Source organism: Muricoccus pecuniae, from assembly GCF_014199205.1.
Classification (GTDB): Bacteria; Pseudomonadota; Alphaproteobacteria; order Acetobacterales; family Acetobacteraceae; genus Roseomonas; species Roseomonas pecuniae.
Genome location: NZ_JACIJD010000026.1, coordinates 1 through 47,358, shown reverse-complemented (window position 1 = coordinate 47,358; position 47,358 = coordinate 1). Strand labels below are relative to the sequence as shown.

Here is a 47,358-nt window from a genome sequence, read left to right as displayed (position 1 = left end):
AGCCACACGCTCCAACATCGCGTCACCTCACCATCCGTGACGCTACCTCGCCGTCAGCACGCTCCAGGACAATACGGCCTCAAACCACCGCTTACGAAGTAGTGACTGCCACAAACGTCCTGAACCGCATGCTTGACCTTGGGCGTTCGGAGTGGACCCGACTTGCGTGACCCGAACTACCCGTAAGGCTCGCCGTGCCCAGATCGTCGGTCGATGCAATAAGGTCCCCTAGATGTCGATTACCAGCGGAGCCATGTCGGACGGCGGATAGACACACTCGTAACTCCAGCGCTCCTTGAGCGTAGCGTCACCCCATGGCGTGGTCCGTTCGCCTGCATAGTTGAAGTAGAGCGTCTTGATGCCTGGTTTACCGAACTTGAGCAGCCTCGCGATCGCCTCCGGATCGGGGTGGCCGAACACCGCCCCGCTCGTCGAGATGGCAAAGCGGCGGCAGTCAAGCTTCTCGACGACCTCCCGTGTGAGATTGGCGCGGCTGCCATGATGCGGTAGTTTGATGAGATCCACCGCGAATGTGCCGTCCTCGCCGGCGAGCCTCTCAAGGCTCGCGAGCAAAGTGTCGGGATGCGCGTCAGCCCCGAGGAGCACGCTTCGGCCCTTGTACCGGGCGACGAAGGCGATGCTTGATCCGTTCGGCGCCGAGGTGTCCTCCTTGCTGGGCGCACTCAGGGCATCGACATCGAGCGTCTTGGGCATCGGCCGTTTAGCGAGTGCCCGTACTCCAGGGCGCGTGGATCGCCATTGGTCCCATTCGGAGCGGAGCACACGGAGCTTCTCGCGATCAGGGGAGACGAGCGTGACGCTGAGGTCGGCGATGTCGATCGGCTGGCGTTGCCCCTCGACGGCCAGCGGCTTACCGCCGAAGGCGACATTCGCGTCCCAACCCTTCTCCTCAAGCGCCAGGCTGTAGCTTTCCGCCGCCGGGAAGCCGTACGCCTGAGGCCCGGCTCCGAGCGGTACCTGTGCAAGTTGCGCATAGCCGTTGTACCATACCGCCTTGGGAACGAGCGGCACCGCGGTCGCCTGGGCCATGGCCAGAAGCCCGTCAATATGATCGGCGTCGATATGGCTGAGCACCATCAGCTCAATTGCCTCGCCGCGATCCTTGATTGCCGTTAACGCCTTTTCCAGATGCGGCCAACTCGCCTTGCGGCCCCCATCGATCAGGACGTGACGGAGCGCCCCCTCGGCATCGCTCTCTCCGTAGCTCAGGATTAGGCTGTCGCCCTCGTTGGCCGGCAGCATGGTTAGACGGAAGACGCTCATGCACTGACCTTTTCCACAGGTGGATAGCGCAGGATGGTGAAGGCTTGGCTCAGACAGAACCGCCCCACGAGTCTCGCGGTGCCCACCGGGGATGCCAGATTGGAAGATTCGGTCGGAAGCACGAGCAGCATCTCACGCAGCAGGCGCCGTTCAGGATGTTGGTAAACCTAACGATTCAGGAGTTTTAGGCCTCGGTTGCGCATCGTAGACGGCAAGGCTCAGCTAAGCAACGGCACAGGCCGCGAGTGTACCGCCCGCGGTTGTTGAGACACCTGAGTGGAGCCTATGCGGCGAGAGCCGCGGCGGGAAGCTGATCCTGCCGGACGGCGTCCGGTGTTCTGAAGCCGTGGCGCTCGATGAGCCAGGTTGAGTTGTAGTTCCGGCGGAACTCGAGGAGCGCCTGGCGGAGCTGCTCGACGGTGTCGAAGGTCCGGACCCACAGATGCGGTAATCGGGCCGCGGCTCCCCTACGGTCGGCAGCTGCCGGCCTGAACGGAGGGGCCGAGTTCCAGGACGGCTTCGCATCGGAGGAGGACCTACCATGGACCACTACGCTGGGATCGACGTGTCGTTGGCGACGAGCGCTGTGTGCATCCTCGACGCAGCTGGGCGCGTCGTTCGGGAGGCCAAGGTTGGCAGCGAGCCGGAGGAACTCGCCGCCTTCCTGACCGGCTGCGGTCATCGCCTCATCCGCATCGGCCTGGAGGCAGGACCGTTGTCGCAATGGCTCCACGCCGGGCTGGTACGGGCAGGGTTGCCGGCGATCCTCGTCGAGACCCGGCACGTGAAGGCGGCGCTCTCGGCCATGCGGGTGAAGACTGACCGCAACGACGCCCGCGGCATCGCGCAGCTGATCCGTCTGGGCTGGTTCCGGCCGGTCCACGTCAAGGCCGTGCCGGCGCAGGAGGCTCGGCTGCTGACCGCCCGCAAGCAGATCCAGACCAAGCTGCTCGACCTCGAGGGAACCATTCGTGGCCTGCTCCGGGGCTTTGGGCTGAAGGTGGGTCCGGTCGGCACGGCAGGGTTCGAGCGGCGCATCCGCGAACTGGTGGCTGGCCAATCCACCCTGGAGAGGGTGATGGAGCCGATGCTGAGGGCACGCCAGGCGTTGAGGGCCGAGTACGCGAACCTGCACCGCGATCTCCTGCGGGTGGTGCGTACGGATGATGTCTGCCGCCGGCTCATGACAGTGCCGGGGGTGGGGGCGGTTGTTGCCATCACCTTCACGTCGGGGGTGGACGACCCAGCGCGGTTCCGATGCTCAAAGGACGTGGGCGCGCACTTCGGCCTGACCCCGCGCAAGTACCAGTCGGGCGAGACAGACCGGACAGGGCGCATCTGCAAGGCTGGGGATGCCATGGTGCGCTGCATGCTGTTTGAGGCAGCGAACGCGATGCTCACGCGCGTGGCGCGCTTCTCCTCCCTCAAAGCCTGGGCGATGCGCATTGCGAGCCGCCGGGGAATGGCAAAGGCGAAGGTAGCGCTGGCTCGGAAGTTGGCCGTCGTGCTGCACGCGATGTGGGTGGACGGCACCGAGTTCCGGTGGGGCCGCGAGCAGGCGACGGCTGCCGCGTAGCGTCGAAGGAGGAGAGATCAGGGGCGGGCCCGAGGCCCGCCCCATCGAGGTCCCGTCACGGGGACGACGGATCGGGTGAAGCCGTGAGAACCTCAGTGCCGATGAGCACGCCCCACAGATCGGCTCACCCGTTCCTCAGGACCACATCGTGTGGCGGCCGCTGCGCTGACCACGGACAGAAGCAAGGGCCCCGTGACGTGACACCAACAGGAAGGAGTTGACCGAAACGGCCCGATTACAGAAGGAGGTTCTCCTTCAGAGTACGGATGAAGCGCTCGGCGCAGCCATTCCCCTCGGGCGCCCGGACGAAGGCGGGCGAGCTCTCGATGCCGAGGAACTCCAGCTCGCCTTGGAAAGCGTCGGACATGTACTGCGAGCCATGGTCATGGCGCAGAGCGAGGCCCGCCGCGATGCCCTTGGTGAAGCCGCCGAAGTGCTGGCGCACGCCCTGCCTGAGAGGCTCGAGGGCCTCGAAGCGGGTGCCGCGCCGGGCAGCGTGGAGGCCGACGCACCCGGCGCTGTGGTGATCGACGGCGACGAACACCGCCGCCTGGCCCTCGCCGGTCCAGGTGGTGGTCATGTCCGTGCCCCAGATGGTGTCCACCGCGTCAGGGAGGATGGTGCCGTCGTGGTTGCGCGGGCCTCGGGGGCTGCCGACCCGGGAAGGGGCGAGCAGGTCGTGCTCGCGCATCAGCCGCAGCACCCGGGCCTTGGAGGTTCGAACGCCCTGCAGGCGCAGCCTCGCCCAGACCTTCCGGTGCCCCTCGCCGTGGAAGGGGGAGGCCACAAGGACAGCCCGGATCGCCTCGACCAACTCGGGATCCGGCATGGACCCGACCGGGCCACGTCGCCTGGGCGGCTCCGTCCGGGGCGGCAAGCGATGGCGATAGACAGTGGCCCGGGCTGCGCGCCAGACCCGGCATACCCAGGCCAGGCCATAGGGCCTGCCGCTGCTGGGCGAGGCGGTCAGGCTCATGGCCGTGACCTCCGCCGGGCCAAAGGGCGGCCCCCCTCAAGGGCCGCGACCTTGGCCTCCAGCAGCTCGCGCTCGAGCAGCATCTGACCTTGCCCCCTGAAATGCCCTCGTTCTGAAGTTAGGGTCCGTCAACAGGAGACGGACGATGAAGCGGTCGAGGTTCACGCAAGAGCAGGTCATTGGCGTGCTGAAGGAGCACCAGGCAGGTGCGACCGCGGCCGATCTGTGCCGCAAGCACGGGATCAGCGACGCGACGTTCTACACGTGGCGGTCCAAGTATGGCGGCATGGATGTGTCGGATGCCCGCAAGCTGAAGGGGCTGGAGGAGGAGAACGCCAAGCTGAAGCGGCTGCTGGCGGAGCATATGCTGGATGTGGCGACGCTGAAGGAGATGCTGGCAAAAAACTTCTGATGCCCGGCTCGCGGCGCAGGGCCGTGACCCGGGCGATAGAGCAGAAGGGCTATTCGCAGCGGCGGGCGTGCGGGTTGGTCGGGCTGGAACCGAAGACCTACCGGTATGCCTCCAAACGGCCTGACGCGGCGAGATCCGTGCCAGGCTGCGGTTGCTGGCTGGTGAGCGCCGCCGGTTCGGCTACCGGCGGCTCCACATCCTGCTGTCTCGGGAGGGCGTGCGGCTGAACCACATGGCCTAATCGCATCTGGGAGGGGAGTAGGCTCTGTCCCGGTTCCATACGCTGGAGGATGCGATGATGCTCTACGTCGGTCTGGACGTGTCGCAGAAGGAGACGGAAATCTGCACCGTCGATGCGGAGGGCCGTCGTACCTGGCGCGGCAAGTGCCCCTCGCGGCCCAACGCTATTGCTGAGGTGCTGGCGCAGCGGGCGCCAGGCGCCATCAAAGTCGGTATGGAGAGCGGGCCGCTCGCCATCTGGTTGTGGCACGGCCTGAAGGCCCTGGGTGTCCCGATCGAGTGCCTGCACGCCCGCCATGTCGCCGCGGCCTTGTCGCTGCAGGAACAAGACCGATACCAACGACGCCCACAGCATCGCTCAGGTGGTTCGCTCGGGCTGGTACCGCCCGGCCGTGGTCAAGAGCGTGCACAGCTGCCGGGTGCGGGCCATCCTCGCGGCGCGGCGTCAGCTCGTCGAGGTGCGCACCGGCCTCTACAATCAGATCCGCGGGCTGCTGAAGACCTTTGGCGTGATCCTGGCGCCGGGAACCGGAGGGACGTTCGAGCGGGCTGTGAACGCTGAGTGTCCGGATGATCCGATGGTACGCGACGCGATAGGTGCCCTGGTATGTGCCTGGAAGGCTGCGGGCGAGCAGAAGGTCGCACTTGAGCGGCAGCTCGTGAGGATCGCACGCGACCAAGACGTCTGCCGCCGTCTGGCAACGGTCCCGGGAGTAGGCGCCATCACGTCACTGACCTTCGTGACGGCGCTCGATGATCCCACCCGGTTCCGGCGCTCCTGCGATGTCGGGGCCTACCTCGGGCTCACGCCGAAGCGCTATCAATCCGGCGAGGTCGACCTGGGCGGACGCATCTCAAAAGCAGGGGACCGTACGGCACACAGCCTGCTGTTCGAGGCGGCGAACGCGCTGATGACGCGCGTGCGCAAGGACTGCACCCTGCGAAGCTGGGGCCTGAGCCTGGCCAAGCGGATCGGCAGCCGCAAAGCCAAGGTGGCTGTCGCCCGCAAGTTGGCCGTTTGAGGCAGTGCCTCAAACCCTGCACCGCATTTGGCTGGACGGCACCGAGTTCGAGGCCGCACCGGCCCACTGAGCTCTCGCCTATCGGGCGAGGGACGTCCCAGCCGGGACGCTGGCCAGGTCACCCCGGATCCTCTTGTGCGGCCCAAAAGGGAGCGCGCGAATCACATCGGGGGACCAGCTGGCGAGGGCCATGATGAGGCGAGCTCGTCTCGACCTCGAAGACGACAAGGTCCGCGGCACAGGGATGTCCATCGGAAAGGAAGGTTGACCGCGATTAGAAGACAAGAAGCTGTTCCGGCTTTACCGAGAGGAGCGGCTTGGCGTGCGCAAGCGGGGTGGCCGGAAACGAGCGCTGGGCACGCGCTCACCCATGGCGCAGCCGAAGGCGGCGGACCAGCGCTGGTCGCTGGACTTTGTGTCCGACGCGCTGACCAATGGGCGGAGGTTCCGGGTGCTGGCCGTCGTGGACGACTTCACCCGCGAGTGCCTCGGCCTAGTCGTGGACACGTCGCTGTCCGGCTTGCGGGTCGGTCGCGAACTGGACCGCATCGTCGAGCTGCGCGGTTGCCGTCCGGCCATGGTGGTCAGCGACAACGGCACGGAGCTGACCTCGCACGCCATCCTGCGCTGGCAGGAGGAGCGGTCGGTGCTGTGGCACTACATCGCACCCGGCAAACCGCAGCAGAACGGGTTCGTGGAAAGCTTCAACGGTCGGTTTCGGGACGAGTGCCTGAACGAGCACCTGTTCAGCAGCCTGGCCGCGGCGCGCCGGATCATCGAGGCGTGGAGGATCGACTACAACACGGTCCGCCCACATACGAGCCTGGGCGGGCTCACCCCAGCAGCCTTGGCAACCCGCCCCGAGCAGGGGCATACAGAAATCGGACTCTGCTTATGAGTGAGGGCACGTAGGGGGCAGGGTCACATCTCGCCCAGCTTGTCCTTGAGCCGCTCGCTCTCCAGCGCCTCGCCATCAGCCGGTCGCGTGGCCAGGCTTGCCTCACCACCCGCCAGGAAGGCGTCGCGCCAGCCGCTTAGGGTCGCCGCCGTCACACCCAGCGCCCGCGAGACTGTCTCCAGGTCCTCGCCCCGGAGCAGCCGCAGCACCGCCTCCCGCTTGCGCTGCCGCGACATCCGGCCACCCCGGCCGGGACCAGCGGCATCCGTCAGCTCTGTCATCGTCCTGCACCCCATCGGCGGATACCGTCCGCATACGGGATGTCTCAATCAACTGTGGAGCGGAGGAACGTCAGCGATGGTTCCGCGTGGCACCTTCTGGCCGCGATAGGAAGCGACCGCTGGCTCTGACAGCAAAAGCGAGAGGCGCGCGAGCGGCCTATCGGGATTGGGAGATACGTCGCAGAACCCGTTCGCCATCGCCCGCATCGACATGGGTGGCCCACCGAGCTGGCCGATGCCCATCGCTGCGATGCGCTGTGCCGACCTCGTGCATTTCGCGCCGCCCTCGGCCCAGGGGATCGCCGATCCGATCAACAGCACATGGACGCCGGCCCGAATGTCCTTGCCGTGAAAGACGAGTGCGCGATCCGACATTGTCGCCTTAGTTCGCCGGCGCCATAGCACGTCCGCGGCCATATTGCGCCTCGTCGTAGGCGGCGGGAAGCTTGCTCTTCACGGCGGCGCGCAACAGCTCCTCACGAACCCGCTCAGCATTCGCATCGCGACCGAGCAACTGCCACCATAAAGCGGCGAGGCCTGCGATGTGGGGGCATGCCATGCTCGTACCGCTCATCTCGACCAGACCAGCGTTCGTGGCCGCTTCGGCAGATAGCACGTCGACGCCCGGCCCGCAGAGCGCGACATCGGTGTTGGAGAAGCTAGCGATTTCAAACGCTCGTCCATGCCGGCCATAGGCGCCGATTGCGACCACATGATCGGCAGACGACGGCAACGACGCCGAGATCAGGAACTGGTTGGCGCCTGTCCGCCGGCTTTCGTTGCCCGATGCGGCTACTACCAGCATCTTCTTCTCGACTTGAAAGTAGCTCATCAGACGATCGAAGGCGCGAAGGTTACGCGTGAACAGGACGAGCGCGCTCGACGCCGCTACGTCATCAGGAACGCCCTCCTCGATCAACTGGCGCACCATGCCCGGGTAATCGAAGCCCAGTGACATCGAGACAATATTGGCGCCTTGCTGGTGCACCCACTGCATCGCTTCGAACAAGATCGCGGCATCACCTTCGCCATCGTCGGGCAGCACCTTGCCGATTAGCGCACGCTCGACATTGCGCGCGATCCCGATCCGTGTACCGTCTACATCGCGCCCGAAAATCGTGCCGGCGCAATGGGTGCCGTGCCCGTCATTATCGGTACCTGCGCCGCCTGTACGGGTGAAATCCTTGACTACGAGGCGCTCACCATAAGCTGCGAATGCCTCATGCGCAGGGTTGATGCCGGTATCGAGCACCGCCACCGTGACACCTGTACCGTCGTAAGGACTCCTGTCCGCCCTGGTGGCGGTGACTCCCCAGGCGGGCCTGCCCCGAGCCGCAGGGTTCGGTGCGGCCTTCGTAGTGGGGGTGATTAGCTTGAGCGGAAAGGCGCGCTCGAGCAGTCGACCTTCGCGCTTGCGCTCCTGGGCCGCTTCCTGCGGCGACAATTCGGCTGCGGCGACGGTGACCGGCGAGCGTTCGCCACCGAAGGCACGGGGCGGCACCCCGGCACCCAATAATCTTGGTCCGAAGCCTCTCACGTCCGGGCGTTTGCCAGGATCCACAAGGTCGAGGATGAAATAGCGCGAGGTCGCCATCAGGCCACTCCGACTGTCGGATAGGGGAGCACCGGCTGTCCAGCGAACCCGTCCGGCCAATAGCGCCTCACGGCAGCATCGGCCACCGCATAGCCCCAGTTGATCAGGAGTTCCTGCTCGCTCGCGTTCATGCGCCGCAACCGGGTCGCGATCCCGGCAATCCGCAACGTGTCGACGTGTGGTGCAGGATATGGGTCGGGAAGCTGATAGTCGGCAATATCGGTGCGGATGCCCCAGTAAGTACCCATCCGCTCCTTCGCGACCAGCGAACAGACCACTTGGCGCTTGCGGAGGTTACGGACCTGATGATCGACAACGTCGAGCACACGTTTGGCGCCACGCGCCCAATCGCCCGGTGGTGAGGGATCGTCCTCAATCCGGCCACCCCCGTCCGAGACGAGCACCGTCTTACAGCGCTTCCAGACCTGCTCGATCCCGAGATTGTCATAGACACCGCCATCGGTCAGGCTGATCTCGCTGCGGAAGCGATCGTCGGCGATCTCCTTTCCCGTCAGAGGATCGAAGTCGCTTGGCTCGACATCGAGAACGAAGGGCGAGAGCACTGGCGGAAAAGCGGACGAGGCGGCAACGGCGTGAGCGATTTTGAACCGCGGCTTGTCGATCCGGCCAACCCGCCAGTCGCGCGCTTCGGCCTTGGTGAAGCGGAAAAGCGTTCCTGTCTCGAGATTGGTGGCGTTGAACACGAACACAGGCCAATCGGGCAGATCCTGGAGTGTCGCGCCGTCGAAAAGATGCTCGTCATAGGCGCGCGCCACGAACTGACCGATCGTTCCCGGAAGCAGGATGCCGCTCAGGATTGACCGCTTGTCGACCGTCACGCCCGCCATCCGCCGTAGCGGCGTGACGACGCGCGCCTGAAAGGCATCAAGTCCGCCAACTTTGAGCTCGTCCCAGGCGATTGCCAGCACGCCGGCGGTAATCGATCCGCCCGAGACGCTCGAGATTCGATCGATCTCAAGGAGTTTGCCTGATTTCATCAGGCGCCACAGTGCACCGACATGGAAAAGCATCGCCCGGTAGCCGCCGCCCGAAAGACAGAGGCCGATCTCATCGCGAAGCTCACCGTCGTCGCCGCCTCCGCCAAGCGTTTTGATGGTCATCGGCTGATCTACTCCGAAGGAAAAAATCGCCGGCCGCGTCCCATGCCCTAATCATAGAAGGTATCTGATTAGGCCGTCGCTAGGCGCTAAATACGTAAGATCTGCCGGAATCGCCCGGCCACGGCCAGGAACCCGTCCTCCTTGGGATGAAGTTCATCGCTCCACTGGTGGTCCCCCAAAGTGCCGCGCAAGTCGAGGTAGTCGATCCTTAAGTTCTGGCCGCCGCCTGCGGCCTTCCATAGGGCGTTATTGAACCGGTCCACCATGATGGTCGCGATCTCCCGCCGGAGGCCAGGATCGTCGATGCCGCGGCTCGCCATTGGCCGTTCCATCCAGCGGCCCGGCTCGCCGTTTACACCGGGGATGGCATAGTCGTAGCCGTGGCAGACGATCTGGTCGACCAGCTCGACCGCCAGCGCCGTGCGGAAGATGTCGGCGTAGCGCCGCATGCTGGTGGCGATGAGTTTATCGTAGCTCGGGCGCAGGAGCTTGTCGGCCGTCATGCCCGGCGCGTACTCGTTCAGATGGTCGGCGAGCTTGCCATTGGCCACGAGGTCGTTGCCGCCCGCGCTGACCAGCAGGACCGTCGCTCCAGTTTCCTCCAAGGCTGGCAGGTACTCCTTCAGGCTCGCGATGGTCTGAAGTTCATCTCCGGGCCAGTCCAGGCTCTTGATGGCGCAGATCCCGGCCAAGCGGTCAATGACGTCGTAGAGTAGCGGGTGCAGGAACCACGAGTCCCCGTCCGAGACGACGACCTTCGCATTGGGGTCCGTCCGGCGCTTGTCGGTGAACCACCGGTCGCGCTCCTCGCGCCTGGCCCTGATTATCCACCGAGCGAGGCCGCTTCCGACTCCCAGAGTCCTCGGGCCCGGTGGCGGCATCGCCACTACATCAGTTCTGATCCGAAGGCCCGGGAAAAATGGGGCAGGAGAGGCTCCGGGGTCGGTCTCGAAATACCGCTGAAGTTCGTCTTTGGTCAGGTGCTCCGTCCGCATCCGCTGCTCTAACTCTCTCAGCGCGATCTCGGCCATTGCGGAGCCTCCTCCTTGAGCGCCAAGACCAGCGCTGCCTCGCCCGTCACGTCAACAATAATCCGCCGGATTCTGTCAGCACTCGCGCCAAACTGGGTGGGATCTCTCAGGTCTCGCGCCAAGCGACCTGTTTGGCTGGCTGGAGTACCGCGGGTAGGCTCCGGGACCAGCGGGTGGGGCTCGGGGATGGACTGTGTGGCCTGCGGCTCCGCCGCCATGACGGAGCGGCCGGAGCACGGCCCGGGGATATCGCCGGTTCCGCTGTCGGGAGTGCGGCAAGGGGTACAATGAGCGCAGCGGCGGACTGCTGAACCACACCCAGTACCCCTCGGACGTGATCGCCCTCGTGGTGCTCTGGCGGCTGCGCTACCGCCTGACCCTGCGCGACCTGGCCGAGATGTTTCTCGTCCGCGGCATCGTCTTCAGCCACGAGGCGGTCCGCGATTGGGAAGCGAAGCTCGCGCCGGTACTGGCTGACGAACTCCGGAAACGGCGGGCACGGCAGGGGCGGTCGCCGCAGCCGACGATGGCACGTGGATGAGACGTATTTGAAGGTGCGCGGCCACTGGGCCTATCTGTACCGAGCCATCGACCGTGACGGCAAGCTGGTCGACACCATGCTCAGCGAACAGCGGGATATGGCCGCTGCCCAGACCTTCTTTCGCTCAGCGAAGGCTGCCACCGGCATCACGCCCGATCAGGTCACCACGGATGACCATGGCTCCTACCCGCGGGCAATCCGTACTGTGCTGGGCCGGCGGGTTGTGCACCGGACCAGTGCCTACAAGAATAACCGATTGGAGCAAGATCACCGGGGCGTAAAGGGCCGAACGCGATGCATGCGGAGCTTCAAGAGCTTCGGTTCAGCCGCGCGTTTCTGCAAAAGCCATGACGAACTCCGCAACTTCCTCCGCCCCCGAACCCGCTACGATCAATCTGTCTCTGCCAGCCGTGGCCGCCTGCTGCATCTCCGTCGTGCTACAATTGTGCTCGCAGTTCTCGAAGCGGCATAGGCGAGCCCCTCCCTACGTCACCGCTCACCCAGTTTGGCACGAGTGCTGGACAGAACCCAGAATGTCAGGCGACTGCCGCGTTTGCCGCGGAACACGTAGAGGTCACCGGCATGCGGATAGCGCCCGAGCGCCTCCTGCACCTGCAGCGCCAGGCCGTTCATGCCGCGGCACATGTCCGTGTAGCCCACCGCCAGCCAGACCCGCTCACCAGCGGGAACCGGGATCACCGCCGCAGCACCGACAACACGCGGCGCAGCGCCGCCGCGTCCACGTCAGCCCCCACCCGCACGAGGGTGCCGTCCGGCAGCGCGATCTCGATCCGCGGGTCCGTCGCCGCCGTGGGCGCCACAGGCCCGGACGCCGCCGCATCGCTCACCTGCACCGGCAGAAACACCGGCTCGGGCGCGTCAGCTGCCGTCAGCCGCCCTTGCCGCAGCCGCCGCCAATACCACAGAAGCCCACGGCTGGATGTCGTGCCTCCGGGCCACCTCCGACGTCCGCGCTCCGGGCTGTGCCGCCTCAGCCAGCACGCGCAACTTGCCCTCGGCACGCCAGCGACGACGCCGCTCCACCCCGGTGATGATCTCCATCCCGCCCCCGTCCTTAGCGTCGCCCTTACGAGCGTCACTAAGGTCAGCGAACTTCACCACTCACAGAAGCGGCACTCGGCGGATGGGTACGCTTCAGCCGCAACGGCTTGCCCTCTGGCGTAGTATCGACGGCGGCTAGGAAGGGTGTCTTGCCACGCGAGCCACGGCTACGCTTGCCGCCCGAGCGCTCGCCGCCGAGATAGGCGTCATCGAGCTCGATACGGCCCGCAAGCAGCCTCCCGGCGTCGCGCTCCAGCATCATCTGTCCGAGCTTGTGCTTGATGGTCCAGGCGGTGCTCTGGCTCACGCCGAGGCGGCGGTCCAACTCGATGCTGGAGATCCCCTGCTTCGTCTGGGTCACATGGTAGATGGCCCGAAACCAGATCCGCAGCGCCACTTTGGTAGCGGCGAAGATGGTGCCCGCGGTCAGCGAGGTCTGGCGTCGGCAGGCGCTGCATTGGAACAGCTGGCGCGACCGTATCTCGCTAGCGCCGCTCGCCGCAGATCGAGCACTCAAAACCCTCCGGCCAGCGCGACCGAAAGAGCACCTCGCGGCAGGCCGCTTCAGTGCCGTACCGCAGCTCGAACTCAGCTTCGCTGAGCCCCTTCTAGAATTGCACCGAGTTGCGGGCCACGGCTATCCCTTTGCAAACACACCAATGTTCCTGATTTGCACCCTGGCCTGGTTAGCTGAGGAAGCCGTGTAATCAGGAAAGACTTAATTGCACTGGACCTGCGTATCCGCTCCCGCCACCGCCATCACATTCCCGCCGATTGCTGTCGCTCCCTTATCCTATCACTTCAGTGCTGCGCTCGCGATTCTGCAACGGCATCGAACAGGCTCAACACGCAGTGCAGGGCGTGTGCTTTGGTTCGGGTGCTGACAATCCCTTCGGACGCCGGGCTATAGCCGCACGCGGATATTAGCACTGGGTACCAAGCGCGGCAGAGCAGTACGAGGCTGGACGGCTGGTTGTGGCGCCCCTGACTGCGAAGCAATCCAATCGTATAGCTTTTGGTCGCTGGCATGGGAACCAGCCTCGCGCCTCGTAAGATATAGGGCCCAACTGAGATTAGCTTTCAATCGTTGTTCAAGGATTGTCGTCGGACCGCCATAGATGAAGCGGCAGTATACCAGGGCATCCTCCACTTGCTCCTGGTTCGCCGGGATCGCGGCGTCAGCAAGCGAGAAATGCAGCGCGGCGCCCATGCCGACAGCGGCGGGGCGGGCAAAGGGCTGGTGCAGCGTTAGGTTGCCGAACCGACCGGTGGTCAAACGCGCCGCAGCCCGGCCCGGAGTATCGGCGGGCAGGGTAATGACCCGGGCGACTGCGGCCATCAAAGCAGTCCGATGTGCCTCAAAATCAAGCCCTGCCTCCCGAGGAGGCGTCTCAGCGGGCTTGCCCAGAGCCGCCGGTGGTGCGCCGGCGGCATCCTTGGGTGGCGGAGGGCTTGCCCCGGATAGCGTCGGAACCACGGGAGCTTGTGGCAAGTTGGCTAAGGTGCTGGCAAAGTCTATCGCCAAGCGCATGGTGCCGACCGTCTGTGTCATAAAATCAAAATTCACTGCGCCAGCATACAGGATCCGGTTCGCCACGACGATGCGGGCGCCCGTACGATCCAGGGTGCTAAAGTCGCCTCGGCAGAACCGTGCTCCGGTCTGCGTCCCATTTCTGTTATCGGCGAAAACCAACGATCTGATAAGCATTAACGGTGTCAATGTGTTAGGATAGTCTGTACCCCCTTCCCTGTTCACACGCCTGATCCGGCTAATTGATATGTCCTCGATCAGCCGGGATCCGCGCAACTCGTCGAGCGTAAGGGTCTGGAGGCTTTTCAGCTCGACACGCAGCGCCGCAGCGCCTGACCTGCCGACGCCTAACGCCGCGCCGAAATTGCCAAACAGGCCGGCACCACCGATCTCGCCTTCGCTGAATCGACCGACCTCGAGCGTCGGGATCGCCGCTTCACGAAGCCGAGTCAAATGACTAGTCCCGGTCGTACCATCGAAGGGCAGAACGCGTCGCAATTCGTTTCTGCGGCATTGCGTTAGAGTTGTTCCCGCTCCGTCAGCACCATCCTTGATTGCGTCCGAAGCAAGCCGATCGCCCTCTTGATAGCAGAGCTGCTCTGCTAGCAGGGAGCGGGGCGCAGATGTGATACGGACCAGATCGAAGAAACGAGCATCCGGGATATGGAGGAAGATGTCGCCCACCATAACGTCCTCGGATGGCGGGTAGATCGCGAACATGCCTAATTCCGTGATGGCATGACTCCACTGGCGCTCTGCGTCCAGCCGCGGCGGCGACATGGTGCAACCGGCCTCGATTAGCAGCGCGGTCGCTGCCGCTGCGATGAGCGAACGATGCAACATTCCCGCTCCCATCATATATGTTGGATAGCTGCGAGCATAGTTACTGTTCTCCGGTGGACTTCTGCCGCAGCATCACGCCCATTCACGCCGTGAAGGGTCGTCATCGTCACGGCCGCTCCCAGCCTCCCTCGGCGCGCGCATCGGCGGCTCTCGGCTCGATGCGCAACATTTGCATTCCATAGGCGGCATCGGCGCGCGTGCCATCCAAGGTCGGGCCGAGAAGCGCATTCGGCTCCCCGGGCGCTAAAGCTGCGGCTGCCGCGCGGATCCGTGCTGCGGACGGCGCCGGCCCGGCCTGCCGCATTGCGAGCATCGTCAGCTGTGCCGCCGCGTGCAGACGGCGGACCACCTCGGGCTGGCGGACGAGACGGTCGGAGGCGATCCGCACTAGCTCCTCATGAATCGGACGCGGCATGGCGCGTCCTCGCGGATCCGCCACTACAAGGGGAAACGGCAGGGAACCCGCCCGCCGCAGCAGTGGTGCGGCATAATCGAGCGGCGCGAAGACCGTCACTCCCTCACCAATAGCAGCCAGTTCATAAATCTCTGCCGGCCGGGCAAGCACAACGGCCTTCGCTCCCAGGGGCGTGGCGGCACAGCCGACCTTGCCATCAAGCGGCTTGGCGGCCAGGGAACAGAGTCTAGCAATCGGGCCACCGAGCGCCTCCGCATGGCGGGTCAGCACCGCGAGCTGCGCCGCCAGCGGCGCCTCCGCCAGAATCGCGGAAGCAGGCGCCTCCGCATAAGTATCGATCGGAAATAGGTGTGGCAGGCCGTGCCCGGCCAGCGCCGCATCCAGGTCCTGTACACGTACCGAGGGCCCCGCCGCCGCCGCCGCCGCATCGATGCGGTTCCATAACCCGTCATCCACGCGGCGTGGACTCAGCGGCACGGCAACAGCGCGTAGACGCCGGCCCCAAGCCCTCCGTCCCGGCTCCGCCCAGAGTGCTTCCAGTATCGCTGGGACGAACTCCTCACCGTGCAGATGCGGCACGGCGATCCGTACTTCCACCTCCGTCACGCCGGGGAGTTCACGCGATGCGCCGCGCTGCAGGAAGGCAAGCAGCGCCACGATCTGCTCATCATCTATTCGGTATCGCGGCATGGCAGGATGCAGGCTCCTGCCTGCCGGATCAGTTCCATCGGTCACTGCTGTACGAAAGGCTTCCGCATCGTAGGCAGGGCGCCCGGGGCTTGCGATCTGCAGCGCCCGCCAGAATATTGGCGGTGCCGCGATGCCCCCCTCCGTCAGCCCGCGCGCATCCTCAGCATGGCACCGACCGCAAGCCGCGGCGGCACCCTGGATCCGCAGCCCGCTTATGGCTGGTAGCGACGCGCTCAGCGCCTCGAAGCCGTCATAGAGCGCAGCGCCCCGCAGCACGGGATCCCCGGTAGCCGGGCCAGTAGCCAGGGCGAGGCCAATGGCCAGCACGAGTATCCCTCGTACGCCCGGCATTCTCATTATCCCTTCGGAATGGCGCCACGCAGGGCCGTGCCCATGGCGGCGGTCAGCTCCTCGGGCGGGGGAAGCGCAAAGAGCTGTGCCAGCCGTGGAACCCGCCCATCCCCCACGAAGAAGACTGGCGCATGGTCCTCTGGCCGCCCGAATTGCCGCCGGAAAGCGCGAAGCACGGTCGTCACATCCGTCTGGGCGCCAGTGAGGAATAACCAGTCACCCGCTTCGGCCGCCTCTGTGGCGCCAACTGCCTCGGCATAGGAGCGGAGGCGCTCCGGCGTATCCGTCGCCGGGTCCAGCGACAGGCTGATGCAGCGCAGCCCGGCGCGCTCCCGACTGTCGAGCGCTCCGCGCGCCTCCGCCATGATGCGGGTTGAAATCGGACAGATTGTTGTGCATCCGGTATATACTAGCTCGACCGCCACCGCCGGTCGCTGCGCCAGCACCTCGCTGCGGAACCGCCAGCGCCGGCGCGACTGGTCCAGCAGCGGGACATCCGGGATCGCCCCAGCGAAGGGCTGCCAAGCCCCCGCGGGGCTGGCCGTGGCGGCCAGCAGCCCCGCTAGCATTTGGCGGCGGGGAAACTCGGCGCAGCGTCTCATCCCGCATTCTCCCGAGTGACCACCAGATCGTGGCAAATGGCCCGCCCCTGGTCCGCAACAGCGAAAACGAGGCGCCAGGATCCGGCCGCTGGCGCCTCGGCGGTCAGCTCCATTCGCGCCGCGCCGGTGCGCATAGGCTCGCGCGCCAGCGCCACTAGTCCGGCAAGCGGCGACCCGCCCGCGGCGAAGGCAGCGCGCGGCGCCACCATGCCCATTCCGTGATGCATGTAGATTCTTCGGTCTCCCGGATGGGCGATGAGCATCGCCTCCCCTAGCGGCGCCAGGAGCGGCAATCCGGCCTCGCCGAAGGGGCTTGTCCCGGCTTCCGCCATGGCGGGCTGTGTCGGTTGTCCGGGCCGCAGTCGCTCGGTGTCCAACAGCGCGAGTTGCGGCGTGTCGCCGGCGCGCAAGTAGAGCGTCGATCCGGCGAGCCCGGCCTCGACCATGGTCGTGCCTGCCGACGCCAAGTCGAAGCGAAGGCCCGCGGCGGCGTCGAGCACCACCACGGAACCATCCGCCAGCGGCGCAACGGCACGGCCCCGGGACAGGGGCAGCAGCATCCGCGGCGGCGCGGGCAGGTCGAAGCGGGCTAGGACCCGGCCTGTTACGGCGTGCAACGCCAATGCCGCGTGCCCCGCGCTCGCGAACAGCGTCGCCGTCTCCTCCGACACCGCGATCCGGACAGGCTCTGCATCATCACCCTCAGAGAGGGGAAGCACATGGACCGCCCTCAGCGTGACGCTTTCCAAGATCCAGAGCCTGCCAGACCCCGCCACGACCAAGAGCCGTTCGCGCGGTAGCGCCGCCACCGCTTCGCGCCTGCCGGAAGCGCCATCAAGGATCTTGCTGATGATTCGGGGCTGCAGCGTATCAGGATCGCGCAGCGACAGCGCGCCGTCCATTCCGAGCACGAGCAGCGCTTCCGCCGAGGCATCCCAGGCCAAGGCCGCCACCGGGGCGTCAAGCGTCAGTACGGTTTCGGTGCGGCGCGTAGCGAGATCCACCATGGCCAACGCGGCCGGTACCTGGGTAGCCATAAAGAGGCGCTGGCCGAGGCGGTCGAGCGCGAAGCCCGAGGGGGCGCCCGGTAGCCGCGCCAACCCAGCAAGGCCTGCCGGGCCCAGGCGGAGGGCTGGGTCTACTACCGTGACCGTCGCGTCCTCGCCAAAGGCAGCTACCAGCGGTCCCGTCAGCTCCCGCGTCCCGATTCCGCGTCCCGAGGTGGCGAGGAGGCGCCGAGCCGCCGCCATGCAGGGCGGCGGCTCGGCGGCAGCAGGTTCAATGAAGGCGCGGAACATGGCCGGGGCCGCCGCAGCAGCGCTGGAGGGCGCGGCAAACCCCAGACGCATGGGCCGCCCGGCAATCGGCGCCGCCAGGACGGGCGGCGCAGTCCCCGCCCGCCCTGGCGCGACGAAGGGAAGCGCTTCCTGCGCCGCCGCATAGAGAGGCAGTGAGGCGCCAAACACTAGGAGCAGGCCTGGCCGTATCACCGCCGCGGCGCCTGCTCGACATCCAGCCAGCCCCATATGCCCGAGGCAATCATTGGGGCCGGACCGTCGCGCCAGAGCCAACGTCCGGGCGCTGGCGAAAGGATGCGCGCATTCACCATCCGGCCTGGCCCGAGCAGCGAAACACCCGGCGCACCATACCACGGGGCGCGCTCCGCTTGTCGCCTCGCATCAACGGACACCACCGCGTCACTGTCCTGTGGCAGCACGTAGATGCCGTCGCGGTAGTCATGCCCAAGGACGCTGAAGACGCGCTGCCGCGCACGCCCCGCCGGCTGTCCCACATGCAGCCGCAACTCGACCCCGGCCAGCCCTTGCAGTCTTGGCGTCCGTGCTCTGGGATCCAGCCAAAACCGTCGCGGGAAGACGACTGTGTTCAGATTGGGTTGAAGATTTGTCTCCGCCTGCCCATCCGGCCCTGCTACGGGCAGGAAGGGCCGGTCGGATGGCCCAGCCGTCAGCGGTACGCTTAGCCGCGCCCAGAAGGGCTCAGCACGATGGCCCGCTGCCCGGTCGCCCCGATCATAGCTGTCACCACAATCCCGGCAGTCCGGGATAGGTCTGTTCACCCGGCCGTCCCGCACCCAATGGTTCAGCCCATCCCGGAAGACGAGGGTTTGGTCCCGGTAGGTCCGCACCTCCGGCGAGGAGAGAGATACGCCGCCCTCCGGTAGCCAGACCTGGACTGAAGCCTCTGCCCAGCCATCCGTCCTGCGGCGCGCTTCGGCCCCATTCGTCGGCTTACGATAGCCGGCGCTGGCCCCAGCCAACACCGCATGGGCCTCATGCACGACCAGCGTGCCCACCATCCCATGCGCGGGGTGGAAGAAGGGATCGCCGCCCGAGACGAGATTGATACCGCCGTAATCCTCAGCAAAAGGAGCCACCACGAAGGCCCGCTCCTCGCCGGACTGATTTCTGCCACCTGCAAGGACCGGGGTGGAGGTGGTGGCGAGCCGGACAGCGCTTTCATTCCGTTGCGCAATGGTTCTCCCGGCACCGTCCAGCATGCCCTGCGTCGCCGCGACGTAGCGACCAGCGAACCAGTAGTAGTGGACGGTTCGCGCGTCCCCGCGCGCGAACTGCTGGAACGCCTCCTTGTCCTTCGGTCCGCGCACCTGCTCGTTGAGGCCAATGCGCAGCCCGCCATGCAACGGGTTCTGGTGCAAGAGCTGCGGCACCAGCGACACCGAGACCGACGGTCTGAGCACCCCACCGCTACCCATGCGTGTGGTATTCAAAGACACAATATTCGGCAGTGCCGCCTCGCCGGGCAGTTGGTTGAACGCCTCGGGCGGTAGGGCATATGTCAGCTCGACATGCACGCATTCACCGGCGAGCGCTCGCAGGACAAGCGGCCCGTCCTGCGGCGGTTTAAGAGGCATGAAGCCACTCTCTGCTGCTGGTCTCCTCGGTCCCACCGCGGCAGGCATCGCCGAGGCACCATCTTCGACCCGCATTCCCGTCGCCCGGAAGCGCATCGGCCTGGGATCAACGATCCGGAGACCGCCGAGACGGAAAACCTCCCCGGCGCCAGTGCCCTGTATGGGCTCAGCTGTCACGCGATAGTGGCGCGTCTGAACCGGCCGCCAATCCCAGATTGGCCTGCCCTCGGATGTGAGACCGGCGTGCCATACCACTTCAGCCGGGCAGCTGTTGTCGACCACCCGGGTGCGCCGCGGCTCCCCTTGCCGCTCGATTGGATCATAGCCTACGAAGTCCACACGGGGAGACTGGTGCTCCCAGCGGCGGCGCCAGTCGCCGGCAGCCTGCAGCGAAAGCAAAGGCTGCGCCGACACCCCATCCCTGACCGCGCGCTCCGCCTCAAGCCGTGCTGCGCGCAGGCTGGCCAGTCGCCCGCGCACCGCGCCGACAGAGCAACTCGGCTCCGGAGCACCACGCGATGCGGCCTCCGCACGACGAATCATGCAAGTGCCATCGGGTGTGCTCCAAGGAACGAAGTCGCTAGTGTCGCGGCGCGTTCCTATCCGCCCGAGCCACTGCGCCTCTGTTTCTAGCTCGCGGGGCCAGTCCTTCTCCCACTCCCCCTGGTTCCGCCGCAGCGTGCCGTTGTGGAGGCGAATCAGCCCCCAGGCGCCATTCCAGATCGCATCCGTTGATCCGAAGTGCCAGAGATGGTCCGCCGCGCTACCGGACGAGACATCCACGCCGCGGGTATGGAACTCGAAATGCTCCGAGATTCCGACTTCCTGCGCGGAGACGAAGCCTGTGCGCAGCAGGTCGAAGGTCTCGCGCTGTTGCCCAATGAGATCTCGCACCTCTTCCCGCGCCACCGGCCCCACCTGCGGTTCGGCCCCGGAAGAGGGCGCACCCGGCTTGCCGACGTGATCCAATAGCCGCCGCCCGAGTTGAGCGATTTCGCCCCTTCGGGTGATTGCGTCCTGCTGCCGCTGCGGCGCTGCAGCGCCGCTCGACGAAACGCCCGCCCCACCATTCCGCAGCTGGCTCCCCGCCACTCGGTTCGCCACCTCACGTGCGGTCGTGGAAGCGACTGAGAGATCGGCATCCCGCGGCCAGCGTAAGCTCGGCGCGTTGAAGACATGCTGAACTTCCTGCGCGCCCTGGATCAGCCGAATCTGGAGCTGTTCGCCCTCATAGGCCTCGAACACCTCTCCGAATGGGTCGCCGTGACACCAGCTGTCAAAGGCGCGGGAGAGGTCGCCTGGGTCGTGATCCTCACGCCGGCTGACTCGCGGGTCCCGCACCCTCTGGCGGCTGATGCCGTCGCTGCCGTCCCGCCGCAGCTGACTGCAATGGAGGCGCATCCTCTCGGTGGACTGGTTCCACGGCAGGGCAATCTCTGCGCCATCTTCAGCCCGGCGCTCCTGGTCACCCGAGCTGCGCCCAACACGAAGTGGAATTGGATCATGGGCATAGTTCACGAGGAAAGGGTTATGGTGGTGCTGGCTGATCGCCTCCGGTGCCGGCGGCGCCTCAACCGGCCAGCCATGTCGCGCACGAAACTCCCTGAGTAGTCGGCTGCCCTCGGTCCCAAGCCGCGCAGTCATCTCCGATGATCCCTCGCGGCGTGGCGAGTAGAGCAATGCAAAATCAGCGATAGCCATTGGGAACTCGCGCAGATCTCCGTGGTAGGCTGCCGTCAGTCCGTTGCCACCAGCCCGCACGATCAGAGCTTGCGCCGTCGGCCGCCATAACGCGCGGACCGAACGGACCAGTTCGGCATCTGGACTTCCAACCTCCGGCTCCGGTGGCGGGAAAATCTGAGTTACCGGCATGACGCAGCCATCTCGTGCGATGCCGTCCTGCATCTGCTCGATCCGCGAGCACATCGGTCGCCCGTCGGCGGTGAACCAAATGCTGTCCTCCGGCTCAACAAGTAGGGCGCTGTAGAAGCCGTGCTGCTGGATCGAGGACGGGCCAAAATGGTCATGTGTGAACACGGTGCGCAGGGTGGCGTCACGGCACGGGTTAGCCTGTACCGCCTCCTCTCTTGCCGTGCCGCTCCGCCAGCGGTACCAGCCATCCTGCTCGCAGCTACCGGGCGCGCGCTCCTGCCCCGCTGCGAAGACCTGTTGCCAGACGCGATCCGCGTACCAGCGCTGTACCGTGGTCTGGTAGCGCCAAGTTTCCCGCGGTGCGCCCGGGGCACAATGTGAAGGCTCCGGGAGTCTCTCGCGACCGGCGTTGTCACGTCGCCGGTTCGCCGCGCGTAGCCGCTCGCACAGTGCTGCGCGCGCGAAGGTACCGTCCTCGTAGTTCCAACCATTGGCTGAGCCGTCCGAAGCCAGCACATCGAACTTCACAAGGTGGATATGCTGCCCGATTGTGTCGGTCGGCGTAGCGACCTGGAAGTCATCGAGCTCAAGATGGCCCTTGGTCCGGTTCTGGTGGCGAAACTCGACGCAGTCCCCTGAGTGCGCCCGGAAGAAGAAGGGCGCTGCCCGTAGCCTCTGGCCTTCGATGGCATCCGCCTCGCTCGTCAGCACATTGATATGCGCCTGCGGATCATGCCAGCCGGCTGCATTCACCACTAGGTCGAGCTCCACGGCCGAGACTTGGTAAACGCGCTTCGGTGAAAAGGAGAGCGGGTTATTAGGATCGCGTTGGCCATCATTAGCGCCATCGGCGATCGGGATCTCGGGTGCCTCCGTGTTTCGGCACGGATCGGCGAACGGTGCGCCGGGTGCGGGAAGGCGCCCGTTGACGCGGAACCAGTCCTGCCGCCCTGCATCCTCCGGTCGAGGCAGGAGGTAGGCTCCGATCCGCCCGAAACCCGACAGGATCGGTGTCGCTGGCCTGGCGCTGATCGGTACTCCAGTCACCGGGTTTCGCACGCGGGGCGGCTCGCCATTTTGTGGGTCGTCCACGTTCTGTGCGGCATGGAAGGCCATAGCCCTGCGCTCGCGAGCATTGCCCTCAGGTGGAAGGAGTTCCAATTCGACGGCAGTCAGCTCCATACGGAAGTCGCCCTCGAGGATAGCGGCGGATAGGTCCAGGCCGCGGCGCTCGCCATTGTCCAGGATTCGATGGCGGCCGAGCCCGCCATCCTCATGGATGTCTAGCGGCGGCTGGGGTGCTCTGTGCCCAGCTTGACCGGCAATGAAGAAGGGATAGCCCGGTCGGTCGCGCGTCGCCTCCTCGGGGTCGTTCGCATAGGTCGGGGGTGGCGGCATGGCTTGGCCAGGAAGGGGTACAACGGCCGGGACCGGAGAGCCCGCGCGCTTCTCCCCCGTGCCGGGATCCGTACCCGGCCCGAGCACGCCGTCTGGTAGGGTGCGGCTGCCATCCTCAAGCACGTCGTGGTTGCGCCACAACGCCCACATGCCTTGCGCAAAATGTGGGTAGAGATGGCAGTGAAAGATAGAATCACCGGCCGTCAGATTAAGGTTGCCTCCACCCCCGTGATCAATCTCGTAGGTAAATGCCTGAAGCGGTGCGATGGTTTGGCTATCGCGGTAGGCGCCGTAGCCATCGGCACCTGCACGCCACTGATGTGCGTGCAGGTGGAAGACATGCGTCTCCTTCGGCCCAGCATGCAGATTATGAAACAGTACCCGGTCACCGATGTAGCTGTGATGTGTGTTGGAGGGATCATCCGCATAGCGCCGTGCATGCGCCCGGACGTTTTGCGGCAGGCGGTCGGCCATTTCCTCTGTCAGCAGTGCCGGGTCGCCATTAGCCCAGGATTGCAGGAAGAACTCCTCGTACAGACACTCTGTGCAGTTCTGTGCCGGCCCGATACCGAGGCGGTTCGCCATGAGGATTGTTCCCATGCCGCTCGCGCCGTAGTTGATCGCGAAGCCGTCCCGGATACCGTCGAGCATGACGCCGCGCGGCTCGTTGGCATCGTCGCGCGCCGCACCGAGTTTCTGCCGCCGGATATCAGGATCGAGCAGGGTGAAGGGATCGGCGTAGCGAGTTTTCAACTCGTCATGAAAGACGACGGCAAAGGCTCGATGGGCCGGCCGCCCCCTCCACAGTTCCTCACGCGGTGTGCCGTCCTCACGCTGCCCCGCAACGTCACGCGCCAGTGCATCTTGCATCTCGCGCGTGGCGCAGTGCCAGTCGGCCATGGCACGGGACCGCGCATCCGACCCGTTTGAAGCGGGTGGGCTGCGCCGCTCGGCAAGTGGGCAGTAAACAATGGCATTGAGATCGCTATGCACGATCTCGGTCGTGCCCTCGCCTGTCACGGCACCCATGTTCAGTAAGGGGGTGCCGTCGCCGGCTGTCGCCTCGTAATCGAGATAGGCGCTCCTGCCGCCCACGGCCGCACGCGTCGCCCTTAGCGTCTCCTCATCCACTTGGCTTCGATACCAACGGCTGCCTGCACGCTCAACGACGACAACGCCGAATAGACCATGTGTCAGGCTTCCGCCATCACCTTCGCCACCGGCGGGCGCCGCGTGAGATAGCATGAGATGCGGACCAGGCCGGTCGGCGGTGAAACGGTAAATACGGCACTCGCCCGGCCGCTGTGGCAGTAGGCCCTGGCGCGCGACGTCATTGTCCGGAGCCGTCGGTTCGTCTTCGTCGCAGCGCACCGGAACTATCCGGCCAGCCTGCCCGCCCGCATCGCTGCGCTCGCCGCCATCAAACCGAAAGCTCACCTCCTTCGGGCTCGCATCCTGCTGCTTGGCAGAGGAACCCGGTGTGGCCTCAGCCAGAGGCAGCCCTACAACTGAGAGTCCCGCGCAGGTGGTGGCTGGCCAGTCTCCCTCGCTTCCGGCGATACCGCCGCCACAGTTGTCGCGCCCCTCACCCCTGTCGCGAAGCAGGTTAAGAAACCGGATTTCAAGCGTATCGCCGACATTCATGCGCAGCACGAGCGGGCGCGGGCGTTTGCCACCGCGCAGCCGAGCCCTCGTGCCCGACTGCTCCGCCATGACCACATCGCGCGAAAGGGCGTAGATCATGCCGTGTGGGTTATGGGAGCCGAACCGATTGTAGAGGAGCGGCTGCGTGAGGGCGACGATGTTGGCGACAACCGTCGCGGCTCCTCGGCGCCCGTCTTCTATGGCTGGCGCCGTACTTTCCTGCGCGCTGGCACTCGCCAAGGTGGCGAGCAGTCCCATGATGGGGGAAAGTGAGGCGAGAATACGCATAGCGCACCTCTGACAGGCTGCATGCGTTGCTACCCTGCTCCCGTGGTGAGGGAAGTATGGGTAACAGTTCCGCGACATTCTGAGATGCGCGAGGCTTGTCCGCTGTCCTCTTGGCCAACCCAGCCAAAGGCGCAGACGCCACTCTGGTCAGCACTAGTGACTTGGAGCCCGCCTCAACAATGGCAACCGGGCCCTCTCTCCACTTCGGGCACGATAATAGAGGTTTATCGTGCCTATCTTCCCTGGTTGGCTCGCTGATTCCGTCTGACAAACGCCATTGCGAAAGAACGGGCGGGGGTAGCCACACCACGATGAACCCCAGCGATCTCCCTGCTCCGCCCTCGGGGCCCCCTCCCCTGCCTACTGGCGCGCTCCGCCTCTCGACCACCCTCCTCGGCGACCCTGTCGTCCCCGACGGTGCGACGCGCGCGGCCGAGCTGCAGGCGCTCTCGGCCCGTGCTACGGCCTACGCCACTCGCGCCCGCGGCCAGGGCACCCGCCGCGCCTACCGCTCCGAATGGGGCGCCTTCGATGCTTGGTGCGCTGCCCTCGGCCGCGAGCCGCTGGCCGGCGATCCCGAGACGCTCGCCATGTACGCCGTCCGCCTCGCCGACCGCGGCCTGACCGTCTCCTCGCTGCGCGTCCACCTCGCCGCCATCGGCGCCGCCTACCGCCTGGCCGGCATCGCCCTCGACCTGCGCCACCCGAGGCTGGTCACGGTCTTGGAAGGCATCACCCGCGCCAAGGGCACCCGGCCCCGCAAGAGGGCAGCGGCCGCCGACTTGGACACGCTGCGGCTCCTGCTCGCCACCCGCCCCGCCCCCCTCCACCCCGCTCGGGGCGCGTGACCGGGCGCTTCTCCTGCTGGGCTTCGGCGGCGCGCTGCGCCGGAGCGAACTCGCCCGCTTGTCGCTCGGCGACCTCGAAGCCGTGCCCGGGCGCGGGCTGCGCCTCCTCATCCGCCGCTCCAAGACCGACCAGCGCGGCGCCGGCCGGAAGGTCGCGATCTGGACCAACCCCGACATGAGGGGCCCGACATCACGGGCGGCGCCTCAGACGCGGCGCTGCCGCTCTTTGTTGGGATGAGCAAGGCCGGGCGCCTCAGCGCCCAGGGGCTGTCCGACAAGGCGGTGTGGCAGCTGGTCAGGGAGGCGGCGCGGGGAGCCGGGATCGAGGGGTGGGAGCGCTTCTCCGAGCACTCGCTGCGGGCGGGCCTGGCCCCCGCCGCCGGCGAGGCCGGCGCCGACCTCGCCCAGGTCATGCGCCAGACCCCACACCGCTCCGCCGAGGTCGCCCTCGGCTACCTCAGACCCGCCGACCTCTGGCGCAACAACCCGACACAGGGGATCTGGGCGGCGGGCAAGCCGGGGGAGGCGGACCGGGCCTGAGGATCAGCCCCGCGCTCCCGACCGGGGCGTATTATCCCCCGTTGGTGGGGACAGGTCTGTGGGCATCTGGCAGCTAGCGTTTGGGGCGATCCACAAGAGCAAGCTTGACGAAAGGGGCCGTAGGGCGAGCGGGCAACTGCGCCGCGATCCAAAACGAGCTCTCGGTGAGCGCGGCCGCCGCCCACCTCGTACCCTCGGCGGCGTACCACGCCAAGTCAGGCGAGATCCACACCGTCAGATCACCGCGCGCAATCAGCCCCCGGTCGTACTCCCGCCAGTTCCGTATCCAGTAGTGGTTCTTGGGTCGCTCACCCCATGCTGATGCCCTGCTCATGCAGGGCCGCCTGCAAGGTTTGTGCAACAACGCCGTTCCGAGGTGACAGATTGAAATGCCATAGTACCCGACTTTATGCTTTGTTTGCGTAAGCACACACAGAGGAAGATAGTTAGAGTTCATGCGCGTTGCCGGGAACTGTCTAAACTCAAGCATTTGCTCTGTTTCGGTTCGAGACAAGAGCACCTGTTTAGGTGGTGGCGTTCTGGCCGGATCTCGCTCGACGCTGGCTTCGCCGGCTTTCAGATCCGGACAAGTCGAACTGCCACCTTACTAGCTTCCTTGTGCTCCATACGTACACTGGAGGGAGAGGACAATGTCAGACATCGAATTTACGGTAGCAGGCTTGACTAACCTCGATATTTTAGAGTTGAAAGGTTTACTGAAAAAAGAGGGGAGTGTCGTAGATATCGAAACCAGAAAGAGGGCACCTGAACCGGGTAAGTACAATGACCCAGCCCTAGCGACCGCTCTTGTTAAAATCGCCGTCGATAACGCGCCTGTTGTGCTTCCCACTCTAGTATCGGCTCTAGCCATCTGGATCGCCAAAGGCAAGAAGGCCGGGCGCATGAGAGGCAAGTCAATTGAGGTGTCTTTAAAGGGAATAAAAATCGCAACTTACGAGGCTGAAAACTTCCAAGAAGCTGATGGCACCGCAATCCTGAATAAACTCAGTCTGCCAAATAACAAGGTCTAGAGTATCATGGCAGTTGAGGCGCCACCCCGAAACTGGACTGAGGCCCTCGCCAACACGATTTTCTTCGACGGCCTTAACTCGGCGAGATATATCGAATGGCTGGTTGACAGATCCAAGCAGCCAATCGAACTGGCCGCACCTTTCATTCACGAGTTCACTCATCACTGGTGCTTTAATTCTCTCGTAGGCAATGCCACTGCCTTCACCGAACTGCGATTATATGCCATCTGCGGTATTTATGATGGAGTAAGGCCTTACTGCGCGCGTGATTACGTGGCAGTGAAGGGCATTTCAAAATTATTGCGCCCGCTTGCAGAGGGCATGGCTTTATTCGCTGAGTTCGACCTTGAATCCTCCAGATCCGGGCTTAAAGTCGGAACTCCTTTCACTGCAGCAGAACTTTGTTTTTCTCCGGGGGATGGAGATGACTTCTCACAGCTCATGCTGCAGGCTCTGCGCAGAGCCCCCCATCACGTTGATCGAAAAGCCTCGATTTATTGTCATGATTTTGAGGTCGAGGAAGGGTATCTGCCAGGGTACATTCTAGTCAAATCGCTTTTTGGTGCGATGCAGATCAAAGTGCCAGGCATCTCCTCAGAACTGTTCCTAGCTTATTTGCGCTGCTTCTTTTGGGAGGATCCTGGATTTGTCGCTATACTCGCCGCGGTGGAAGATAGTGGACCAGAAACTGCTCAGAAACTCTTCGACCGGTTCTTGCACCGAATGGATGTTTTACGTTTGGCTACGGATCTGCCTGATCGTCTGGAGAAATTCTGGCTTGCATGGTCGGCCAAGGGGCGCTTCCAACCTGGCTGGAGCATCTTTATCGAGCCGGAAGAAGCCCACGTTTCAATAGAAAAACTCGATGGCTTAGTGCGGGGGCTAAATGCTTTCGTTGAGTCAACTCCGCCCAATTCATATCTACCGCCCGCACTCCGAACCGATGAGTTGGTGCAGCTTCAATTAGATTTGGCAAATCTTCGACAATACACGATAATTGCACGCACCCCACTTACTGTCGAGAAAAAGGGAGAGCGGTGCGTGCTAGTACTGCCTGGAGAACACGGCGCTTCCCATCGAGTACACTGGCCAAGCGTCTCGACACCTGCGGAAGGTCACTACGAGTGCTTTGCCATCATACCTAATTTTTCTGGTTACATGTCTATCGTGCTTAGAGGTCCAGGCTCGGCAATCTTTCTGGGTTGGATAGGTCACTTCAGGCCAGAAGATCACGCTCATGAAATTGAAGCGTTCGTGGGTGCAATTGACAGAGTGACTGAAGCTGTTGTCAAATTACGTGACAGTTTCGAAAAGGGCGGTTATGCAAGTATTGATAGTGGTACGATGAGAGAATTGCTCAAGGAATTCGATGATCGAACACTTAGTGCTTATCTTTGGTTGGTTGCATTAAGAGGCAGGTCTGATATCGAGAGCGCAAAAGCGGAGATATCAATGCTTCGCACCGCAGGACTTAGACCAATTTTCGACAACGACCCTTTGGCTTTACGCGCGGCGGCAGCCATCAGTCTCGCTGACAGTTCGCTCACCAATCTTCATGATTTCGATTTCGAGGCGCAGATTTCGATGGTGAAATCTTTTTGGCTCGGCGATGAGGACTCCTCGGAACTAAGACGGGCAATGACTGGGATCGCAAGCAGAGACAGATCAGGTCTCGTGATTTTTTCTGACGCAACTAGGTTACGAGTTTTGTTGTAGGTTCTCCAGCAGCTGGCTTGAATACAACCATATAGCATCTCGATCACAGGTGTTCGATGGCCAGTGGGATCGGCCAGAAAAGCCAAAGGTGGTTTCGGGCTGTAACTGATCTTGGACTAGCAATGAATTTCACTCCGTATCCCAAAGATCGGCATTCGCTCAGAGAAAGAAACCGCGCCTGCGATTGGTCTGAAGTAAAATTTCAAGGATGGCCGTTTTTCGTGTTGATCATTCATTAGCGGAAGTGCGGCTTTCGGCCAAATCCGGCCGTTCGGAACGGTGCTGAAAGCTCCTACCTCGCCGACCTGCACAATAATGGATGATTATCGTGCTTACTTTGCCGGAAATGCCTAATTTCGCTGAGGTTTTTCTGCCTCATGGGAGGCCAGCGCCGCGTCCCGTAACGGGCTGTAGCGTTCCGTCCGTTAATCCCGCCCTTCGGACGTAATGGACCGCTCCCCCAGCCCAAAAGTTCTGCTGAGCCTCTGACCGAGTCCCCTCCCCTGCCCGCCGGAGTGCTCCGGCTCTCGGCCCGCTCCGCCGTCTTCGCCACCCGCGCCCGCGGCGATGCCACCAGTCGCGCCTACTGCTCGGCGTGGCAGGGCTTCGAGGTCTGGTGCCCCTCCTTCGGCCGCGAGCCGCTGGCCGGCGACTCCGAGACGTTTGCCATGTACGCCGTCCGTTTCGCCGATCTCGGCCCCGCCGTCTCGACGCTGCACGTCCATTTCGCGGCCATCCAGGTCGCGCACCGCTTATCCGGCATCGCCCTCGACCTGCGCCATCCCCGCCTCCTTATGGTCCTGGAGGACATCGCCCGCAGCACCGGCACCCGGCCCCACAAGAAGGCCGCAGTCGCCGGGCCCGACGTCCTCCAGCTCCTCCCCTAAGCCCCACAGGACTGAGCGGCGGTCAGGCGAACTGCGACGACTTTGGGCATCCTTCGGGCCTGCCCCGCAATGGGGTATCCAGTGAGCCCGTCTCGGGATGCCCCCTCCCCTGCCCAGCCCGTGGGTTCAAATGGGCAACTCGGCCTGCGGACTGCCGGTCCGCACGTAGCGGTAGCGGTAGGTCTTCGCCCGGCCGGACCCGACCGTCTCCTCCGTCCACGAGGCGAGGCCGCCTGCCTGCTGCATGTCGCCCAGCGCCTGTCGGGCCTCCTCCCGCAGCTTTACCCGCTGCTTCGTCGTCTCTGCGCGGTAGTCCCGCCCGGCGAGGCTGGCCAGCAGCTCCACGTCGATCCACGAGTGCGCCGGTTGGCTGTCGATGTAGGGCCACCAGCAGCGGGCGTAGTCGCTCTTCAGCCGAAAGTAGACGTCGGCGTCCACCGCCACGAGGTGGCGCTCCTCCAGCGTCCGGCGGACCCACTCGCCGTAGGAGACTGTGACCTTGCTGTCGAGCTGAGCGCCCTCCCACTCAATCTTGCCTATAAGCGCATCCGACCACCCGGCGCCCGCGAGCAGTCCTCGGCTCTCAGCCTTTAGGAACTCGTCATGGCTGCCCCGGAAAACGCGGATGGACACGCGCTGGAGCTCCTGCAGGACGCGGAGGGCAGTCAGGAGGTTCGTGACGTGCACCGTCAGGCCGGAGGCGACGAGGAGCTCCCGCCACGACGTCTCCGTCTGGCAGAGCACGATGCGCTGGCCTGCGTCGGTCCTGGCTTCCACTCGGCGGGCTCGCAGCCGGAAAAGGGCGACCAGCATGTCCCTATGCCGGGTGCCCAGTTCCCGACCGGCCACCTCGACCACCGAGTGGGGCGGGACGATGTAGATTCGTTTGAAGTTGCTGTCCGTGTTCAACGAGTGGGTCCGGGCGGCGAAGGCCGAAGTCCGTGCGAGTCGGGACGGCATGACGGCGGGCGCCCGGCGGCCCCGAGCGTTCAGCCGGGTCTTCTCCAGCCGCGCGAGACGGCGCCGCTCTACGTCGGACAGGTGCTTCGGCCCGTTCTCGACCATTCTGAAAATGCCCCCGCTATTCCGCCTGCCGCCGGAATGCTCGTGCGATTCCCGTTGGCCGGGATCATAGAACCGGAACCATCGCCGGGGAGCCCCAAAAATGCTCCCGTGATTCCCGTCGTCCGACGGGTTTATCCCCAGCGGTGTGGATGACCGGGGGTCTCCAGTGAATCGCAGGGGCATTTTTCGTAGAAGTGGGGGCATTTTTCGTAGAAGCAGGGGCAAAACCCCCTCAGAACGCGTTGATAGGAAAAGTGAATCTGCCCTTTAGACTCTTATAATTAGACGAATCAAAGACGTTTGGCTGTGGACAACAGCGACCCGACGTACCGCCTGCGGCCAATAAAAAGCAGGGGTATTGAGAGCGACGCGGCCTGACAGGACCCCGAGAGATCCCGCGTGGCGCAGAAACCCGGGTCGTCAGGGGATGCGACGGTGCAAATCCCACTGAAGAAGGGCTGGGTGCCAAGGCAAAGTGCCCCCGCGATTACGGGCGCCCCCTCCTCCCCTCCTAGTAGCCGTAGCTTCTCAGGAACTCGTCCAACGCCTCGGAAACGGCTTTTTGCTGGCTCTGCCCCTCCTCGAAGCAGTAGCGGGCCAGCCGCTTCGCGATCGTCGAAGGAATGCGTGCTCCAACCTGAGTGCGCGGGACGTCGGCCTCCCCTTCCTTGGTTGGCCGTCGGCGGGCCGGTTCCTCGGACTGCGGGGACAGCACCTCGGCCGGAGCCTGCGATGGCTGAGTGACTACGGACTGGGCAGCGATGGACGCAAGCTGCGCAACAGGCGGGGAGTCCTGCGAAACGGGAGACGGAATTTCGGGACCAGTATTCGACTGGGAGGCCTGTGCAGGCCTCTGCCTGCTAGACTGCTCGATGGGCTGCTGGACCTCCAACAGGGACACAGGCCTTGAAGATGGCTCGCCTACTGATTGAACTTCGGGCTTGGTAACCTGATCGCGCGGAATCTGGAAATTCGCGAGACGCGTTGGCTGCTTGCTCATCCGGCCTTCTCTACAGCTCGTCCGCCAACGATCTTGAGAGCGGACTTGTTTGTTAACTTGTTAGCTTGTTCCCGGGATAACACACCCATTCGCTTGGCCACGTACTGCCATAGGGCGGCAACCTCGTGTGCCGGAGCGCCCCGCGGGTCGGCCTCCTGGACCGTAAGGCCGTCGAGCGCCGACGCGGCGTAGGCGTCGCTCCGGTGGAGAATGGCCGGAGCTACAGTGCCGTGCTGGCTGAGGGCAATCGCAGCGTCGCCGGTGAGCCGGGCCTTCTTGGTCGCAGAATTGACCACGAACACCATGACCTTCCCAGCGGCCGTCACAAGGTCAGCAGTCTCCCCCACCGCGTCCAGGTCGTCGGGACTGGGGCGAACCGGCACGAGGACTAGATCGGCCGTCGCGACGGCGAGCTCCACGATCCGGTCGGCGGCCGGAGGGGTGTCGACCACCAGTAGGCCGTATCCCTGCGCCCGGAGCGCCGGGATGGCAGTGGCCAGTTGCTCGGCCGCCGCGAGCGCTACGGCGGCGCGTTGCTCGTGGCTGTCGGCGGGCATCTCGGGTGATGCGAGCTGGACGAGTTCAAGGCCGTCCTCGGGGCGCCGCTGCCACCAGCGCGAGAGGCCGCGCATCGGGTCGAGGTCCACCATTGCCACACGGCCCACCCCGCCCTTGAGGGCGGCAACGGCCATGTGACGGGCGCAGACGGTCTTTCCCGACCCTCCCTTTCGGCTCCCTGAAACAATGACTTTCATGTTGCCAGTCCCCATGAATGGTCGAAGCGGCATCCTTTGTACACAAAGCCAAGTTACCCATCAACAGCTCCTTCATGTTAACATGGTAGCTTGCTAACTAGCTACCTTAATATCGATCCTTGAAGGTGACAGTCTTTACCCAGTATGATATGACCAGCGATATGAAGTTCGTGGTGGACACCAGCGTCGTCGTAAGTGGACTGCAAAGCAGTGCTGGCGCATCGCGCCTCCTGCTGGCGGCCATTGCCGAACGCGCGCTCCGCCCACTGGTCACCGTGCCCGTCGTACTCGAATACGAGGATGTCCTTCTTCGGCCCGATATCCTGGCGAAAACCGGCCTAAGCCCCGACCAAACCAAGGCGTTCATAGATGCCTTCATCGCTCAGTCGGAAGCGGTCGTGGTGCATTACCGATACCGACCCTCCATCGCCGATCCTGCCGACGAGGCGTTCGTCGAGGCTCTCCTCAACGGCAACGGAGATGCGGTGGTCACTTTCAACGAAAAGGACTTCCTCTCTCCATTTCCGCCGCACGCCTCAAGAGGCGTGCCAGTTATCCAGGTCATCAAGCCCGGAGAGGCACTCAAGAGGCTCACATGGCGACCTTCAGCAGCTACGCCCTTCGCGTCCCAGGCTCCCTCATGGAAGACCTCAAGCTCGCGTCCGAAAGGGACGGGGTCTCCATGAACTCATTCATCGTTCAGGCGGTGGCCGAGAAGGTGGCGGCACTTCGCGCGCGCGGCCTGCTGCAGGAGTTGTCGGCTGACGAGCAAACAGCCTACCTCCGCGGGCGCGCCGAGCGGAGCGAGACGCCCATGAAGGCGCTGCTCCGGAAGGCTGGCACTACGAGCCGGGTCCGCCGTGGTGACGAGATGCCCGAGGGCTGGCTCTCCGAGACACCCGAGACCAGGGAAGGGGAGGGGGGCTGACCCGGCACGGGCGGCTACCTAACGCGCCGCCCCGCTCCGCCCGGGGGAACTCTGCCCGCAGCTGGTAAACCTCTCGCACTGCAGCCCATTTGACCTTGTGTTTTGCTCAAAGGAGCAGAACAGCTGTTGCAGCTGGATGCTAGGGTAAGCCGCCCGCGTCGCACGTCGGTGCGGCGGCCTGTCGGGTCGGCCCTGTCCTACGTCGAGGTGTTCCGGGTCGAGCCAATCAAGCGCATCGGCATGATCAAGAGCGGCCTACGCGCGGCCGAGGCCAAGCGCATCCTCGCCGACCTCGCCGTCACCCAGGCCGTGGCCATGCGGGCGCTGAACATCTCGGCCACCACCATGAACCGCAAGGTGAGGGGAGAGGACCGGCTGGACCGTGATCATCAACCCGCTGCACCCGGCGAGCGCCGGCATCAGGGCGCGCAAGCTGCGCCTGTGGACCTACGATCCCCGACTCACCAAGCCATCGTGAGATCCCGGCCGGTGCGCCCCACAAATCCCTCGCAGGAGCGCGACCCGCGGGTGGCGGTGGCATGCCACATCATCGTGGAGACCGGCTTTCGCCCACCCTCGGCCCCTGTCGAGCGGGTGTGGCTCGACGGCTTTGAGCAAGGGCCCGGTTGGACCGGGGCGGAACTGGAGCGGTACGAGACGGCCGGGATGGTGCAGGAGCACGGGACGGCTGAGGAGGCGTGGGCGGCGCTGGTGGCAGGGTGGATGGAGGCACGGCAAGGCGACCTCCTCCCCATTCTCAGAGTTGCTGATGCTGGCGCATAGGCGGGCGGACGTGGCGGACCTCAATGCGCACGCCCGGGTGGTGCTGCGGGATGCGGGAACTCTGGCGGGGCCGGACCATCGGCTGGAGACGGAGCGCGGGACGCAGGATTTCGCAGTGGGCAAGGGGGTCATGTTCCTGCGCAACGAGCGCGGCATGGGTTTGAGGAACGGCATGCTGGGCACCCTGGCGCGGATCGAGGGTGTGGCGGCGGGTGGGAGCGACACGCGGCTCGTGGTGCGGCTGGATGGGAAGGTTGCGGTCTTACCCGGCGCTGAGGGCCGGAACGTGGCGTTTCAGCTGCGGGACTACAGGCACTTGGCGCCGGGCTGTGCATCGACGGTGCATAAGGCCCAAAGAGTGACGGTGGACCGGGCGCATGTGCTGGCGACGCTGGGGATTGACCGGCATGTGGCCTATGTGGCCCTCAACCGGCATCGGGAGGGCGTGACCGTGCACCGGAGCCGGGAGGAGCACATCTAGCGGGAACACCTGGTGCGGGCGCTGTCGCGGGAGCGGGCGAAGGACGCGACGCTGGACTACGGGTCGGCGGCAGAGCGTAGGGAGTTGGCAAGCCGGAGCGCGGGGCAGCCGTCCCGCCCCACGGCAGAGCAGGCCCAGGAGAAGGCGGCCGCGACCTCTGCGGCGCGACGCGGGCTGCACCCGCTGACTCCCGAGAGCGGCATCGTGGTGGAGCAGCCGGAGGCGCTGCCCACGTGCAATGGGCCGGAGAGGGCCGAGGAGCATCCGCGGCCGCTGCTGCCGGTGCACGGGGATCCAGAGGGTCGGGACAGCTTGGGGCGGGGCACGACGGCGCCGGAGATAGCAGCGGCCGTAGGACAGGATCCTGCCGTGTTGCGGTAGGCGCAGGACCGGGGCCGGTGGCTGGCGCTGGCCTATCGCGACCCGGGCGCGGCAGAGGTAAAGCTTGCGGCCCTGGTGGGGGGGAGGGGGCGACCTGCGGGCTGCGTTGCGGCAACTGCGGGAAGCCGGGCCGGAGGCAATGGGCACGCTGCGCGGGTGCGAGGGGCTATTCGGCAGTTCAGCGGCAAAGCAGGAGCATGCGGCAGCGCTGGATGCAGTGCGCACGGTGATCTCTGGTCTGGCGCACGAGGCGAAGGCACGGGAGCGGGTTGGGGCGGCCTATGTGGCGTCTGTGGAGGCGCAGCGCAGACGGGACACGGTAGAGGTGCCCGGGCTGAGCCGGGCGGCCTGGACGGCGGTGGATGCCCAGGAGCGCGCTCAGGCCCGGCAGCAGGAGGCGGAGCAGCAACGCCTGGGGATCCGGCGTGGGTAGAACATGGCGATGTAGCAACCCGCTCAGGGAGACAGTGGGGTTCGGACTCGGAGGGGGACTTGGTCGGAGATGATCCGAAGGGCTAATCTCGACCGAAAGTGCATTCGACGCCACCAGCAGCACAACGCTCACCTCCGCGGTCGCGAGCGTTATGCCCCCTCCAAGCCCGACTGGAGCGATTGGCGACGGCAGAAGCTCGACACAGAGGACGGCGATCACAGATCTTGCGGCACGAACCACGAACACGCGATAAGGTGGCGCGATGAGGAGCGCCGCTGACACCAAGAGACACGCAATAACGCGCCGGGCACCAGCAGCCCACCGTCCTGCACCCTGCCGCCCAGCGACCGCCACACTGTCGGCCGCCCGCTCCAGCGCGCGAGGCGGGCCCTGAGGCCGCAGGACGTCATTGCTGGCGCCGAGATCCCCGGCCATCCGGGCGCGTACGTGCTTGGCTGCTACGATTCACGGATAACGCTCTACTCCCAGCAGGTCAGGGCGCTGGAGCTCGCCCACGCGCTCCATCGCACCCACTATGTCGCGGCCGATGCGCACGTGGCGGTCGTAGGCGGCGGCGCGGGCGGCTTGACCATGGCCGCGGCGCTGGCGCTCCAAGGCACCGCGACTGTGCACCTGTTCCAGCGCGGCCCTGATCTCATGCCGCTCCAGAGCGCCGCCACCCGCCGGCGTCTTGACCCGCACATCTACGGCTGGCCGACTCCGGGAGCGGAGCAGGTAGCGGCCGAGCTGCCCATACTGGACTGGACGAGCGGGTCGGCGGTGGAGGTGCGGCGGGCGCTCGTCCGCGAGTTCGACGAGGTACGCGCGGCGGTTGGTGACCGCCTTCTCGTCCATACTGGGCACCGGGTCACCCGCGTCACGGCCAGCGGCGCGACGTTCGAGGTTGACTTCGACGCGGACGACCCCACCGGCGGTCTCGCGCCAGGCGCCAGGATTGTCGACCTCCTCGTCCTCGCGATCGGCTTCGGGCTGGAGCGTCGACAGCCGATCCGCGGCGTCCAGTCGGAGAGCTACTGGCGCGACGCGGGCGTGCCGGGCGGCGACATCGAGGGCCGCGGCCGGCCGAGCGTGCTGGTGAGCGGGAACGGCGACGGCGGCCTCATCGACCTGATCGCGGCCGCAAGTCGCGACTTCGACCACGACGTTATGATCCGCACGATCACCCGGCGTCCCGGGGTGGACAGGCTCTCCGCGCCACTCGCCACCATTGACGAGCGGGCGCGCGCCGCCGACGCGGCGGGCCAGGGCTTCGACTTCGTCGCCGCCTACGACGTGGAGGTTGGCCCCATTGCCGACAACCTGGGGCTCACCGACGAGATGGCGGGCCGACTGCTGCCCGGCGTTCAGCTCCACCTCCAGACGCGCGAGCCGGAGCTGATGTCGATTAGGACGGCGACGCTTAACCGGCTAGCCGTCTACCTGGTCCGGCGCGCCTGTGGACGCAGCCCGCGTGAGAACTTTGAGCACGTGGTGTGCACCGAACTCGACGCCGTCGAGCCCAGGCCAGACCACGACGCGCCCGCCTACGCCCTGACCTGCGACGGACGTCGCCTCGAAGTCGACCGCCTGGTGGTCAGGCGCGGCCCCAACCGCGACTTCGAGCGCCAACCGTTCGCCGACCTGTTGCGGGACTATCCCGATGCGCACGAAGCGTGGATGCGCCGCTTCCCAGCCGAGGCCATCGCGCCGGTGCTTGGGCGCGACGCGCGCGCCCACTTCGAGGATTTGACCCGCGCGCATCGCCTGCCCTCGCCGGGCCACCGCCGCGCCGCCGAGGCCGCCGGCGCGGCGAGGCGGATCAAGGTCGCGCTCCACGGCGGCGAGGCGCGCTGGACGGGCGACGTGCCGCTCGCCGGCGCAGCCACAGCCTGGGACGCAGCCGGCCCTCCCGTCACCATAACCGTGCCCGCGATTCCCGCCGACCTCGGTGCGCTCGCCTACGCGCTCGGCCGCCTCGCGCTGCACGCCCAAGGCGGTGTTATGCACGTCGACGTGGCGAGATGGGGGGCATTCCTCGACGGAATAACCACCGCTTCGCGCAATGCTGAGGACCTGGACCGGCCGACGCTGCGCCCCGTGGACGGCTCCTCCGACCTCGCCCCCGAGCGTCTCACGACCGACAACATGGCGGCACGGCTCGGCGCGACGCTCGACCGGCGATGCCTAGCGATGATCGACGAACATCTCGCGGGCCTGCTCGAGCGCGGTGAGGACCCGGGGCACGTCGTCGACCTCGCCCCCGCGCCCGAGGTCGCCGCGGCGATGCGGGCTATCTGGGCCGAGTGGAAGGCTGCGTTCGACCGCGACCCCGCCCTTCTCGCTCGATTCCTGCGCCTTCTCGTCTGCGCACAGGACGGCACCGCCGCCGCGGACGAAGCGCGCACCCTCGTCGGGCCGCGCAAGCGCAAGCTGCTCGTCCGGGCGACGGGGGCCGCGCTGGCGGTCGCCACCGGGTGGGCCAGCACAGCGCCGCACCCCGACGAGCCCGGCAACCTCACTCACCAAACCGGCGCCCACGCGCGCACGGGCCATGTGTGCGCCGCCGAGCGCATCGGTGGGCGCACCACCGCGACGGAGGCTGCGAGCTTCCTGTGGCGGACCGACTTCGTCGTACTACCAATGCTGACAAGCCCCGTCGCGGTAGCGAGGCGGGCGGAGGAGCGCTTCGACGCCACGGACGAAAGCGAGCCGACATTCGCCAAAGCCGGTGCCGGCCCGAGCCTGATGCTCAGCGTCGATCCGCGATTCAAGGCCGGGGTTGCAGCAGGCTTGGCGCAGATCGCGGGCCTGCTATCTGAGGCGGAGGCAGCGCATGCGGCGCGGCTGGGCAGCGGCATCGAGAGGAACGTCGGGGGCGGACGCGACTTGGAGGAGGCAGCATGACCGAGGGATCAGGGTCGCCGGGTGCCGACACGCTCGCCTGGGTCGCCGCCGCGCTGAGCGCGCTTGCCATCAACGCTGGCCTGGAGGCGAATGACGCACCGCGGCTTGTTGCCGACACGTTCGACGGCGGTAGAGGCGAGCCGAGCGCCAGCCTCGAGGCGCGGGATCTGCCGTTAGTCAGGCGCGGGCTCTCGGTCGGCCGCCACGCGGTAGTGCTCGGCCTACTGCCGGAGACGGCCGACGAGCGCGAACTCGCCGACACGATGCGGCAGCACCGAAACCAATGTGTCGTCGCGCGCTCGGCGCTGCAGCCAAACGCCGCGCTCGACCTGCTCCTCATCATGGTCGGCCCGCGCGGCAGCGAGGGCAAGGACGCTTGGCGGGCCATCGCGCTCGGCGTCGAGCGCGACGACCGGGTCGCGCGCAAGCTGGTATGGCTGCGCCCTGACGACGCACGCGCGGACGCCGACAGCTTCGACGCGTTCGCCAAGCGCACCTTCCTGGCTCGGCCTTGGGCCACGCCCGCGCAGTTCTCGATTGCCTCTCTCGACGATATCGCCGCTATCGTGAACGCGGGCGACGTGCCCCGTGACACCGCCGGCAAGTGGAACAGGCTCGCTGTCAAACAGGGCGACGAACCTGACGCTCTCGTCGAAGGCCTCGTCAAGGTTTGGGCCGAAAGGAGCGCCACGTGAGCCGCACCTACCTGTCGCACGTCGAACTCCGCAATTTCCGCACCTTCGGCCGGTTCCGCCTCGACATCGCGCCCGGGCCTGGGCTCACGCTCATGGTCGGCCCCAACGGGCTGGGCAAGAGCAGCTTCTTCGACGGGATCGAGTGGTGCCTCTCCGGGCGCATCCGTCGCTTCGCCGATCACGTGGGGCGCCTGAGCGAAAGCGCCTACCTGACGCGACGCGACGCCGAGATGCCGAACTCCCACGTCGTCTCGCTCAGCTTCGATGCGGGTGAGGCGTTTACCCGGTCGGCCAACTCCGCCCCCGACGCGGCGCGGCTCGTCGCAGCGCTGAAGACGGATGGCTGGGGCGAGATCAAGGATCTCGCCGCCTACCTGAACCTCACGCACTTTCTCGGCCAGGCCGCGCAGCAACGCTTTACGAGCCGGAACAAGAACGATCAATGGGAGGCGTTAAAGGGGCCGAGCGGCATCGACCGGCTTGAGGAGGTGCGGCTCGCACTCAGGGGGCCGGCGACCACCGCGGCGTTCCGCCGCCGGTTGGCGCTACAGGCGGCTGAGGTCGAACTCGCCGAGCAGGCGCTCTCGCGCTGGGGCGACGACAGCGCCCGCCTCGCAGCGCTCCGCGCATCGGCGCAGGCGTCGGGCACGCCTTCAGCCGAGGCAATCGAGCGCGACCTGGAGGCGCTCGAAACGGCATGTATAGAAGCGGGATTGGACACGGCGGCTGCTTGGAAAATGGGCGACCGCACGCGGACGCTGATCGCATTGCGCGAGAGAATGGACGACGAGCGCGCGCGGGCGCTCGAGGGGCAGCGGCAGGTCGAGCGCCTGCACCTGCTGGCGATGCGGTACGAGTCTCTCGCCGCTGCGGCTGACACTGACGGGGCAGCGGCGGACGCCGCACGCGAGACCGTCGGCGCCGCGACCGCCGCTCTGTCCCAGGCAGCGCTCGCCAGCAGGAGCGTCGAAAAGCGGGTCGCGACGGAAGCAGAGTCGGTGGCCCAAGCCAAGACGGTGCTGCGGCGTTCGACTGAACTGGCCGAGGCGATTGAGGCGACCGCGGAGCTCGCGACCAGCGTCGCGCGGCTCGCGGAACGCAGGGATGCGCTCTCCGTGTCGCTCGGAGAGACGGCCGCGACGTGCGCTGCCACGGCGGAAGCGCTCGCCGCCGCGCGGGCGCGGCAGGTTGCGCGCCGCATGCTCCAGGAGCGCCGCGGGGTCGACGAGGGCGTGGTCGCGCGCGCGGGCAGGCTGGCGGCGCTCACGCTGGAGGCGCAAACAGCGGAGGGACGTGCGATCCGGGCGCGGGAGGACGCGATGGCGGCGGCGACCTCGGCGGAGGCGCTACGCGGGCACATCGACGGCTTACGTGTCGAGCTAACGGCCCAAGAGGCGGACCTCGCCACGGCGCGGCGGCGCGCGTCCGAGATGGCCGACGCGATCGCAACTGTGGCCAAGCACATCGGCGAGCACGACGAGCACTGCCCGGTGTGCGCGACTGAGTTCGCCGCGGGCGCTCTCAAGATCCTGGCCGAGGCGGCCTCGCGCGGTCAGAACGAGGAGCTGACCCGACAGGCGCAAAAAGTCGAGGCGATCCGGCGGTCGCTTGAGGCGGCGACGGCGGCGCTCGCCACGGCCGACGAGAGCAGCGTTCGGGCCGACGCGGCGCGCGTCGAGGCGGATGCCGCAGGGAAGGCACTCGCGAACGCGCGTGCGGAGGTCGCAATGCTCCTCGGCGCTGAACTAGGCGACGACCTCGCCGCGCTCGCCGACCGGCGGCTAGCGGCGACAGCCGCGGAGCTCTCAGACGTCGAGGCAGACATTGCCTCGACGGACGCGAGCATCGCCGAGTTGGCGGCGGCGGCCGAGGACGCTGAGCGCCGTCACGAGGCGCTTCGGGCCGAGCGCGACGGGATCGAGCGCGACATCGCCGCCGCCGAGAAGCGAATCGGAGAACTGGGTCAGACGCTCGGCGGCGAGGCGCTCGCGGCAGAGCCGGACGCGCTCACGGCGCGCATCGAAGCCGACCGGCAGGCGCTTGCGAAGTCCGAAGGACGATACTCGGCCGTCCAGGTTGAGCTAGCCGCGGCGCTGGCGGTCGAGACGACCACGCGCCAGCGGCTAGACGCGGTCGACGCGGCAAGGACCCAGGCGGAGAAGGCGATCGCCGGCGCCAGGACGGAGCGGCAGAACCTCACGCGCGACTGGACGGCGGCGGGGATAGCCGGCGAGCCCTCGGGCCGCGGCGCGGCCGAGCACGGCGACGCGCTCGCGCGGCGACTAGCCGGGATTGACGGGCTGCTTGCCGAGGCGGACCGGATCGCCCGCGCGCTCCAGGAACTCGCTGCCTTGTCCGAGCTGCGGACCCTGGAAGGCCGCATGGCCGAGAAGGCCGAGCAAGACGGGATGCGCGACCCGTCCCAGCACGAGCGCACACTCCAGCAGCGCCTCGACGGGGCGAGATCGGCGCGCCGCGCCACCGAGCGGACCCAGGAGGCGGTCAACGCTTACACCGTACAGTTGAAGAAGAGGGTCGACCGGTTCTCCGTCGAGTTCCTGATGCCGCTCAACGGTCTAATCGAGGACTTCAATAAGACGCTTCTCAGCACTCCCGGCGAAACGGTGCAGTTCAGCGCCGACACGGCCGTCAACCGCACGGCGCTGGGCATGCAGCTGCGCTACGCCGACGAGGTTGACAATAGCAGGTACGACACCGGCCTTGCGCCCCAGCTGGTGCTGAGCGAGGGGCAGATGGCGGCCAACGGGTTCAGCATCCTGTGCGCGGCCAGCGTCGCCTATAAATGGTCAAACTGGCGCGCGCTGCTGCTCGATGATCCGCTACAGCATAATGATATTGTCCACGCCGCTGCCTTTGCCGACGTGATGCGCAATCTCGTTGAATACGAAGGTTACCAGCTGCTCATGTCGAGCCACGACCGCGCCGAAGGCGAGTTCCTGTTCCGTAAGTTCGACGCCGCGGGGCTGCCTTGCACCATGGTGACGCTCACCGCACCGTCGCGCGACGGCGTACTCCACGAGCCGCCCCGCCACAACGTGGCCGCGAGCAAGCTGCTCGCACGGCCCCTCGCCGAGGCGAGCTGACGCCAGCAGCGAGCGCGCGGTCGGCGGAAGATGCGTGCGTGAGCATCGCGACGATGCTGGGCGGCAATTACGTCGTTGCAATGCCTAATGGAAGCGGACACGAACGGGCTCGTGGCATCTATGAATGCCGAAAAGTCGGAACCTTTGCAGGCAGAGCTACTGTCGTGATCAGACTTTGAAGCCATCTGTGCACCAGATAAAGGCGTGTGGTTGCCACGTCTAGATCAGGGGCGGACGCGTTGAGTGGTGCTGCGGTGGGAAGCCACACGACCGAATAGCGTATGAGCGGCCCGGGCTGAGCAGCTCAGGAGTCGTGGCTCCATCTCTCAGCGGTTGGAGCCTCCGGCAGAACCGGCGCGGTTCAGACCCCTCGCTGGCGGCGGGTAGGCGGGCGGGGCCTGACATCAACCGGGACCTCGATAACCGTATTGCCTCCTAAGGTGGCCGTGTCGAAGAGCGGCGTTCCGAAGAGGTCGGCACGAGCATCAAACACGACGAGATACCCGAGGTGAACTCCCCGGTTCTCCATGTAATGCCGAATTTGCGGCTCGCCCGATGCCGCATAGCTCGTGGAGTAGCCGGCGCCGCACATCTTGACCTCGATAATGGCCGACAAGCCGCCTTCGAGTTGGAGCAAGAGATCTAAGCGCCCTGCGCCCGTCCCGATTTCCTCGTAAACCGCGATGCGCAGACCGAAGCGCAGCTTCAATGCGACGTGCAGAAGGTTCTGCGCAAACCTCTCAGGACGGCTCACCCATTGGTGTTCTTTCCTTTTACCTCTGGACCAGAACTCCATCCTCTTGTCGGCTGCGACGAACCCCGCGAAGTCCCGCAACGCCCCTTCCAGCTCGGCGCGGGTGACGGGATCGGATGGGTCCACGGGAGGTTGCGACGGTCCAGGCGACCCGCCGCGATCGAGCGCCTGCTCCCGGAGTGTCCGAATCTGTTCGCGCAATCCTTGACTTAGATCCGGGAGTTTCAGCGCCCGTGTGAACGCATCCAGCGCTCCGTTGACGTCGCCGCTTTCAAGCAGTGATCGGCCACATGCCACTAGCATCCCCGGCATTTCACCGCGGGCCGCGAGCTGGGCCTTGAGGAATGACGCTGCGCCCGCCCAGTCCCCCGCTTTCCAGAGCACGTCAACGAGCATGTCGCGGGCCTGGTTTTCGTGCGGGGTGATTTCGAGCAGGCGGCGAAGCTGAGCCCCCGCTCGCTTGAATTCGCCTTGGTCTCGCAGCTGGGAGGCAATTGCGAGGAAGATCGGCGCCTGGGCACCCTCCGGCCCGCCGGCTCGATCGAGGTCAAGGAGGGCGCCCTCCAGGCGTTCCAGTCGCGCGGAGCCCCCCAGGTCCGGATCGGTCACCGCGATAGCGGTGGCGACCAGCGCGACGATCTCAGCATCACCGTGATCCTTCGCGTCGGCGAGCAGCCGCTGCGCCTCCACCGCGTCGTACCGCTTCATGACTTCCCGAATGCGGCGCGCGAACGCGAAGCGTGCGTCTCCGACGTCCTCCGCGAGCCGCATCGCCTCCTGGCGCAGGTCCGTCGTTTGCTCGTTCTTGCCGAGCCCTTCCGCCGCGTTAGCAGCGAGGTGGAGCGAGGAAATGAGTTCGCTTTCCAAGCCCACCACGCCACGGCGCAGGGCGGCGGCGGCGAGCGCATCGCCGAGTGCCCGCTCGAGCGCGCCGACTCGGATCAACCGGTTCGCCTTCGCGTGGTGGACGGTGGCCTTTAATTCGCGCTCCAACAGGCCGGTGTCGCGTGCGAAACTGAGGACGTTGTCGAGTTGACGAATCGCCTCGCGCGGATCGGAGTGCTCGAGGATTCTCGCGAGCTGCCCCAGGCTCCTTGCCGCTTCGGCCCTGTTTCCATTCTCCAGGAATGCATCGGCCGAGAGCTGCGCGGCGCGAGCCGCTTCTGGGTCCTCGCGGTCGAGGGCCATGCTCAGGTTGCGCCAGACCCAACCGCGCTCGCCCGCCATGACGCTGGCCGGATCTTTCAGGACGTCGCGCCAGATCCGTATGGCCGTCTCGACCCGCCCCTCCTTTATCGCGGCGACACCGAGCGTGTTCCTCAGTGTGTTCCGCTCTTCAAGCGGCATGTCGGGCCACCCGCGGAGGAGCGCCTCGGCATCTTGCCTGACAGTCGCCAAATCCCCTCCGCCGTAGGCCAGGGCGGCCCGCAAGCGGTGGAAGTCGTAAGCGTCCCCTCGGTCCAGCCGGCCGGGGTCGATTGCCCTCAGTGCGCCCAGCAAGGCCAGCGTCGGCCTCCCTGCGAACGGCAGCTCGTCCTTGGCCGTTCGCAGGGCCTCGGCCGCCCCGGGGTGGTCTTCCTGGTCCAGGCGTGTTTGGAGATTTTGGACGAGAGCATCAAATCCCCGGTTGAAGGCGCTCCTGAGCGACTGGCCGATCCTGCGCGACAATTCGGGGTTCGAATTGGCAAATTCGTGGAGTGGCTGATGCTTTCCAATCCCCAAGCCCGTCCGCAAATCGAATTCGAAGGCAAACGAGACATCAGCGGACGGAAGTTCCTTTACGGCAAATCCCGCAGCTATAAGCTTCTGGCGGATGGCGTCCTGGTAAGTCGCGGCCTGCTCCTTCGCCAGCACCTCGGCCTGAGCCGAATCCTCTATAGCCTGACGCGCGGCTTCGCCTACGATCTGGCCTAAAGCCTCGTCGCCCGTAACTTCGAGCTTTAGGCCTGCACTGTCGTCATGCCTCAACTCCAGGATCACCGGCTTGCCCTTACCCGCGCTGTCGAGCACGGCGAGTCGAATGCATGCGTTTTGCTTCCCGGCCTCAGAGCTTTTCACGGGTGGCCAATCCTCTCTTTGTTCTTTAGCACTGTAATGACGTGTTGGCGCGCGTCGCGAAGGCTTTTGGCTGCGGGCGAGCGCCGGATCGATCTCGGTGTCAGGCAGTTCGACCAACAATCCTAGCCTGTGTAACCTGTCATGGTAGATTTTGATGAACTTGCCACCCGGCGCTCAGTTTATGCATGATAAGGTCCTTTATAGGGACGCGCGCCGGAACGCGTCCGTGCCCGTCAGGACTGCAGCCCAGGCCTCACCCTTCTCGTCAGGATCCGGGATATCGCGGATGAGGTGCCATAGCGTCCGGAGCACCTCAAAGCCGTCTTCCTGGACTGACCTTAAACCTGGAAACTGGTCCGGTTTTTCTGAGAGTTCTCCGGCAGGTGCCGCCCTCCTGCTGGACGGCGCGGGTTGACACATCGCGGGGCACCTCGCCGTGCCCGACAACGTCAGCCTCATCTTCCTGCCGCTCTATGCGCCGGAGTTGAACCCAGTCGAGCGTGTGTGGCTGTACCTGCGCGAGCGCTTCCTGTCGCTCCGCCTATTCCCCGACCTCGGCGCCATCATCGACGGCTGCTGCCAAGCCTTGGAACCACCTCACCGCCGAACCCGGCCGCATCGCCTCGCTCACAAACTACCCTTACCCGCGGTCAGTCAGGACTTCATGAGCCGGGTATTAGAGAACATCTTCTGAAGCTTGGCACCGGTTCTCAATACCGGTATCAAACCTTCGGAGTTCAGAGAAAGATGGCAAAAAGAGCCGAGAAAAACGACCGAACGCCCAAGAAGGACCCCGTGCGAGAGGCATTGATGCAAATACCTCGCGAGATCCGCATGTTCATGTGGGCGCTTCTCCCGCCGGATCAGAAATATCTCGCGCGGGAAATCGAAGACTTACTTGCGGGGCGAAAGGTGGGCGCCAGCAAGAAAGACTATTCTGCGCTTTTACGCGAAATGGCCCGTCTTCACCAATCTTATCGTCCCGTTAGGACCGTGCACACACTGGCCAAGATGACTGTATCGTGTCTTCCATCAGATGCTCGCCTGGATGGCCGATTTTATGTTCAGGTCGGACCCAAGCGATGGCATGAAAAAGGGTCGCTGATCCGCACCCTTGTTGGCCGATTTGAGAAAACGCGGGAGGCTCTACTAAGAGAAGCAGACTATGAGATATTCAAACGTGCGCTCCAGGTATATAAATTTTACAACCCAGAAGCAGCTGAAGAGTACGAAAAAACCATTCAGCCGCAAAGCAGCTTACGCTTCTATACATTTAATTTAGAAAAAGATAAATAGATGATACCTCGAATAATTTGAGTAGTCGTAGGGCCCACAGTCCGAAGCTACTCCTAATTTTTCTCGATTTGCCGTTTTCATTTCGACTCACAACTGTTATGTTTTATCAAGAGTAATAACTTCGGAACTTTTTTACCCTGACGGGGCTCACGCCATCAGGTGATCTGATTTCATGACCTACGCACCACGAAGACGATACCGGAGCCCGAGCGCTCTCGGGCTTTCTCTACATCTGACCTGTGTTGCCTTTTCGAGTTCGGGATGACCGTGGTGATGGTCGAATCCCAAGACCCCACGCTGTGCACCCAGCCTTACGTTGCATCGACTACAGCAGGTGAAACTGACGCAGCAAACGACCGCCTCCTGACGCTGCAGGAAGTAGGCGATCTCATCGGCATTTCACAACGCACTCTGCGGCGCTGGCGCCGTGACGGTCACCTTCAGAGTGTGCGCATTGCCGGCACTGTTCGCGTGCGTGCGAGCGCCTTGGAGCAGGTCCTGTGCGGCTCATCGGATACTGCGCAAGAGATCTCATAACCTCCCATAAGCGAACGCCTTCTGCGCCTGTCGTGCATACGTCGCCGTACTAATCGCGGTGATCAATCCCGCTATGCCTGCACGAATGGCCGCTCCTGTCCGCTCCTGGCCAAACCACCTTTTAGGGACATCGCATGACGTATCAAACCCCCTCGCCGCCATCGGCTGACGGGCTGCCCTCGCCCTCCCTGGCGGACGCGCGGCAGGCCGTGATGAGTTCGACCGATCTCTCGCCGACGAAGATGAGAGATTGGCTATCCGCCCTCAACGGCACCGCCGAGCTCCTCGGCATGCCGCTCGCCGCCGTGCCCTGTGACATCCCCTGGCTCAACGCCCACCTTTTCGGCCCAGCGCCCATCGTGCGCCGGCTCAACGCTGGCCGACGACGGAACATCGAGAGCGGCCTACGGGGCGTGCTGCGGTGGATGGGCCTGCACGAGCCGGACCCGCGGTGGGACTCCCGGCCCCTGTCCCCCGCTTGGTGGGCTCGGGTGGCCCAGGTAAAAACGTATGGCCCGCCCCGTCCGCAAGGGCTTTCACGACCTGGTCTGATCAGTCTACGCCAACGTATCCGGTCACAAGGCACATCGGCCCTGG

Annotated in this window: 38 protein-coding genes and 6 pseudogenes; 22 read left to right on the top strand and 22 right to left on the bottom strand. The window is 65.4% G+C overall.

Annotated elements, in window-relative coordinates:
* Positions 1–228: 228 nt before the first annotated feature.
* Complete coding sequence (locus FHS87_RS20010) at positions 229–1,284, bottom strand: ComEC/Rec2 family competence protein (protein ID WP_184521126.1); 1,056 nt, start codon at positions 1,282–1,284, stop codon at positions 229–231.
* 283 nt (positions 1,285–1,567) lie between these two features.
* A pseudogene (locus FHS87_RS24670) lies at positions 1,568–1,726 on the bottom strand (IS3-like element ISMtsp5 family transposase); the annotation flags it as partial.
* A 99-nt stretch (positions 1,727–1,825) separates the two neighbouring features.
* On the opposite strand from FHS87_RS24670, the gene FHS87_RS20005 reads away from it, so the two are divergent.
* Positions 1,826–2,860 (top strand): IS110 family RNA-guided transposase, encoded by a 1,035-nt coding sequence (locus tag FHS87_RS20005; protein ID WP_184521125.1) that lies wholly within the window; start codon positions 1,826–1,828, stop codon positions 2,858–2,860.
* Positions 2,861–3,101: 241 nt separating this feature from the next.
* On the opposite strand, the pseudogene FHS87_RS20000 reads toward FHS87_RS20005, so the two are convergent.
* Positions 3,102–3,925: pseudogene (locus FHS87_RS20000) on the bottom strand (transposase); the annotation flags it as partial.
* Positions 3,926–3,981: 56 nt separating this feature from the next.
* Here FHS87_RS20000 and FHS87_RS19995 point away from each other — a divergent pair.
* The 3 pseudogenes from FHS87_RS19995 to FHS87_RS19985 form a co-directional block, all read left to right on the top strand.
* Positions 3,982–4,477, top strand: a pseudogene (locus FHS87_RS19995) (transposase); the annotation flags it as partial.
* Positions 4,478–4,784: 307 nt separating this feature from the next.
* Positions 4,785–5,507, top strand: a pseudogene (locus FHS87_RS19990) (IS110 family RNA-guided transposase); the annotation flags it as partial.
* A 286-nt stretch (positions 5,508–5,793) separates the two neighbouring features.
* Positions 5,794–6,408, top strand: a pseudogene (locus tag FHS87_RS19985) (IS3 family transposase); the annotation flags it as partial.
* A gap of 26 nt (positions 6,409–6,434) precedes the next feature.
* On the opposite strand, the pseudogene FHS87_RS19980 reads toward FHS87_RS19985, so the two are convergent.
* The 5 genes and pseudogenes from FHS87_RS19980 to FHS87_RS19960 all read right to left on the bottom strand — a co-directional run.
* Positions 6,435–6,689, bottom strand: a pseudogene (locus tag FHS87_RS19980) (helix-turn-helix domain-containing protein); the annotation flags it as partial.
* 48 nt (positions 6,690–6,737) lie between these two features.
* Entirely contained in the window at positions 6,738–7,064 is a 327-nt protein-coding gene (locus FHS87_RS19975; protein ID WP_184521124.1) for a hypothetical protein, read from the bottom strand.
* A gap of 7 nt (positions 7,065–7,071) precedes the next feature.
* Positions 7,072–8,283, bottom strand: coding sequence for a S8 family serine peptidase (locus FHS87_RS19970; protein WP_184521123.1), 1,212 nt, complete (start codon positions 8,281–8,283; stop codon positions 7,072–7,074).
* Positions 8,283–9,404: a patatin-like phospholipase family protein gene (locus tag FHS87_RS19965; protein ID WP_184521122.1), complete on the bottom strand. Its 1,122-nt coding sequence runs from the start codon at positions 9,402–9,404 to the stop codon at positions 8,283–8,285. Before FHS87_RS19965 ends, FHS87_RS19970 begins: the two co-directional genes overlap by 1 nt.
* Positions 9,405–9,490: 86 nt before the next feature.
* Positions 9,491–10,435, bottom strand: coding sequence for an SGNH/GDSL hydrolase family protein (locus FHS87_RS19960; protein WP_184521121.1), 945 nt, complete (start codon positions 10,433–10,435; stop codon positions 9,491–9,493).
* Between the two features lie 334 nt (positions 10,436–10,769).
* Here FHS87_RS19960 and FHS87_RS23470 point away from each other — a divergent pair, with 334 nt between their 5' ends.
* Both FHS87_RS23470 and FHS87_RS23465 read left to right on the top strand, forming a co-directional pair.
* A complete protein-coding gene (locus FHS87_RS23470; protein ID WP_221300183.1) occupies positions 10,770–10,976 on the top strand; it encodes a hypothetical protein in 207 nt (68 codons plus the stop codon).
* Entirely contained in the window at positions 10,969–11,448 is a 480-nt protein-coding gene (locus FHS87_RS23465; protein ID WP_221300180.1) for an IS6 family transposase, read from the top strand. The genes FHS87_RS23470 and FHS87_RS23465 overlap by 8 nt, the downstream gene beginning before the upstream one ends.
* A 17-nt stretch (positions 11,449–11,465) precedes the next feature.
* On the opposite strand, the gene tnpB is transcribed toward FHS87_RS23465, so the two are convergent.
* The 10 genes from tnpB to FHS87_RS19910 form a co-directional block, all read right to left on the bottom strand.
* The gene (gene tnpB / locus FHS87_RS19950; protein WP_184521120.1) at positions 11,466–11,675 is read right to left on the bottom strand and encodes an IS66 family insertion sequence element accessory protein TnpB; all 210 of its coding nucleotides are present in this window, start codon (positions 11,673–11,675) and stop codon (positions 11,466–11,468) included.
* Complete coding sequence (locus tag FHS87_RS24330; RefSeq protein ID WP_281394525.1) at positions 11,672–11,797, bottom strand: hypothetical protein; 126 nt, start codon at positions 11,795–11,797, stop codon at positions 11,672–11,674. Before FHS87_RS24330 ends, tnpB begins: the two co-directional genes overlap by 4 nt.
* 58 nt (positions 11,798–11,855) lie before the next feature.
* Entirely contained in the window at positions 11,856–12,038 is a 183-nt protein-coding gene (locus tag FHS87_RS19945; RefSeq protein ID WP_184521119.1) for a transposase, read from the bottom strand.
* Between the two features lie 43 nt (positions 12,039–12,081).
* Positions 12,082–12,435 (bottom strand): IS1595 family transposase, encoded by a 354-nt coding sequence (locus FHS87_RS19940; protein ID WP_184521118.1) that lies wholly within the window; start codon positions 12,433–12,435, stop codon positions 12,082–12,084.
* 88 nt (positions 12,436–12,523) lie between these two features.
* On the bottom strand, positions 12,524–12,586 hold the full coding sequence (locus FHS87_RS19935) for a hypothetical protein (protein ID WP_312862057.1): 63 nt from the start codon (positions 12,584–12,586) through the stop codon (positions 12,524–12,526).
* A 356-nt stretch (positions 12,587–12,942) separates the two neighbouring features.
* Positions 12,943–14,289 carry a hypothetical protein gene (locus tag FHS87_RS19930; RefSeq protein WP_184521117.1) on the bottom strand — a complete coding sequence of 449 codons (1,347 nt, stop codon included), beginning with the start codon at positions 14,287–14,289 and terminating at the stop codon, positions 12,943–12,945.
* Between the two features lie 229 nt (positions 14,290–14,518).
* Complete coding sequence (locus tag FHS87_RS19925) at positions 14,519–15,484, bottom strand: hypothetical protein (protein WP_184521116.1); 966 nt, start codon at positions 15,482–15,484, stop codon at positions 14,519–14,521.
* Positions 15,485–15,873: 389 nt separating this feature from the next.
* Positions 15,874–16,470, bottom strand: a complete 597-nt coding sequence (locus FHS87_RS19920) for an SCO family protein (protein WP_184521115.1) — start codon at positions 16,468–16,470, stop codon at positions 15,874–15,876.
* The gene (locus tag FHS87_RS19915; protein WP_184521114.1) at positions 16,467–17,768 is read right to left on the bottom strand and encodes a hypothetical protein; all 1,302 of its coding nucleotides are present in this window, start codon (positions 17,766–17,768) and stop codon (positions 16,467–16,469) included. The genes FHS87_RS19920 and FHS87_RS19915 overlap by 4 nt, the downstream gene beginning before the upstream one ends.
* Positions 17,769–17,956: 188 nt before the next feature.
* Entirely contained in the window at positions 17,957–24,565 is a 6,609-nt protein-coding gene (locus tag FHS87_RS19910; protein ID WP_184521113.1) for a cupredoxin domain-containing protein, read from the bottom strand.
* A gap of 311 nt (positions 24,566–24,876) precedes the next feature.
* Between FHS87_RS19910 and FHS87_RS19905 the strand changes: the two genes are divergently transcribed.
* The 5 genes from FHS87_RS19905 to FHS87_RS19885 all read left to right on the top strand — a co-directional run bounded on the left by FHS87_RS19905 (position 24,877) and on the right by FHS87_RS19885 (position 29,587).
* Positions 24,877–25,413, top strand: a complete 537-nt coding sequence (locus FHS87_RS19905) for a hypothetical protein (RefSeq protein WP_184521112.1) — start codon at positions 24,877–24,879, stop codon at positions 25,411–25,413.
* 234 nt (positions 25,414–25,647) lie between these two features.
* The gene (locus tag FHS87_RS19900) at positions 25,648–25,953 is read left to right on the top strand and encodes a tyrosine-type recombinase/integrase (RefSeq protein WP_184521111.1); all 306 of its coding nucleotides are present in this window, start codon (positions 25,648–25,650) and stop codon (positions 25,951–25,953) included.
* A 650-nt stretch (positions 25,954–26,603) separates the two neighbouring features.
* Positions 26,604–26,984, top strand: coding sequence for a hypothetical protein (locus FHS87_RS19895; RefSeq protein ID WP_184521110.1), 381 nt, complete (start codon positions 26,604–26,606; stop codon positions 26,982–26,984).
* Positions 26,985–26,990: 6 nt separating this feature from the next.
* Positions 26,991–28,700: a hypothetical protein gene (locus FHS87_RS19890; protein WP_184521109.1), complete on the top strand. Its 1,710-nt coding sequence runs from the start codon at positions 26,991–26,993 to the stop codon at positions 28,698–28,700.
* Positions 28,701–29,215: 515 nt separating this feature from the next.
* Positions 29,216–29,587: a hypothetical protein gene (locus tag FHS87_RS19885; protein ID WP_184521108.1), complete on the top strand. Its 372-nt coding sequence runs from the start codon at positions 29,216–29,218 to the stop codon at positions 29,585–29,587.
* A 126-nt stretch (positions 29,588–29,713) separates the two neighbouring features.
* Here the strand turns inward: FHS87_RS19885 and FHS87_RS19880 are convergent, their stop codons facing one another.
* From FHS87_RS19880 to FHS87_RS19870, 3 genes are all read right to left on the bottom strand, one after another.
* Positions 29,714–30,652 (bottom strand): hypothetical protein, encoded by a 939-nt coding sequence (locus FHS87_RS19880; RefSeq protein ID WP_184521107.1) that lies wholly within the window; start codon positions 30,650–30,652, stop codon positions 29,714–29,716.
* Between the two features lie 511 nt (positions 30,653–31,163).
* Entirely contained in the window at positions 31,164–31,367 is a 204-nt protein-coding gene (locus tag FHS87_RS19875; protein WP_184521106.1) for a hypothetical protein, read from the bottom strand.
* Positions 31,368–31,648: 281 nt separating this feature from the next.
* Complete coding sequence (locus tag FHS87_RS19870; RefSeq protein WP_184521105.1) at positions 31,649–32,407, bottom strand: ParA family protein; 759 nt, start codon at positions 32,405–32,407, stop codon at positions 31,649–31,651.
* 125 nt (positions 32,408–32,532) lie between these two features.
* On the opposite strand from FHS87_RS19870, the gene FHS87_RS19865 reads away from it, so the two are divergent.
* The 8 genes from FHS87_RS19865 to FHS87_RS19830 all read left to right on the top strand — a co-directional run bounded on the left by FHS87_RS19865 (position 32,533) and on the right by FHS87_RS19830 (position 42,116).
* Positions 32,533–33,093, top strand: a complete 561-nt coding sequence (locus FHS87_RS19865) for a putative toxin-antitoxin system toxin component, PIN family (protein ID WP_312862056.1) — start codon at positions 32,533–32,535, stop codon at positions 33,091–33,093.
* The gene (locus tag FHS87_RS19860) at positions 33,090–33,335 is read left to right on the top strand and encodes a hypothetical protein (protein WP_184521103.1); all 246 of its coding nucleotides are present in this window, start codon (positions 33,090–33,092) and stop codon (positions 33,333–33,335) included. The genes FHS87_RS19865 and FHS87_RS19860 overlap by 4 nt, the downstream gene beginning before the upstream one ends.
* A 126-nt stretch (positions 33,336–33,461) precedes the next feature.
* Positions 33,462–34,118 carry a hypothetical protein gene (locus FHS87_RS19855; RefSeq protein ID WP_184521102.1) on the top strand — a complete coding sequence of 219 codons (657 nt, stop codon included), beginning with the start codon at positions 33,462–33,464 and terminating at the stop codon, positions 34,116–34,118.
* A gap of 10 nt (positions 34,119–34,128) precedes the next feature.
* A complete protein-coding gene (locus FHS87_RS19850; RefSeq protein ID WP_184521101.1) occupies positions 34,129–34,599 on the top strand; it encodes a hypothetical protein in 471 nt (156 codons plus the stop codon).
* A 607-nt stretch (positions 34,600–35,206) separates the two neighbouring features.
* Positions 35,207–35,413 carry a hypothetical protein gene (locus tag FHS87_RS19845; protein WP_184521100.1) on the top strand — a complete coding sequence of 69 codons (207 nt, stop codon included), beginning with the start codon at positions 35,207–35,209 and terminating at the stop codon, positions 35,411–35,413.
* A gap of 447 nt (positions 35,414–35,860) precedes the next feature.
* Positions 35,861–38,317 carry an ABC-three component system protein gene (locus tag FHS87_RS19840; RefSeq protein WP_184521099.1) on the top strand — a complete coding sequence of 819 codons (2,457 nt, stop codon included), beginning with the start codon at positions 35,861–35,863 and terminating at the stop codon, positions 38,315–38,317.
* Complete coding sequence (locus FHS87_RS19835) at positions 38,314–39,012, top strand: ABC-three component system middle component 1 (RefSeq protein WP_184521098.1); 699 nt, start codon at positions 38,314–38,316, stop codon at positions 39,010–39,012. Before FHS87_RS19840 ends, FHS87_RS19835 begins: the two co-directional genes overlap by 4 nt.
* Complete coding sequence (locus FHS87_RS19830; RefSeq protein WP_184521097.1) at positions 39,009–42,116, top strand: AAA family ATPase; 3,108 nt, start codon at positions 39,009–39,011, stop codon at positions 42,114–42,116. The genes FHS87_RS19835 and FHS87_RS19830 overlap by 4 nt, the downstream gene beginning before the upstream one ends.
* Positions 42,117–42,477: 361 nt before the next feature.
* On the opposite strand, the gene FHS87_RS19825 is transcribed toward FHS87_RS19830, so the two are convergent.
* A complete protein-coding gene (locus FHS87_RS19825; protein ID WP_184521096.1) occupies positions 42,478–45,045 on the bottom strand; it encodes a tetratricopeptide repeat protein in 2,568 nt (855 codons plus the stop codon).
* Positions 45,046–45,364: 319 nt separating this feature from the next.
* On the opposite strand from FHS87_RS19825, the gene FHS87_RS19820 reads away from it, so the two are divergent.
* From FHS87_RS19820 to FHS87_RS24665, 3 genes are all read left to right on the top strand, one after another.
* Complete coding sequence (locus tag FHS87_RS19820) at positions 45,365–45,622, top strand: transposase (protein ID WP_184521095.1); 258 nt, start codon at positions 45,365–45,367, stop codon at positions 45,620–45,622.
* A 53-nt stretch (positions 45,623–45,675) separates the two neighbouring features.
* Entirely contained in the window at positions 45,676–46,224 is a 549-nt protein-coding gene (locus FHS87_RS19815; protein WP_184521094.1) for a hypothetical protein, read from the top strand.
* 261 nt (positions 46,225–46,485) lie between these two features.
* Positions 46,486–46,761 (top strand): helix-turn-helix domain-containing protein, encoded by a 276-nt coding sequence (locus FHS87_RS24665; protein WP_184521093.1) that lies wholly within the window; start codon positions 46,486–46,488, stop codon positions 46,759–46,761.
* Positions 46,762–47,358: the final 597 nt, after the last annotated feature.

Coding starts and splice junctions, on each gene's coding strand:
- FHS87_RS19895 (WP_184521110.1), top strand. CDS start 26,604: ATGTCAGACATCGAATTTACGGTAGCAGGCTTGACTAACCTCGATATT.
- FHS87_RS19960 (WP_184521121.1), bottom strand. CDS start 10,435: ATGGCCGAGATCGCGCTGAGAGAGTTAGAGCAGCGGATGCGGACGGAG.
- FHS87_RS19900 (WP_184521111.1), top strand. CDS start 25,648: ATGAGCAAGGCCGGGCGCCTCAGCGCCCAGGGGCTGTCCGACAAGGCG.
- FHS87_RS19930 (WP_184521117.1), bottom strand. CDS start 14,289: ATGTTCGCGATCTACCCGCCATCCGAGGACGTTATGGTGGGCGACATC.
- FHS87_RS19870 (WP_184521105.1), bottom strand. CDS start 32,407: ATGAAAGTCATTGTTTCAGGGAGCCGAAAGGGAGGGTCGGGAAAGACC.
- FHS87_RS19965 (WP_184521122.1), bottom strand. CDS start 9,404: ATGACCATCAAAACGCTTGGCGGAGGCGGCGACGACGGTGAGCTTCGC.
- FHS87_RS19910 (WP_184521113.1), bottom strand. CDS start 24,565: ATGCGTATTCTCGCCTCACTTTCCCCCATCATGGGACTGCTCGCCACC.
- FHS87_RS19975 (WP_184521124.1), bottom strand. CDS start 7,064: ATGTCGGATCGCGCACTCGTCTTTCACGGCAAGGACATTCGGGCCGGC.
- FHS87_RS19915 (WP_184521114.1), bottom strand. CDS start 17,768: ATGTTCCGCGCCTTCATTGAACCTGCTGCCGCCGAGCCGCCGCCCTGC.
- FHS87_RS19815 (WP_184521094.1), top strand. CDS start 45,676: ATGGCAAAAAGAGCCGAGAAAAACGACCGAACGCCCAAGAAGGACCCC.
- FHS87_RS19920 (WP_184521115.1), bottom strand. CDS start 16,470: ATGAGACGCTGCGCCGAGTTTCCCCGCCGCCAAATGCTAGCGGGGCTG.
- FHS87_RS19890 (WP_184521109.1), top strand. CDS start 26,991: ATGGCAGTTGAGGCGCCACCCCGAAACTGGACTGAGGCCCTCGCCAAC.
- FHS87_RS19880 (WP_184521107.1), bottom strand. CDS start 30,652: ATGGTCGAGAACGGGCCGAAGCACCTGTCCGACGTAGAGCGGCGCCGT.
- FHS87_RS19860 (WP_184521103.1), top strand. CDS start 33,090: ATGAACTCATTCATCGTTCAGGCGGTGGCCGAGAAGGTGGCGGCACTT.
- FHS87_RS20010 (WP_184521126.1), bottom strand. CDS start 1,284: ATGAGCGTCTTCCGTCTAACCATGCTGCCGGCCAACGAGGGCGACAGC.
- FHS87_RS19905 (WP_184521112.1), top strand. CDS start 24,877: ATGAACCCCAGCGATCTCCCTGCTCCGCCCTCGGGGCCCCCTCCCCTG.
- FHS87_RS19945 (WP_184521119.1), bottom strand. CDS start 12,038: ATGGAGATCATCACCGGGGTGGAGCGGCGTCGTCGCTGGCGTGCCGAG.
- FHS87_RS19970 (WP_184521123.1), bottom strand. CDS start 8,283: ATGGCGACCTCGCGCTATTTCATCCTCGACCTTGTGGATCCTGGCAAA.
- FHS87_RS20005 (WP_184521125.1), top strand. CDS start 1,826: ATGGACCACTACGCTGGGATCGACGTGTCGTTGGCGACGAGCGCTGTG.
- FHS87_RS19835 (WP_184521098.1), top strand. CDS start 38,314: ATGACCGAGGGATCAGGGTCGCCGGGTGCCGACACGCTCGCCTGGGTC.
- FHS87_RS24665 (WP_184521093.1), top strand. CDS start 46,486: ATGACCGTGGTGATGGTCGAATCCCAAGACCCCACGCTGTGCACCCAG.